Annotated in this window: 40 protein-coding genes and 1 pseudogene; 16 read left to right on the top strand and 25 right to left on the bottom strand. The window is 60.7% G+C overall.

The window, feature by feature from the left end:
* Nucleotides 1-468 precede the first annotated feature (468 nt).
* From F4U94_RS25465 to F4U94_RS19275, 8 genes are all read right to left on the bottom strand, one after another.
* A complete protein-coding gene (locus F4U94_RS25465; protein ID WP_170271967.1) occupies nucleotides 469-615 on the bottom strand; it encodes a TonB-dependent receptor in 147 nt (48 codons plus the stop codon).
* A 25-nt stretch (nucleotides 616-640) separates the two neighbouring features.
* Nucleotides 641-2,797, bottom strand: coding sequence for a DUF4347 domain-containing protein (locus F4U94_RS19320; RefSeq protein WP_170271968.1), 2,157 nt, complete (start codon nucleotides 2,795-2,797; stop codon nucleotides 641-643).
* Between the two features lie 674 nt (nucleotides 2,798-3,471).
* Nucleotides 3,472-4,833, bottom strand: coding sequence for an HlyD family type I secretion periplasmic adaptor subunit (locus F4U94_RS19315; protein ID WP_120249908.1), 1,362 nt, complete (start codon nucleotides 4,831-4,833; stop codon nucleotides 3,472-3,474).
* Nucleotides 4,830-6,560, bottom strand: a complete 1,731-nt coding sequence (locus F4U94_RS19310; RefSeq protein WP_120249907.1) for a type I secretion system permease/ATPase — start codon at nucleotides 6,558-6,560, stop codon at nucleotides 4,830-4,832. The genes F4U94_RS19315 and F4U94_RS19310 overlap by 4 nt, the downstream gene beginning before the upstream one ends.
* Before the next feature lie 92 nt (nucleotides 6,561-6,652).
* Complete coding sequence (locus F4U94_RS25090) at nucleotides 6,653-11,281, bottom strand: Ig-like domain-containing protein (RefSeq protein WP_232015922.1); 4,629 nt, start codon at nucleotides 11,279-11,281, stop codon at nucleotides 6,653-6,655.
* Between the two features lie 445 nt (nucleotides 11,282-11,726).
* Nucleotides 11,727-13,451: a malate dehydrogenase (quinone) gene (gene mqo / locus F4U94_RS19285; protein ID WP_120249906.1), complete on the bottom strand. Its 1,725-nt coding sequence runs from the start codon at nucleotides 13,449-13,451 to the stop codon at nucleotides 11,727-11,729.
* Nucleotides 13,452-13,548: 97 nt separating this feature from the next.
* The gene (locus F4U94_RS19280; RefSeq protein WP_120249905.1) at nucleotides 13,549-15,030 is read right to left on the bottom strand and encodes an alginate export family protein; all 1,482 of its coding nucleotides are present in this window, start codon (nucleotides 15,028-15,030) and stop codon (nucleotides 13,549-13,551) included.
* A gap of 12 nt (nucleotides 15,031-15,042) precedes the next feature.
* Complete coding sequence (locus F4U94_RS19275; RefSeq protein ID WP_150412151.1) at nucleotides 15,043-16,383, bottom strand: dicarboxylate/amino acid:cation symporter; 1,341 nt, start codon at nucleotides 16,381-16,383, stop codon at nucleotides 15,043-15,045.
* A gap of 256 nt (nucleotides 16,384-16,639) precedes the next feature.
* Between F4U94_RS19275 and F4U94_RS19270 the strand changes: the two genes are divergently transcribed.
* From F4U94_RS19270 to F4U94_RS19245, 5 genes are all read left to right on the top strand, one after another.
* Nucleotides 16,640-18,397: a sensor histidine kinase gene (locus F4U94_RS19270; protein WP_120249903.1), complete on the top strand. Its 1,758-nt coding sequence runs from the start codon at nucleotides 16,640-16,642 to the stop codon at nucleotides 18,395-18,397.
* The gene (locus F4U94_RS19265) at nucleotides 18,394-19,710 is read left to right on the top strand and encodes a sigma-54-dependent transcriptional regulator (RefSeq protein ID WP_120249902.1); all 1,317 of its coding nucleotides are present in this window, start codon (nucleotides 18,394-18,396) and stop codon (nucleotides 19,708-19,710) included. The genes F4U94_RS19270 and F4U94_RS19265 overlap by 4 nt, the downstream gene beginning before the upstream one ends.
* 537 nt (nucleotides 19,711-20,247) lie before the next feature.
* Nucleotides 20,248-20,436 carry a hypothetical protein gene (locus F4U94_RS19255; RefSeq protein WP_120249901.1) on the top strand — a complete coding sequence of 63 codons (189 nt, stop codon included), beginning with the start codon at nucleotides 20,248-20,250 and terminating at the stop codon, nucleotides 20,434-20,436.
* Nucleotides 20,433-21,254 (top strand): hypothetical protein, encoded by an 822-nt coding sequence (locus F4U94_RS19250; protein WP_120249900.1) that lies wholly within the window; start codon nucleotides 20,433-20,435, stop codon nucleotides 21,252-21,254. Before F4U94_RS19255 ends, F4U94_RS19250 begins: the two co-directional genes overlap by 4 nt.
* A gap of 106 nt (nucleotides 21,255-21,360) precedes the next feature.
* The gene (locus F4U94_RS19245) at nucleotides 21,361-25,128 is read left to right on the top strand and encodes a hypothetical protein (protein ID WP_120249899.1); all 3,768 of its coding nucleotides are present in this window, start codon (nucleotides 21,361-21,363) and stop codon (nucleotides 25,126-25,128) included.
* Between the two features lie 24 nt (nucleotides 25,129-25,152).
* Here the strand turns inward: F4U94_RS19245 and F4U94_RS19240 are convergent, their stop codons facing one another.
* From F4U94_RS19240 to F4U94_RS19215, 6 genes are all read right to left on the bottom strand, one after another.
* Nucleotides 25,153-25,446, bottom strand: coding sequence for an HU family DNA-binding protein (locus F4U94_RS19240; RefSeq protein WP_120249898.1), 294 nt, complete (start codon nucleotides 25,444-25,446; stop codon nucleotides 25,153-25,155).
* Between the two features lie 35 nt (nucleotides 25,447-25,481).
* Entirely contained in the window at nucleotides 25,482-26,846 is a 1,365-nt protein-coding gene (locus F4U94_RS19235) for a DUF6161 domain-containing protein (RefSeq protein WP_120249897.1), read from the bottom strand.
* A 91-nt stretch (nucleotides 26,847-26,937) separates the two neighbouring features.
* Nucleotides 26,938-27,462 carry a lytic transglycosylase domain-containing protein gene (locus F4U94_RS19230; RefSeq protein WP_232015917.1) on the bottom strand — a complete coding sequence of 175 codons (525 nt, stop codon included), beginning with the start codon at nucleotides 27,460-27,462 and terminating at the stop codon, nucleotides 26,938-26,940.
* Nucleotides 27,446-30,379, bottom strand: a complete 2,934-nt coding sequence (gene mobF, locus F4U94_RS19225) for a MobF family relaxase (RefSeq protein ID WP_120249896.1) — start codon at nucleotides 30,377-30,379, stop codon at nucleotides 27,446-27,448. Before mobF ends, F4U94_RS19230 begins: the two co-directional genes overlap by 17 nt.
* Nucleotides 30,376-32,379, bottom strand: coding sequence for a type IV secretion system DNA-binding domain-containing protein (locus tag F4U94_RS19220; protein ID WP_120249895.1), 2,004 nt, complete (start codon nucleotides 32,377-32,379; stop codon nucleotides 30,376-30,378). The genes mobF and F4U94_RS19220 overlap by 4 nt, the downstream gene beginning before the upstream one ends.
* On the bottom strand, nucleotides 32,376-32,678 hold the full coding sequence (locus F4U94_RS19215; RefSeq protein ID WP_069335627.1) for a hypothetical protein: 303 nt from the start codon (nucleotides 32,676-32,678) through the stop codon (nucleotides 32,376-32,378). Before F4U94_RS19215 ends, F4U94_RS19220 begins: the two co-directional genes overlap by 4 nt.
* A gap of 482 nt (nucleotides 32,679-33,160) precedes the next feature.
* Between F4U94_RS19215 and F4U94_RS19210 the strand changes: the two genes are divergently transcribed.
* Nucleotides 33,161-33,421, top strand: coding sequence for a hypothetical protein (locus F4U94_RS19210; RefSeq protein ID WP_120249894.1), 261 nt, complete (start codon nucleotides 33,161-33,163; stop codon nucleotides 33,419-33,421).
* A gap of 185 nt (nucleotides 33,422-33,606) precedes the next feature.
* Here the strand turns inward: F4U94_RS19210 and F4U94_RS19205 are convergent, their stop codons facing one another.
* The 4 genes from F4U94_RS19205 to F4U94_RS19190 form a co-directional block, all read right to left on the bottom strand.
* Nucleotides 33,607-34,590 carry a DUF2493 domain-containing protein gene (locus tag F4U94_RS19205; protein WP_120249893.1) on the bottom strand — a complete coding sequence of 328 codons (984 nt, stop codon included), beginning with the start codon at nucleotides 34,588-34,590 and terminating at the stop codon, nucleotides 33,607-33,609.
* Nucleotides 34,591-34,996: 406 nt separating this feature from the next.
* A complete protein-coding gene (locus tag F4U94_RS19200; protein WP_120252030.1) occupies nucleotides 34,997-35,212 on the bottom strand; it encodes a DUF6117 family protein in 216 nt (71 codons plus the stop codon).
* An 11-nt stretch (nucleotides 35,213-35,223) separates the two neighbouring features.
* On the bottom strand, nucleotides 35,224-36,234 hold the full coding sequence (locus tag F4U94_RS19195; RefSeq protein WP_197716435.1) for a DUF2493 domain-containing protein: 1,011 nt from the start codon (nucleotides 36,232-36,234) through the stop codon (nucleotides 35,224-35,226).
* Nucleotides 36,235-36,317: 83 nt separating this feature from the next.
* Nucleotides 36,318-36,776: a DUF736 domain-containing protein gene (locus tag F4U94_RS19190; protein WP_099232352.1), complete on the bottom strand. Its 459-nt coding sequence runs from the start codon at nucleotides 36,774-36,776 to the stop codon at nucleotides 36,318-36,320.
* 618 nt (nucleotides 36,777-37,394) lie between these two features.
* Between F4U94_RS19190 and F4U94_RS19180 the strand changes: the two genes are divergently transcribed.
* Both F4U94_RS19180 and F4U94_RS19175 read left to right on the top strand, forming a co-directional pair.
* Complete coding sequence (locus F4U94_RS19180; protein ID WP_120249892.1) at nucleotides 37,395-37,670, top strand: HU family DNA-binding protein; 276 nt, start codon at nucleotides 37,395-37,397, stop codon at nucleotides 37,668-37,670.
* Nucleotides 37,671-38,025: 355 nt separating this feature from the next.
* Nucleotides 38,026-40,575 (top strand): PAS domain-containing protein, encoded by a 2,550-nt coding sequence (locus F4U94_RS19175; protein ID WP_120249891.1) that lies wholly within the window; start codon nucleotides 38,026-38,028, stop codon nucleotides 40,573-40,575.
* Nucleotides 40,576-40,652: 77 nt separating this feature from the next.
* Here the strand turns inward: F4U94_RS19175 and F4U94_RS19170 are convergent, their stop codons facing one another.
* Nucleotides 40,653-41,567 (bottom strand): NAD(P)/FAD-dependent oxidoreductase, encoded by a 915-nt coding sequence (locus tag F4U94_RS19170; protein ID WP_120249890.1) that lies wholly within the window; start codon nucleotides 41,565-41,567, stop codon nucleotides 40,653-40,655.
* A gap of 114 nt (nucleotides 41,568-41,681) precedes the next feature.
* On the opposite strand from F4U94_RS19170, the gene F4U94_RS19165 reads away from it, so the two are divergent.
* From F4U94_RS19165 to F4U94_RS19135, 7 genes and pseudogenes are all read left to right on the top strand, one after another.
* Nucleotides 41,682-41,870: a DUF3606 domain-containing protein gene (locus F4U94_RS19165; protein ID WP_120249889.1), complete on the top strand. Its 189-nt coding sequence runs from the start codon at nucleotides 41,682-41,684 to the stop codon at nucleotides 41,868-41,870.
* Between the two features lie 48 nt (nucleotides 41,871-41,918).
* Nucleotides 41,919-42,522, top strand: a pseudogene (locus F4U94_RS19160) (cysteine hydrolase family protein).
* A gap of 70 nt (nucleotides 42,523-42,592) precedes the next feature.
* Entirely contained in the window at nucleotides 42,593-43,249 is a 657-nt protein-coding gene (locus F4U94_RS19155) for a DUF6766 family protein (RefSeq protein WP_120249888.1), read from the top strand.
* Nucleotides 43,250-43,406: 157 nt separating this feature from the next.
* Complete coding sequence (ligD, locus tag F4U94_RS19150; protein WP_346266172.1) at nucleotides 43,407-45,902, top strand: DNA ligase D; 2,496 nt, start codon at nucleotides 43,407-43,409, stop codon at nucleotides 45,900-45,902.
* Between the two features lie 333 nt (nucleotides 45,903-46,235).
* The gene (locus tag F4U94_RS19145; protein ID WP_197716434.1) at nucleotides 46,236-47,678 is read left to right on the top strand and encodes an ATPase domain-containing protein; all 1,443 of its coding nucleotides are present in this window, start codon (nucleotides 46,236-46,238) and stop codon (nucleotides 47,676-47,678) included.
* 37 nt (nucleotides 47,679-47,715) lie between these two features.
* Entirely contained in the window at nucleotides 47,716-48,084 is a 369-nt protein-coding gene (locus tag F4U94_RS19140; protein ID WP_120249886.1) for a response regulator, read from the top strand.
* Complete coding sequence (locus F4U94_RS19135; protein ID WP_120249885.1) at nucleotides 48,084-49,661, top strand: PAS domain-containing sensor histidine kinase; 1,578 nt, start codon at nucleotides 48,084-48,086, stop codon at nucleotides 49,659-49,661. Before F4U94_RS19140 ends, F4U94_RS19135 begins: the two co-directional genes overlap by 1 nt.
* Nucleotides 49,662-49,741: 80 nt before the next feature.
* On the opposite strand, the gene F4U94_RS19130 is transcribed toward F4U94_RS19135, so the two are convergent.
* The 3 genes from F4U94_RS19130 to F4U94_RS19120 form a co-directional block, all read right to left on the bottom strand.
* On the bottom strand, nucleotides 49,742-50,281 hold the full coding sequence (locus tag F4U94_RS19130; RefSeq protein WP_120249884.1) for a hemerythrin domain-containing protein: 540 nt from the start codon (nucleotides 50,279-50,281) through the stop codon (nucleotides 49,742-49,744).
* Nucleotides 50,282-50,322: 41 nt separating this feature from the next.
* Entirely contained in the window at nucleotides 50,323-50,853 is a 531-nt protein-coding gene (locus F4U94_RS19125) for a hemerythrin domain-containing protein (protein ID WP_120249883.1), read from the bottom strand.
* Nucleotides 50,854-51,414: 561 nt separating this feature from the next.
* Nucleotides 51,415-52,398: a patatin-like phospholipase family protein gene (locus tag F4U94_RS19120; RefSeq protein ID WP_120249882.1), complete on the bottom strand. Its 984-nt coding sequence runs from the start codon at nucleotides 52,396-52,398 to the stop codon at nucleotides 51,415-51,417.
* 117 nt (nucleotides 52,399-52,515) lie between these two features.
* Between F4U94_RS19120 and F4U94_RS19115 the strand changes: the two genes are divergently transcribed.
* Nucleotides 52,516-53,388, top strand: coding sequence for an alpha/beta fold hydrolase (locus F4U94_RS19115; RefSeq protein WP_120249881.1), 873 nt, complete (start codon nucleotides 52,516-52,518; stop codon nucleotides 53,386-53,388).
* Between the two features lie 368 nt (nucleotides 53,389-53,756).
* Here F4U94_RS19115 and F4U94_RS19110 read toward each other — a convergent pair whose 3' ends face one another.
* The 3 genes from F4U94_RS19110 to F4U94_RS19100 form a co-directional block, all read right to left on the bottom strand.
* A complete protein-coding gene (locus F4U94_RS19110) occupies nucleotides 53,757-54,386 on the bottom strand; it encodes a hypothetical protein (protein WP_197716433.1) in 630 nt (209 codons plus the stop codon).
* A 41-nt stretch (nucleotides 54,387-54,427) separates the two neighbouring features.
* The gene (locus F4U94_RS19105; protein WP_120249879.1) at nucleotides 54,428-55,618 is read right to left on the bottom strand and encodes a DUF932 domain-containing protein; all 1,191 of its coding nucleotides are present in this window, start codon (nucleotides 55,616-55,618) and stop codon (nucleotides 54,428-54,430) included.
* Between the two features lie 114 nt (nucleotides 55,619-55,732).
* Nucleotides 55,733-57,671, bottom strand: a 1,939-nt coding sequence (locus tag F4U94_RS19100; protein ID WP_150412147.1) for a strawberry notch C-terminal domain-containing protein, incomplete at its 5' end; no start/stop codon positions are given.

Here is a 57,671-nt window from a genome sequence, read left to right as displayed (position 1 = left end):
TTCACCGAATGCCTACTCCGGCCTTGCCGAAAGCCGAACTTTGACCAGCCCTGCCGGAACAGCGGGTAAGTTCTAAATCTCGTCTTTCCGCAGTCGACCCATGCCGGACGCTCAGCGCCCAATTTTCGATCCTCAGCAGCAGACGTTCCGCTTTTCTGACGGCTGCCGACCAGAGAACGACATTTGCGTCACGTGAAGTGAACCTCGCAAACTAATAAAGGGATTCATTGGAGTGCCATCGAGGCCGTCCTGCGAAAACCGTCCATGTAGCCGATGACCGACCGCCAAATACACTCCATCAAAGCGATCTGTCGTACTCGCCGTTTGAGGGGTGGAGAGCAACAAGACCAGTGATCACGTCCCCAGTGTGGATCGCTGGCGCAATAGCCCCTGTCCATACGAACAGTATGCGCGGGATACGTGGAACCGTGAACGGCGCTGGTCAGCGGCGTCGTTCCCGATCGCGGCTCAGAGGTCGATGGACGCCGAAAGTTTGAAGGTGCGTGGCGCGCCTTGCAGAAGGTCAGGCCGCGAGCTGTCGAAGGCCGTCGCCCAATAGCGCTTGTTGGCGATGTTATCGACGCTGAACCGCAGGGTGAGCGGCCTGTCCGCCACCAGCGCGACGTAGCGGGCACCCGTATCAAACCGCGTCCAGCTCGGCAGCTCGAGCGTGTTCGTATTGTTGGCGGGCTGGTCGCCGGTATGGACGACGCGACCGGTCAGCGTGAGTGCCCGGATGAACGGAATGTCCCACTCGACGTTGCCGTTGATCAAATAGTCGGGGACGCCGGCGACCTTGTTGCACATCAGTGAAACCAGAAGCGGTCGGATAAGACACAGCCGACCCGTCCTGCGTCGCACGACCAGGCAAGCTGCCCACCGGCGTTGGAGCATCATTGACTGGCGTGATCGTCACCGCGACCGTGGCATTGGCGGTACCGCCCTGCCCGTCGCTGATCGTGTAGCTGATCGTATCCGTACCATTATAGTTGGCATTGGGCCGATAGGTGAGCGTGCCATTGGCGTTTATCGTCACGGTGCCGTGCAGCGCGGTGGCAGCGGTCACGGTCAGTGGATCGCCATCGGGATCGCTGTCGTTCGCCAGCACGGGAATAGTGACCAGCGTATCTTCTGCCGTCGTCGCGCTATCGTTGACGGCGACCGGCGCGTCATTGACAGGGATGACCGTGATCCGGCTGACGGCAACTGCGCTCGTCAATGTGTCGTTCGAAAAGGACACATTGATCACGCGCTCGGTGGAACTGGGCGTATCGGAACTGTTGCTGAAGCGAATGGCCTGGAAAGCAGCCGCATAATCGCTTTCGCTGCCGGTGCCGGATAAAGTCACCGTCAGGCGACCGTTCGTAACGGGGCCTATGGTCGCGCTGATGTTGGAAGGCAATGTGCCGATGGTGAAGCTGTCGCCTGCCTGATAGTTGGTCAGGACGACCGTGCCGCCTACGATGGAACTGACGTCCATCGGGTTTTTGACGACGATGTCGGTATCGACGATCGACGTCGATAGCCCGCCTTCTGTAAAGGTGAAATGCGCATCATTGCCGGACGCCGTACTGTCATTCCCATCCAGATCCAGCCGCGGAATCGAGACATAGACCGGATTTGTATAAATGAAGTCGGCGTCGCCATCATGGTAGAATTGCGCCTGCGTCGTCACGCTGTTGGTCGTGAGACGATAACTCAGCGTGAAGGACGATACCGCACTCCAATCGAATGTCGCGGCCGATTGCGATGTGATAGGCTGATTGGCGACGGTATTCTCATTTTGCGTGCCCGACGCGGTAATCTGGTCCAGCGACGACGTGAAATTGATATTGCTGACGCCCTCGCGCGTGAAATAGGCCAGCCCCTGCGTAGAGGCGGTCACGCTTTCCCGCGTATTCGGCGCGCCGCCGATGCCGTCAATATCCGCGATGGTGAAGCGCACGTCCGCCGGTAACGGCGTCGTCGTGCCGGACACGACCAGTTCCCAGCGAATCTCGACAGTCGCATCATTGGCGGTCGTCAGGTCGCGCAACAGGAATGTCGGATCGTCGCCATTCACACCGGTGCCGGTCGGCCTGTTGAAACGGATGGCATCGCCCGTGCTGATCGACACGACGGTCGCTCGCAAATCGACCTGCTGGCCATTGAAGGTTGCGACATTGGTCCATGTCGCGACCGCGCCTTGGCCTACGTCGGGCGAACGTCCGTCCGAACCATAGCCTGTCGCACCGTTCACGACCACCGTGCCGCTGCCGTTGACGACACGCAGGCTGTCGGCCGTCACTGCGATGGGGATCGGGTTGTTCGGATCGAGCGTATGTGCCCAGTCCCCGCCATCCAGTGTGCGCGCCTCGATCGTTCCAACCTGCGATTCCAGCACCCAGTCGCCGCCACGCGCACGATCGCCCGTGATGTCGCTGGACCCTGCGACATCGGCATCAGTCACGCGTGCCAGCGCTTCCATCGTCGCCTGACCGACGGCGCCCTGAGCGAAATCGCAGCCATAGATCAATATGTCGCCATCGACGCTCAGCGATCTGCCAATATCGGCCAGAGAATTGTACAAGCCGCCATTAATCGCCGTCTCGTCTACCTTGCTCGTGCCGAGCCAGAATACGCCGTCGGCACCATGGCTGACGATATGGATGGCATCGATCCCGGACCGATTGGCGAGCGCCGAGCGCATCTGTTCTACGCCGTCGCCTGTGCCGTCGATCAGGATGACCTCGCCGCGATCAGCCCACTGGCTGGCCAATTGCCGATAATCGGCAATCGACGTGTCGATGAAAATCACATCTCGTGTCGTAGCCGAAATATCTGCGGGCTGATTCGGCTCTATCGGGGCTTGAGCCGGATTACCGGCCTCTAGAGAGACAGGCTCGGGTCCGGGCCGTTCGGTAATACGTGAAAAGTCCGCACGATCCGGGCTGTCCATGGCGCCATGATCGACATTATCTGCTTTTGTTACAGCATCTTGCAGCGTAATTGCGGCCGCCGCATCGAACATCATCCGCGGCTCAAGCGACAGGAGGTGCGGACGCCGTTTGGATGTCAGAGAACCCTTAATTTTCATCACCGTCGCATCCGCCTGTCACCTCTTCAGTTAAAAAGGTGTGCTAAGATGGTGAAAACAAAGTTAAACGAGCGACGAACCGAAGCCTGGAAACGTCTCTAAATTAGGCACCCAGGATCGGGCGCATAGCCGTCACGTTATGGACGTTGCTGCTCCAAAGCGAGCTGATAGCTTCCATCACGTCGAAACAGCCCGTTATCCCGGAGCAAACCGATATCATCGCATGGCACCGCCAATGTCCGCTTTCTTGAGGACGCTACCCCCGTCGCGAAAGTTCAATGGTTGGTCATACCGTCGCACTTTCACTCATGACAATATTGCAGTCTTGTCATGAGTAATGACAAAAAACCTCCCCATTTTGATTATGTCGCCATCCGACTCAGGAATGAGCCACTTCAATGCTCGCGAAAGGAGGCCCAGAAACTGCCGACCAGCGGCTCGATCGCATAGTCCAGCGCAGTGCGCTGACGCAGAGGGATCAGTATCTGCACCGGCATCCCTGCCCGTAGCTCGAAATCCTTGCCCCGCACATCGCGGATTAGCGCCAACTGGCTGCGCGGTACCACGATATCGCCGGTGAAATAGCTTTGCCCTGTTTTTTCATCGGCAAAGCTGTCGGCGGACAGGCGCCGCAACTCCCCTTCCAAATTGGGCAGCTGCCGTTCATGCAATCCTGAAAATTTCACCAGCGTCTTCTTGCCGACCGTCAGGTCATCGGCATCGTCAGGCGCAATGCGCGCCTGTATCAGCAGCGGCTCGTCTTCCGGTACGATGTCCATCAGCTTCTGCCCCGAAGCGATGACGCCGCCGGGCGTGAAGATGGTCATGCCGACCACCGCGCCGGTCGCTGGCGCGCGGATCGAGGTCCGTTCCAGCTGATCACGCGCCGCCTGCCATTTGGGCAATATCTCGCCCAGCGCGGTTTCAACGTCGCGCAGGTCCGACGCGGTACGCTCACGGAAGCTTCGCTGCGCCTCCAGCGCCTGCATCTCGCTTTCACGCGCAGCCCCTCGCGTCTGCGCGACGCTGGCAGCATATTGGCCGCGCTGCCCTTCCAGTTCGGCCCGCGCGCGCTCCAGTTCGCGCATCCGGGTCTTGGACACGAACCCCTTGTCCGCCACCGGCTTTAGCGCAGTGATCTGTTCATCCAGGATGCGCAATTGCTCGCGGGTCGCGACCGTCTGCTCGCCATAACCCCGCCCCTGCTCGCCCGACTGCGCCGCCCGCTGCGCCAAAACGTCGCGCTGCGCCCCCAGCACAGAGGTGCGCGCCGACAATTCGGTCTGCTGCAATCGCATCGCCAGCGCGGCTTCCGCCTTGTCCTCCGTCGACAGGGACACAAATTCGCGCGGCGGCACGATGCGGCCGACGCCCAACTGCTCGGCTTCCAGCCGGGCGCGCTGCGCCAGCAGGCGGATGGCCTGCGACGCCAGCGCCCGCTCCTGCGCTTGAACCTCCGCAGCGGCCAGCGTCATCAGCAACTGGCCGCGCTGAACCCGGTGCCCTTCGCGCACATAAATCTTGCCCACTACGCCGCCGTCGCGATGCTGCACCGACTGGCGCTGCCCCGATACCACCAGCGTCCCCGGCGCATAGGCAGCCGCATCCAGCCGGGCGAATGCCGCCCAGCCCAGAAAGCCCAGAAAGAAAATCGCAGCCACGATCAGCCCGACCCGAATGTCGCGCAACGGATCGGCCAGGGTCGAAACCGACGTCGACGCCGGTTTGGGCACGGGGACGATGGCGGGCCGGTTCATGCCGCACCGGCCACGGGCGGCGTGGGCATGTGACGGATATTGGGCGGGGCGACCTTCGCCAAAATCTCGTCTCGCGGTCCGAACAGTTCGGCCCGCCCGTCGCGCAGCACCAATATCTTGTCCACCACCGGCAATATGCCCAGCTTGTGTGAAACGATCAGGATCGTCTTGCCTTTCGCCTTGAGCGCGGTCAGCGCCTGGATCAGAGCGGCGTCACCCTCCCCGTCCAGATGCGCATTGGGTTCATCCAGGATCAGGATCGCCGGATCGCCATAGATGGCCCGCGCCAGGGCGATGCGCTGCGCCTGCCCTGCCGACACGCCGCGTCCGCCCAGACTGAGCCGATGGTCATAGCCGTTGGACAAACGCGCGATCAGAGGCCCCGCTCCGACCTGCTCCGCCGCCGCCACGACGGCAGCGTCGATGGCGGCGCGATCCTCGCCCAGTTCGCCCGCAAACCGGGCGATATTCTCGGCCACCGTGCCTGCGAACAGGGCCGAATCCTGCGGCAGATAGCCGATATGCCGGGCCAGTTGCTCAGGGTCCCAGTCCCGGACATCGGCATCGTCGATCCGCACCGTCCCGCGATCGGGCAGGACCGCCCCGGCGATGGCGCGGATCAGCGTGGACTTCCCCGCGCCGCTCGGCCCGATCACCGCGATCACTTCGCCCGGCTGGACGCGCAGGGACACGGCCTGCACGATCGCCCCGTCGCGCGTTTCATTGAGGACGGTGATGCCCTCCAGCTGCATCGCCCCTCGCGGCGCGGGGAGGCGGGTCTGGCTGAACGCATCCGGCATGGTCGCCAGCAGGGCGTCGATGCTGGCATAGCTCTGCCGCGCCTGGATGATCGCCTTCCAGCTTCCGATCAGCTGCTCGACCGGCTGGAGCGCGCGGGCGATGAGGAAGGACGATGCGAAGATCGCACCGGCCGAAATCAGATTGTCGACCGCCAGCAGCGCGCCCAGCCCCAGCGCCAGCGATTGCAGTGCCATGCGCACGAATTTGGTGACGGTCAGAATGTTTCCCGACGCGAGGCTGGCTTCGGTCTGCGCCGACAGCATCGCTTCGCGTTGGCGCAACTGCCGCGCGACCATCGCCCGGCGCATGCCGAGCGCGCGCAGGCTGTCCGCCGATCCCAGCAAGGCATCCTGATGGGAATAGCTTTCCCCCGCGATCCGCTGCGCCAGATCGAGCCGACCGCGCGTCAGCCGCTCATTGGCCCCGGCGAGGATCGGCATCAGCAGGCACCCCGCAACTGCCAACGCGCCGATCCAGGGATGCACCATGAAACAGACGAGCAGATAGATGGGCACCCATGGCGCGTCGAACAGCGCCAATATGCCCGGCCCGGTCAGCGTGCCGCGCATTTGGTCGAACTCGCGCAGCGCCTGCCGGGCGACGGCCATGTCGGGCCGCCCCAGCGTGGCATCCAGGATCAGCGGGGCCAACACCGCGTCCATCTGCACCCCGGCACGCGTGAGCAATCGCTGCCGCACGCGGTCAAGACAGGCCAGCGTTACCAGCGCGAAGAGCAGCACAAGGGTCAGGAACAGTAGCGTCTGCAACCCCTGCGTCGGCACGACCCGGTCATAGACCTGCAACATGTAGATGGTGGGCGCGATATAGAGCAGGTTTACCAATGCGCTGAAACCGGCCGTGGCGATAAAATGCCGCCTGCAACATGCCAATGCCGCGCGCAGCGGCCCCTGAACCCTATCTGTCATTCCCATACCACTATCATTCAAGGCTTCGCCGCGCGACGGATGACCGTCGCGCGGCGAAGCATCATTTTTATCCGCGTTGAGCGGACCTTATTTCAAAGACCGTGGCCCGAGTCGAACAACCCACCGAAGCGATCGAAGATGAAATCACCGATCCCATCCAGGATGCCACCAGCGCCGGGCTGATGGTCGGACCACTGGTCGGGCGCGCCGAACTTGATCGCCTTGGCGTCGCTCACGCCCAGCAGCGTGACCGTGGTACCCAGGCTGAAGGTCAGAACCAGATCCTTCACCCCGTCGCGATCGACATCCTGCACCTTTGACCGAAGCAGCGAAATGCCGTCGTCCAGAACGATGCTGTCCTGCGTGACGTCGAAGTCGGTGATCTTGTCATTGCCGTCCAGACGGCCGAAATGGAACACATCCATCCCCTTGCCGCCGGTCAGCACGTCATCGCCCAGACCACCGAACAGGATGTCGTTGCCGTCGCCCCCGTTCAACATGTCATTGCCAAGGCTGCCGAACAGAACGTCATTGCCAGCGCCGCCATACAATTTGTCGTTGCCGATGCCGCCGTCCAGAATGTCGTGCCCGTCCAAGCCATTGAGCGTATCGTTGCCCAGACCGCCCGACAGCTTGTCCTCGCCCGCCGTGCCGTTCAGCGTGTCGGAGAAGATCGTGCCTGTGCGAACGATGCCGTCGGCAATGCCCGTCACCGAAACCTCGACCGTTGCCGTGCTGGTCAGCCCCTGCCCGTCCGTCACGGTATAGGTGAAGCTGTCCGTCTGCTTGGCGCCGGTAGCCAGCGCATCGAACGAGTCATGATCGGCGACATAGCGCAGTTGCTGCGTGGCGGCGTCGAAGATCACGCTGCCCAGCGTCTTGCTGGTGTCAACGGCACTGATTTTCAACGTTTGGCCGACATCGGGGTCGCTGTCATTGGCTAGCAATGTGGACCAGAGATTCTGGCTGGTCGCATCCTCGTTCACCGCGATCCTGTCGTTCGCGGCGGTCGGCGCTTCGTTGACGTCGGTAACGGCGATGGTGAAGCCCTTCTGCGTGGACAGGCCACCCGTGTCCGTCACCTTCGCGACGATGGCGTAGGACGTCAACGCTTCATAGTTGAGTGCGACGGTCGTCGTGATGACGCCGGTCTGCGCATCGACCACGAACAGGCCGTTGGCATCGTCGACCAGCTTGTAGGTCAGCACGTCGTTGGCCGTGTCCGTCGCCGCCAACGTGCCGACCAGGCTGCCCGCCGGCAGGTTTTCGGCAACCGCCGCATTGGTCAGGACCAGATCCTTGGGCGCGGCGCCCAGCATAAGCAGGGCCAGTTGCGGATCATGGTCGGTCGGCCGATCGCCGCTGAATTGCGCATTGATATGCACCGCATCATATCGGGCGTCCTGCGCCAGACCGCCCGTAACCAATATATGGTCGATCTGCTGGGCATTGCCCTCGAACATGTAGCTGTAGCGCTCTTCAGGCGGCAGCAGTGTGTTGAGGTTGGTCAGCATGCCGCCCTTGGCGGCATCGGTCAGCTGGGTCTGGGCCTCCTCGAAATAAAAGCCGTTGAAATCGCCAAGCACCGCGAAGTTCAGCGAGGGATCATCGGCCAGATGCTCCTGGATATAGGCCTTGACGCCCGCTGCCTGCGCGGTGCGCGCGGCATCGCCAGCCGCCTGCGCAGGCTGCGTATTGCCCCAGTTCGGGTCGCTGCCCCCGCGCGAGGTGAAGTGAACGTCGATCGCTGTGATCGTCTGGCCTGCAAAGTTGAATTGCGCCGCCAGCGGCTTGCGGCTGCCCGCATAGGCGCCGCCGGTTATCAGTTCCGCGCTGCCATCGACATAGGATACGCGATCGACATTGTAGAGGAAGCCGTTGCGGATATTGCCATTGGGTTCGCCGCCGGTCGAATTGGCGGTGTCGGGCGCAACCTCGACATAGGCATAATGTTTGCCAGTCTGGGCATAAATGGAATCGATCAGGCCCTGCGCCGTGACGGTGCCGGACAGGTTGCCGCCCGTTCCCGCACCATCGGCATCCTGGATTTCCTGCAATGCGACGATGTCGGGCGCCTTGAGATTATAGACGATATTGCTGGCCAATATGTCGAACTTGTTGTCGCCCGCATCCAGATTTTCGACATTATAGGTAGCGATGGACAGATAATTGGCGTCGCCCTGCAACGTCGTCACTTCGCGTTCCAGCGTCACATCCTTGGTGACGCTAACCGCTTCCGTCGCCAGCAACTCGTAATTGCCGAAGCTATAGTTCAGTACGCCGGTCACGCTGGCCAGTTGATCACCGATGCTATGGGCAGGATTATAGCCGGGCAGGATTATGCTGTCGGCGTCGATCTGGATCTTTTCGGGGTTATAGTCGACCGTGCCGTCCGCATTGGGGGAAATGGTGATGCCCCCGCGATCGTTCATGCCGGTCGCGCCAACACCATGCGAAGCCACGACATCGGTTTCGCCATATTGATTGGTGTTTGACACCACCTGCGGCGCATCGATCGTGACGCGCATCCCTTCCAGCGATTCCCAGAAATCGATGCCGTCATTGGCAGGGTCGTAATTGCTGAGCGCATCATGATCGATGGCCTGGCTGGGCGGCGTCAGGCCGCCCGTCCCGATCAGCACGGCCGACGGCAGCGCATTGCTCTGGCTGGTGACGTTCACCACCGGGGACACGATCTGCGTCACCGACAGGCTGGACGGGTCGCCCGCATATTCCGACACCGTGCCACGGACCGACGCGGCATCGCCCACCACGACGCCGGGCGCGGAGGACGTGAAGATGAAGATGCCGTCCGACGTGCGGGCATTGCCATCGCCGACCGCCGACTGAAGATAGAAGCCGTTGCTGGCGACCGCGGTCACGATGCCGTCGGTGATCACGGTCTGCCCGACATAGGCCGACACATGGCCTTCGCCCTGTATCTGCCCGATGACCAGCGCGATCGGATCGTCGTTGACGATTGTGCCGGTGGCGACCGCCCGGTCGATGATGACGTTGCCGGTGGTCGCACCCAGCGCGACCGACAGCGTCTCGTTATTTTCGCTCAGCGTATCGCCCCTGACCGGCACGATGATCTGCTTGCTGAACTCGCCCGCCGCGAAGCTGATCCGGCCCGCCAGCGGCGCATTGGCCGAAAGATCGGCCGCGTCCGCCGTGCCGTTCAACAGCACGGCATAATCCACGCTCACAGCGTTGATCTGGCCACCGGCGCGCTGCACGGTAAACACCATGTTGGATACGCCATCGTCCCCTTCGACCACGCGCGCATCGCTGATGCGGACATGGCTTGGGCCGTCGGCGGGCAGGAAGGACTGGCCCGCGTTCAGCGCGCCGAAGCTCTGCGCCGATCCCGCGGTCCAGCTGAAGTCGGCGGCGCTGGACCCCGCGCCGGTCAGTTGCAGCGACAGGCCGACGCCCGGCGCCGGTTCCTGGGCCACGCCAATGTCGGTGCTGGTCATGCCGGCGGCGGGCGTACCCGGCGCGGCAGTGAACGTGCCTTCATAGGACAGCAGCTGGATCACCGTGCCATCGGGCGCGACCAGCGCGAAACCGTCCGCGCCGCCATTCTGGATACCGGCGCGAGCAAAGGACAGCGCGCCAAAGCCATTGCCTTCATTGTCGATCACGCCGGACAGGGCCAGCGTGTCATAGACCGGCGCCGCGTCGGGCGTGTTCGTGCCGTTGTAGAAGACGATCCGATAGCCGGTCAGGTCGGTTCCCGCGACGCCCGCAATCTCGATCGCCTCGCCGACATCGTTGCCGACATTGTCATAATGGATTTCGTTGACGAAGACGTTCGCCGCTGGTGCGGGCGGGGCCACATCGTCATTGGTGATCGTGCCGGTCGCGGTCGCCCGGCCGATCGCCGCGCCGCCGGTGGCGTTGCTCAACGTCAGCGCGAAATTCTCATTCGCCTCGAAAACCGTATCGCCCTGGATCGGCAGGCGGATTTCTGCCGTGGTCGCACCGTCAGCGAAATTCACCGTTCCACCGGTCGCGAAACCGGCACCGAAATCGGCGGCATCGGCCGACCCGAAGGCCAGCGTCCACGCGGCGGATACCGCTCCGCTGCTGCCATCGACGCGGCTGACGGTGAAGACGATCTCGCCGGTGCCCGCATTGCCTTCCACGATGCTGGCATCGGCGATATTCAGCGTGCCGGGCGTCGGGTTGGGCGTGCCGCCGCCAAAGCTCTGGCCAGCATTGACGCCGCCTGCCGTCGCGCCGTTGATCAGCGCCCACTGGAAATCGGCGGCGCCGGTGCCCGTGCCGACCAAGCCGATCGACGTTCCGTTCTGAGTCCCGTCTTCATACACGCCGACATTGGTGCTGGTCATGCCCGCCGCAGGACCGTTCGCCGCTGTGAAGCTGCCTTCCCAGCTCAGGAACTGGACGACATTGCCCTGCGCATCGACCAGAGCGACGCCGTCGGGTTCGCCGCTGGGGCCAGACCCGCCATTCTGGATGCCGTTGGCGGGATAGGCGATGCGGATCGTGCCATATCCATTCTGCTGGTCGCTGATGACGCCGCTCAGCGTCTGCGTGCTGTAACTGCTGCGCTGGGCAGGATTGCCGTTATAGAGCACGATGCTCCATCCGGTGACGTCGGTGCCTGCCAGACCCGCGATTTCGACAAACTCGCCACTGTCGGTGCCGGCATTGTCATAGTGAATTTCGTTAATGAAGACGTTCGACGCCATGAACGGTTACCCCAAAAAGGACATGCCTGCTCAAGCGGTCCCCACCAACTTGAGTCATGCTGTCAGACCGGGTTGAGGCAGTAGGTTGGCGTCATGACAAATATATGTCTTGCTAACACAAGATTCTGTCGAACAACGGAAATGTCAGCCCGACAGCCAGTTCCCAGCTGCCGCTTGCCGAAGTGGACCCTAATCGGCCGCTCAAAGGCCAATTTTACTCTCCCAATTTTCACTCGCGATCGATCGCCAGCCATAAGGTGGACCGGCAGGTTCGAGCAACGAAACTGGCAGAGTTGTCTTCCTCAATGGGTGACAGGATGGCGACCCGGCCCGATCACCCGGTTCGTTCTGGCCGCGATGCCACATCGGGGAACAGGCAGGAAAGACTGTAAATATGACCCGTTCTCAGGCTCATCAACAATCTTTCCTGCCCCTTTGGTATAGATTAGAGAGCCTGCTGCTCCTGATTGAGATTGCGCTTGATCGTCGGATTGGGTCCGGCTTCGCGCGCTACGCCGGTCAGGGTCGTCGGCACCTCGACATAGGGTAGGCCCAGAGTTTGGCTGGTCATGCGACGGATGCGATTGGTGAGTTCCGGGCTGGCGTTGAGTTTCTGGCCATAGGACGGCACCATCGCAGCCACTTTCGGCTTCCAACTGCTGGCCATCTGTTGCGGGAAGGCACGACGCATCACGTCCAGCATGATCGCCGGCGAGGTCGAGGCACCCGGCGAGGCGCCCAGCAGCGCGGCAATGCTGGCATCCTTGTCCGTCACGATTTCCGTGCCGAACTGTAGCACCGTACCCTTCTTGGGATCATATTTTATCACCTGCACACGTTGGCCGGCGGTGATCAGCTTCCAGTCGCCGCGCTTGGCGTTGGGATAATATTTGACCAGTTCGGCCTGGCGCTGAGCGTCGGTCAGCGTCGCCTGCTCCGCCAGATAACGGACCAGATCCAGATTTTCCGCACCGACCTTCATCATGCCGCTGACATTATTCTTGTAGATCGACGCGAACAGGTCGAGCGACGATCCATGCTTGAGGAACTTCGTGCTTTGTAACGCGAAAGGACCGAACAGGGTGACCGACTTGCCGTCAAGCTTGCGCGCATCAAGATGCGGCACCGACATGGGCGGCGAACCCGCCTCCGCCTTGCCATAGACTTTCACATTGTGGCGGCGGGTGGCGGCGGGGCCTTCAAATGCCAGGAACTGGCCGCCGACGGGAAAGCCAGCATAATTTTTCGATTCCGGGATACCCGACATTTGCAGCAGCTTGAGTGAGGCACCGCCCGCACCGATGAAGACGAACTTCGCTTTGACCACGGCATCGCTGTTCTTTTTCAGATCATGGACGGTGACGTTCCACGTCTTGTCCGCATTCTGGTGCAGGCCGCGCACTTCATGGCCCAGTTGAAGATTGAAATTGGGATTGCGGGTCAGCGCGTTGGTCAACTGGGTGGTGATGACGCCGAAATTGACATCCGTACCCAGCGGCATGAAGGTCGCGGCCACTTTTTGCTTAGGATCGCGGCCTTCCATCACCAACGGCGCCCAGCGGCGGATTTGCGCTGAATCCTGCGAATATTGCATGCCGTAGAAGAGCGGATTTTTGACCAGCGCGTCGCGGCGCTTGTGCAGATAAGAAATGTTATCGTCGCCCCAGACGAAGCTCATATGCGGGGTCGGATTGATGAAATCGCTGGGCCGGGGCAGGCGACCCTGCTTCACTTCATGCGACCAGAACTGGCGGGAAATTTCGAACTGTTCGGCGATGTCCACGGCCTTTTCGGTCGCGATCGTTCCGTCTGCATTCTCCGGCGTATAATTTAGTTCGGCAAAGCCCGAATGGCCGGTGCCCGCATTGTTCCATCCGTTGGAGCTTTCCTGCGCCACCTTGTCCATCCGTTCATAGATATCGATCCGCCAGTCCGGCTCCATTTCCTGAAGATAGGTGGCAAGCGTCACGCCCATGATGCCGCCGCCGATCACCAGCACATCTACGGGCTTGTCATTGGCTGCCGCCTTGCCAACGGGAGAGGCCATCGGACGGAACAGAAACGCCGTGGCCGCAATCGCCAGCAGCAGGAGCGCGATGGCAAAAGCGAAAAGGATCTTCTTGAACAAAGGCCGGCGACTAGTTGCTGCCGGACTGGAGGAGGATGTCATGATCTTGAGTTCCGAAACTGCGTGAAGAGGGGCCGGACGGCCGGATGCATGGTCGCCAATCTTGTCGGTCAGGTCATACGCGCCACCCCATCCATCATCAGAACCGGAAGCTCAACCAGCCAGCCAGGTAATCGCTGTTACCGAAGCCTGCGCGGCTGAGCACCGGTCCCGCATCCAGATGCTCGTAACGCCCGACAAAGGACAGGCGGGGCGTGATCGACCAACTGATCTGGGCGCGGATCGATTCGCCTATCTTGTGGCCGGACACCGATTGCGTGCCGGTGAAGATCGATTTGTTGGCGCGATAGACTGCGTCCTGCTCGTCGACGCGCCAGGCGAACTGATATTCCATCAACAGCTTCACCCCCTTGAGCGGCGACAGGCTCAGGCTGGGTGCCAGTGTCTGGAGGTTGGTCGGCGTCATGCACAGTTGGTAGCTATAATAGATATTATTGCCGAAGGGTGCGTAGGCAGCTTTCAGCGTGCCGCCCTCGAACGTGCCCCCGCCGCTGGCATAATCGGCGTGGAAGCCGATGCGCGGTGCCATCGGCAGGTCGCCTGGCAGCTTGTAGCTCTGGTTGAAAAAGACCTGCCAGGCATTGATGTCACGGCCATCGAAATCGCCGAACTGGTGGTTGACGGTCCAGTCGAGATTGACCGGGCCGACCTCGCCCCACAGCCGTGCGCCGGCGTAGAAGCGTTCGACCCGACCGGTCACACCGCCCCATAGCGCATCGCTGGTGCGCAATCGCCAGAAGAAGGGATCGAGATAGAGTTCCGATCCGCCCAACGCCTTGTTGGGAATACGGATGCCGGCAGTGAGGCCGGAAAAGCGCCGGCCCTGCTCGACCTTGTCGTCGCCGGTGCCCCCATTGCCCAACGCGGTCGGCTTGAAATCGAAGGCGTCGATGCGCAGCGTTTCGGTCCGCGCCCAGGCACGCACGCCGTTCAGCGCATAGCGGATCGTATTATTGTCGCGCTGCGACGTCAGCAGATTGGCGCCATCGGTAAATTCCTGCCGCCCATAGCGCAGCCCTAGGTCCATGCCAGCAACGCGCCCCTTCACTTCGGCAAAGGACTGGAGCAGCACCAGATCATTGCGCAACGATCCCGACGGCGTGCCGATATTGTCGCCGGAAATGCCGCCATGGGCGATTTCGCCATAGAAGCGTAGATGCGGCCCGACATGCAGGTCCGCACCGCCGACCAGCCGGTTGATGTCCTGCCGCTGATTGCCAGCATTCCGCAGGTTGAGGTTGGTGGTATAGTTGACGCGCACCCGCGCCTCACCGTTGAGAGTTAGATAGATGTCGCCATCACTGTCGAGCGGCAGATATTTGAGGCGATCGAACATGTCGTCGCGCTGCTGGGGATCGGCCTTGTCGCGCCAATCCTCCGCCCAGCGCGACAGCGCATAGCCGCCCGACACCGATCCTTCGCCAACGGCATCGGCGGGATAGAGGCTGGCAGGTTCAGTCGGCATGTGGTCTGCCCATGCCGGGCTGGCGAACAGGGTAGCAAGGGTGAGAACAGACATGGCGACGGGGCGGCGCTTGGCCGCGCAGGAGAAACGAACCATGGTGGCTGCGCCTCATTCCGCCGGGACGGCGCTGGCAAGCGGTGGCGAAGCTGGGGATGGCACCCCGCCTTCACCCCGCATCGCGGCCTGCAACTGCGCCTGATCCAGCTTCCCTTCCCAGCGCGAGACGACGATCGTCGCCACTGCATTGCCGATAAAGTTGGTGAGGCTGCGGCATTCGCTCATGAAGCGATCGACGCCCAGAATGAGCGCCATGCCGGCGACGGGCACGGAGGGGACGATGGAGAGGGTCGCCGCCAACGTGATAAAACCCGCCCCGGTCACGCCTGCTGCACCCTTGGACGAAAGCATCGCCACGCCCAGGAGCAGGATCTGATCACCTAGAGAAAGATCGACGCCGGTTGCCTGCGCGATGAACAGCGCGGCAAGCGTCATGTAGATATTGGTGCCGTCGAGATTGAAGCTGTAGCCGGTCGGCACGACCAGGCCGACGATCGACTTGGGGCAGCCTGCGCGCTCCATCTTCTCGATCAGGGCCGGCAGCGCGCTTTCCGACGAAGAGGTGCCGAGCACCAGCAGCAATTCGGTCTTGAGGTAGCGGATCAGGCCGAAGATCGAGAAGCCCGCGGCACGGGCGACCAGGCCCAGGACTACGACTACGAACAGCGCCGAGGTCAGGTAGAAGGTGCCGACCAGGAAGGCGAGGTTCGCCAGCGTACCGACGCCATATTTGCCGATGGTGAAGGCCATGGCGCCGAACGCGCCAATGGGTGCCGCTTTCATGACGATGGCGACCAGCTTGAACACGGCGGTCGATACATCTTCCAGCAGGTCGAGCACGCGCTCGCCGCGATCGCCGATCAGCGCCAACGCAACCCCGAACAGGATCGCGACGAACAGCACCTGAAGGATATTGCCGCTGACGAAGGCGGAGAGGAAACTGTCCGGAATGATGCCGGTCAGGAAGCCTGTCAGCGTACTGTCATGCGCCTTTTCCGCATATTCGCTGACCTTGCTGGCGTCGAGCGTGGCGGGATCGATGTTGAGGCCCGCGCCCGGCCGCACCACATTGGCCACGATCATGCCGACGACCAGCGCCAGGGTCGAGAAGAAGAGGAAATAGGCAAAAGCCTTGCCAGCGACCCGGCCGACGCTTGCAATGTCGCGCATGCCGGCGATGCCGGTAACGATCGTCAGGAAAATGACCGGGGCGATGACCATCTTCACCGCCTTGATGAAGGCATCGCCGACCGGCTTCATCGCCTCGCCCAGATGCGGCGCGAAATGGCCGAGCGCCACGCCTGCGATGATCGCCAGCAGCACCTGCGCATAGAGATGGAGATACCAGGGACGCCGGACGACCGGCACGTCGGGAAAATGGGAAATCTGCATGACAGGTGTCTTTCTGGCCCTCGCCAAAAGCCTTCCCGCCTTCTTGATTGGACGGGTCGGGAATTGAGGCGGCCAGTATCCAGCCATGGGCAGCGCGCGACAAATTTCGGCTGAATTGAAATTATATAGTTATTTTACAATATTTTACGTCAGTTCTCGCAGATATTTCCAGCTCAATAAGTGCATATTGCTGCCCTCTAGAAACATACATTGTGCAGAAATTTGCACACATCCTGTCGGCGCGATATGTAGGGGTATGGACCACACCCGCTTCCCGACTCGCATCCTGTGGATCGCCGTTTTTCTAGGCGTGGCCGGTGGCCTGCTCTGGCTGTCGGGCGAGATTGCCGAACGCAATGCCATCGCACGGCTAGGCGCGGAGACACGCGGCGCCGCGATTCTGCGCCAAGCCTATTTCAAGAGCGAGATCGAGCGGTTCCGGCTGCTGCCCGTCGCCCTGTCCGACGATAGCGATCTGGTTGCGGGACTGACCGGATCGCAGACCGCACTACGCGCCCTGGACCGCAAGCTGGAGGCGCTGGCTCGCACTACCGGCGCAGCGCAAATCTATGTGCTCGACGCATCGGGCCGCACCGTCGCATCGAGCAATGCGCGGAGCGAGCGCAGTTTCGTCGGTCAGGACTATTCCTTTCGCAACTATTTCAAGCTGGCCGCCGCCCACGGATCGGGCGCGCAATTCGCGCTCGGCACGATCAGCGAGCGGCCCGGCATGTATCTCTCGCGACGTTCGCGTGGCGGCGGCTATGTCGTGGTGAAGCTCGAATTTGACAGGATCGAGCAGCAATGGGCCCGGCTGGGTGAAATCACCTTCATCACCAGTCGCGAAGGCATCATCCTGATCACCAGCCGGCCCGACTGGCGCTTTACAACCATCCATCCGATTTCCGGGGAGGCCAAACAGCGCTTTCGCGCTGAATTGCAATCCGGCCGTGGGTCGCTGTTGCCGGTGCCGCTCAAGGGCATGGGCGATGCCGATGGCCGGCAGATCGTCAGCCCTGCCGACGAACCGCGCCGCCGCCTGCTTTGGCAATCGGTATCGACGGGAGAGCCTGGCTGGCAGCTCAACATGCTGACGCCGCTGCACGGTGTGGAGAGTTTCGTGCGTACAGTGCGGCTGGCGACCCTGTTGTTCCTCATGCTGTTGGCAGGCGGCATCTGGATATCGCGCGAGCGTGCCCATCGCCGCACCGAACGGGCCGCCATGGCCGCGGCCCGCACCACCGAGTTGGAGAGCATGGTTACTGCCCGCACCCAAGAACTGCGTCGCGAGATGGATGAGCGCGCCGCCAGCGAGACGCGCGCCGACACGCTGCGCGAAGGACTGCGCCAGGCCAATCGCCTGGCATCGCTGGGCCAGATTACCGCCGGCATCGCCCATGAAACCGCCCAGCCGGTCGCGGCGATCCGCAGCTATGCCGCCAACGGCCGATTGCTGATCGAGCGCGGCGACACGAGCGCGGCGGCCGAGAATATGGTAGCGATCGAGCGGTTGACCGATCGGATCGGCAAGGTCACGGCCGAACTGCGCGGCTTTTCACGCAAGGCGACCGGTGCGATCGACGCCATACCGCTCGCCGGGCCGGTCGAGGGCAGTCTGTTGATCCTCAAATCGCGACTGGCACGGGTCGCGTTGCAACTGCCCGACCTGCCAGATGGGTTGCGCGTCATGGCCGACACGATCCGACTGGAACAGGTGCTGGTCAACCTGATGCAAAATGCGCTCGAAGCGTTGGAGGACGTGGCTGCGCCGGCTATCCGGCTATCCGTAGCACTCGATACAGACACTGTGCTGCTGTCGGTGATCGATAATGGCCCAGGGATCGATCCATCGGTGCGGGACCAGCTCTTCACCCCCTTCGTCACCAGCCGCCCGTCCGGCCTGGGGCTTGGCCTCGTCATCGCCAGTGACATCATGGCCGACATGGGCGGAACGCTGCGTTTGTTGCCCAGCGATGCTGGCGCCCATTTCCAGCTGCGTTTGAAGCGCGCATGACCGACATGCTCCCGCGCCAGGTTGCCCTGGTCGATGATGATGACGACCTGCGCGTCGCCATGGCGCAGACGCTGGGACTGGCTGGCTTTGAGGTCCGGCAATTTGCGCGCGCTGCCGATGCGCTGGCAGCGATCGACGCCGATTTTGCGGGTATTGTGGTCAGCGACGTACGGATGCCGCATATGTCGGGCATCGATCTGTTTCGCGCGCTGCATGACCGCGACGCCGAACTGCCCGTCATTCTCGTCACTGGGCATGGCGATGTGCCAATGGCCGTGGATGCGCTCAAGACCGGCGCATGGGACTTTCTCACCAAGCCCTTCGATCCGGACGCATTATTGGCATCCGTCGCGCGTGCGATCGAGAAAAGGCTGCTTGTGATCGAAAATCGGCGCCTGCGCGCTATGGTCGATGGCGCGCTTCCTTCTCCGCTGATCGGCCATTCCCCGGCGATCGAACGGCTGCGCAACATGGTGGCGACGCTTGCCGACACCAATATTGACATATTGGTCGAGGGTGAGACGGGCACCGGCAAGGAACTGGTAGCGCGCATGATCCACCAGTGCAGCCGCCGCGCCAGCGCGCAGTTCGTCAGCGTTGCCTGCGCCGCGGTGCCCGATGCGATTGCCGAGACCAGCCTGCATGGCGAAAGCCTGGCCGGGCGCGCGCCACTCGAAGGGAGGCTGGCACGCGCACATCAAGGAACGCTCTTTCTCGACGATGTCGATCAGTCCGGCCCGGCATTGCAGGCGCATTTGATCCAGTTTCTGGAAGACAGGCTGGTTCGCCCGGTCGGGGCGCGCGAACCGCAGCCGGTGGATCTGCGTGTGATCGGCTGCATGATGCAACAGGGCCAAACGGCGGCGATCCAACCGGCGCTGCTCTATCGGCTGGCGGCAGTGCGACTGCACCTCCCGCCGCTGCGTGAGCGGAGGGAGGATATTCCCCTGATCTTCGCCCATCTGCTGGATGGCGCCGCCCGCCGCTTCCGCCGTGCGGTGCCGCCGGTCAGTCGTACGGTGCTGGCGCATCTGCTGGATCATGACTGGCCCGGCAATGTCCATGAACTGGGGCGACTGGCCGAACGGCTGGCACTGGGACTGGAGCAGGAACCCGTCACGGATGGCGCTATGATGTCGCTTGATGCACGGATGGACGCATTCGAGCGCATGGCGATCATCGAGGCGATCCAGGCGACCGGCGGCGACATGGGCAAGGCGATCGCGCGGCTGGGCCTCCCGCGCAAGACATTCTATTATCGTGTCCGGCGATTGGGAATCGACCTGCGGAAGATCCGGGGGGCCAAAGCTTAGCGGCCGTATCTGTTATCGACGCTTATGGAATGGTGGGCCCGGCAGCAACCGAAATTGCCTATTAAGTTGTTGAAAATAAACACATTTTTTGAACACACTGCGATCGTGCCCGCAATTATGCCCGCAGCTAAAATCCGGTCCGCAAAAGGCAACTTTCTCCTTATTTAACAACATTTTACCTCTACAACCACCCTTTCCTCCCCTTCTTGTCTGGCGGTATTCAGCTAGGTTGCGAAATTGGTTGGCCCGAGCCTTGACAATACCAAGTGATTATCTCTGGCTCTTTGCGGAACATCGCGCAGGTATCGGATCAGCGCAAGTGGACGTTTTCATGTCAGGATCAGCCCGATCAGCGTTCCGCTTGACCGCACTTGGCGGCTTGCAGTATCTTGATTTTTATCGGAAAATATGCTACGCGCGTTCGCTGTCCGCTGAGGACAGCGAGGCGATTTTTTTCGATCATTATTTCAATGGTATAGATTGCTGTCACCTGCACGTTCATTGACCGGAAACCGTTACGCACGTATCTGAGGAAGCATGATCCAGATTGGCCATTATGATGTTCTGGAGCGGCAGCGCGAAAAGCAGCGCTCGCGCGACCAGGATGATCGCGACCTGCGCAGTGGCGCAGTGTCGATGGACCAACTCGCGCATCAGAACGGCTTCTTCGACGGCCTGCCGATCCGCCGCGCCCGGATAGGTCGGCGAGGTTCTGTCGCTATTTGACGGACGGCCATCTCCCGCCTCGGGCGGTACTCGACATAGCAAAAATCCTCGGCGACGATGACCGTGCATTTGTCGTAGGCGGTCAGGCGCTGAACCTTTGGGCAGAATATTATTCGGAAGGCGCAGCCGAACTTCTGGAATTCAGACCCTACACGTCGAAGGACATCGACTATTTCGGGCAGCGGGTCGTTGCGGAAAAGCTGGCGGCAGGCCTGGGCGGGAGCATAGACGTGCCCTCCCCCGATGACACCACGTTCCAGACGGCCATCGTGCATGCGACGGTACAGGGCATCGATATCGATATCGACTTCCTCTCCCACGTCAAAGGCGTCCAGCGCGGCCTTGAGGCGGGCGTCGTGGATCTCCTCCTGCCCTACGATCATGAAGGTAAGGAAGCGGAGCTGGCCATCCGGCTCATGCACCCCCTCCATTGCCTGCAAAGCCGTGTGGCTAACGTGATCGATCTTGGACGCAATGACGGCACTTCACGCCGCCAGCTTGCAGCGGCACCGATCGTACTGCGGGAGTATATCGCGCAAAGCCTCACTGACGGGGAGGAACGCGAGGCGATCGACATCCTGCGAGCATTGTTCGAATATCTTCGATCGGATATCAACGGACGCAAGGCGCATCGGATCCTCCGTTACGATCCAATCGACATATTGCGTCATTTCCTTGCCGACGAGCGGCTTGATGCACGCTGGCGGGAAAAGAGCCTTGCAGGCATGATCGCGCAGCTCGAAGGCAAGCGCACATTCCTCGGACGCATGCTGACTGCACTGAGGCGACCGGACAGCGAATTATCCACGCCTGATTAATCGGCGAGTCGCCACATCCCTTGGCTTCGGCGTCCGATCCCACTGAGACTGGCTTTAGATCCAATAGCCTCTTGCCGACGGAACAGATTGGCAACATAAACTTCCGATGCCCGGAGAGAATATAGACATCGCATCCTTGGAGGCCATGCTCGCGGCGACCGCCCCGCCCCGAACGCCGGCCCAGATCTTCGAAGCCTGCCCCGGCATCGTGCAGCGCATCGAAAGCCTTGAGCCTCTCCAGGCAATCGCGACCTTCTCAGCCCTATCCACTGAACCAGGCTTTGGATCGAACCTTGTCCGACTGGACATGGCCACACGCCTCGCGCTTGCCAGAGCACAAGGAGACAACAGTCCCAGCCGCTCCAGCCTTTTTCGTCTATTGAACAGTGACTTGGCCGATTGCGGGGTCAGCCTGCTAGAAGACCCGCCGGAACATTTCTTCATGTCGACGATCGCCACGCGCCGGGGCCCCTATCGGCTGTTTCAGGGCATATGGGAAAAGGCTGCGGCGTTCAGCGAAGACATGCTGGAAGCCTTTGGACAGTTGCCGCCGTCGCGCTGGGGGGCGGCTGCGTTCGACAGCGCCTACGCCTTGCTCACGCTTTCGGACCTCCTGGCCCATCGGGCAGGGCTGAAACACAATATCGTCGCTGAGGATAAGTCCGCGCAGAAACTCGAATTGCCCAAGGAGCGTCAACTTTCGCCCCTCGCGACCAGGGTACTCATCAGCTGGGCTGACCTCGAACGACTGGAGCTGACGGAAAACGATCTGGCGCCCTTTTTTCTTGACCCCGAGCTTAGCGATGATTTTCTCCATGCAGAGCCGGGCGACAGCGAACTGGAGCGCCAGCCACTCATCGCCTTTGCAGAAGGCATATTGGTTGTTGCCCCCCATAATCTCTCCACGGCGCTTCGCGCCCACCTTATCGAAACGGCTGTCGCAAATGGCGCGAGCGAGCAACTTCGCAGGCTCCTGCTCGATGCACAAAGCGAGCGAATCGCTCTCTCGGGCTTCGCGCAGCTGTGGAAACAGCCCGTCGAAATCGTCGACGGACATCCCATCCGGCAGCTTCTATTCGAAAGCGCGGCAGGCTGCCCGCTGCACATCCTGCAGATCGTCGACGGATTCGATGGTGTACCTCCTGCGCGGTTTGGTCCGACGAGCGCATCCCCATCCATGGAAGCCATGATCGGCGACTCGGTCGCCTTCGCCCATGAGATGATGGCGAAGCGCGCCGAGTTTCGCAAAGGTCTCTCGATCGTCCTGCTGGGCGGCTGGGGGAGGTCAGGGAGCGTCGCACTCGCTTCAGTCGAGATACCAGACTGGGAGGTTATCGCCCTTGAACCTGCAGATGCGTCGGCGATCGCCTTTGCAGGGATAGGCATGCCAGTGGACATGTACCGCCTGCATGAACAGCTACGGATGGTCGAAGCCCAGGGCTTTTTTCCGCGGGCTCCCAATGGCTGGATGAACCTGTGCGCCCTATGGCAGGAAACAGATCAGAATCTGATCCCTGAGCATCTCTCGGAGATAGAGCCTCCGTTGGATTTCAACTATCCAGGCAATCTCCTGCTCTCGATCCGGACAGAAGCGGCACAGAAGGAAGGGCGCTGGGCTTTTCCGCTCCCCAACGGCCGGTACGAAATTGTCAGCCGGTTAGACCGCGAGGATTATTTCGAGACGGCCAAGCCATCCTACATCGCGACGAGCGGCCTGCGCAGACGCGAGCTTCTCGGGGTCGTCGTCGGCAGGCGACCGGTTTGGCTGGAAGCCATCCCGGCCAAAAGGGGTGGCCGTTCGTTTGACACATATGAGACCTGGAAAGCCGCGATTCACTGGCTGGAGGTTGCCCTACCCAAATTTGACGCCCAGTATCCCGGTCTCGATCGCAAGCCCGTTTCAATCCTGCTGGAGATCGATTGGCCGCCCGACCGCCTGGGTAACTCCGTCGACGATGCCACGGTTCTCACCTCCATCACGACGACAATGGATCGAGATAAGCGCAGCGCCATTTTGCATATGGCTCCTGAGTGGCAGCATGGGCTTCACCGTGCCAATAATTTTGCCGAGATGGTGCTCGCAGCTTCGATGCTTGAAATCGTGTCGACGCTGGCGGGCGGGGTCGCCGGGCGCGAAGAACTCCTGGCGTTCATGACCGCCGTGGTCGGATCGGACGATATAAGGTGGCGCCATTCATTCGTCGCGGATCGGCCACTCTCGATGCTCAAAGCGCACGGACTGATCGATGATTTCAACGAAATACCCGATTCGGCCTCCGCGCTGGCCCGGTGCGGTTCCACTTTTCTCTCGCGTGATCGCTCGCTCGGTTTCCATATCGTCGGGGCCGACCAGTGCTTTTCGTTTCTGATGGAGCACCATGGCGCCCTGATGGATCGCCTCATCAGCAACATCCGCGGCTTCGATCGAGTCGCGCTTGTTGACGCGTCCATAAGGCGGCTGACAGCTGCTCTTGCGGAAGAACAAATGTGGCAGATTTCGGCGCGGGCCATGCGCGCCGCTTACGGCGCAAAGAAGGATTTCGATCAAAGCCTTAAGCGGCGCAGCGAGATCAACGCCGTCATACGCGGCGCCTCAATCCTCATTGAGATGGGTTCCTGCGAGGCAGCCTTGAGCGATGGCGTGCATCCTGGTGCAGCGGACATCGACGATTTGCTCGCACAGGCACTCCTCATTTTCCAAACTGCGGAGATAGTTCCGCCCTTTCGCGCCGGCTTTCTCGACGCGGAAATCAAGATCAGCCCGACCGGCAACTTGCTCTACGATCATGATTTCACGCGAACAGCCTTGGTTTCCAGTGTGCATGCGCACCATTTTGAACACCGTCAAAGTGCGGATAAGGCTTACCGATCGCTGTTCGAGACGGGAGCGACCGATACCGCTCTTACGCCGGCGTTGGAGGCAGCCGTGCAGGCCGAATATGCTCTCTCGTTCGATCAGTTTGCCTCATTCAGTGGGGCGTGTGCCAAGCTGGCGATTGATAGCGGCAACGCTGTGTTGAAGAAGAGATGGTCAGAACTGCTGTCTGCCTTGGCTGATCTGGAAGGCTATGTGGCCACCGATCTTGCGCCCGCGCTGAAGCAGCTGACGCTGGGATCGAGAAGCAGCTGGTCCTCATATCCGAAGGGAGCCGGTCCGTCCGACTTCGATGTGAGCCGGTTCGACCGGCATTTCTCCCTCATTCGCAGACCGATCGTAGCCCTGGACGCGACGGATGATCCGTATCTACTCGTCTCACCCGTCCTGATTGAGCGAGCAGCGCTTCACAATCTTGCCGGCGCACTACAAGGAGGGCTCCAGGGCAGGTTCTGGAGCAGTCCGCAAATGCGCTCCTTCGTCGGCGCGATGGCGGAACGAACCGGGCTAGATTTCAACGTCCGGGCGGCGGAGGCAGCGAGGCAATCGGGTGCCCGGGCATTCGACTCCGTGCCGCTGAGCGACGCTCTCCAGCATAAGGGAACAGACACCGTCAAACGCCTTGGAGATATTGATATCCTCGCTTTCAGCCAGGATGGCCTTCATGCCTGGGTGATCGAGGCGAAGGACATCCGATTCTGCAGAACGCTTGGAGAAACTACCAGCCGGCTGTCTGAGTATCGCGGCCAGACTGACAGCCGGGGACGCCGTGACAACCTGCGCAAACATCTTGATCGTGTCGACTATGTGCGGGCACATGCCGCCGATCTTGCTAAGCGCTATGCCTTGCCGGCTACCCCCACAATCCATGGTCTTGTTCTCTTCGACAGCCCACAACCGATGAAGTTCATGCCGCGACATGCGTCGCCTGACGCTCAGTTCATGATGCTGGATGAACTCGCGTCATTCGAATGGTCGCCAGGCAAGGAAGGGCGATAGCGTTTCCATTACCGATCTCGGGCGTCAGCTTACCTTGTCGCTGCCGTTGATGCGCTCCATGATGGCCTTGCCCGCTTTGAAATGAAGCCGGTCTTTGGCAGGCACTTCAACGGCTCCGCCTGTCCTTGGATTGCGTCCGGTGCGGGCCTCATAGCTCCTCACCGAGAACGCACCAAAGCCCCGTAACTCAACACGCCCCCCAGCGTTAATTTGAGCTATGATGCTGTCGAAGAAGAGATTTACGATCTTGTCGACATCCGCGTCCGCCAAACCGGGAAAGTCTTCCTTCATTTTTGCGATCAGCTCGGATTTGATCATTGCCCCCCCAAGGTCCGGCAGGGTCGCTCGGTCACCTACCTTGCCATCTGCTTTGCCAGAAGGGCAGCCGCAGACAAATCAAAACCACCATCTCCATCCTTGATGATGCCGTCCTGCATCGGACGGAAGAGAGAAGTGAGAACGATTGTCTCATTGGCGGGGTCGACCGTGGTGTCTTCCTTCAGCGCCATGAAAGTTTCGGCAAAGGCACGCTTTTCGTCAGCATCGAGAGATAGGTGACGCTCGCTAAGGAAGATGCGATACTGCATCTTGGTCGCCCAAAGGATCAGCGAGGTCATCAGCAGCACGCCCGCCACGGTCAGCGGTCCCTTTGCCGAGAACACTCTTGAGCAGCTTGGGGTCTTCCCAGGCAGACAACTGACCTTGGCGAAGCTGTCAGCAATGTAGTCCCCCGCCAGCCAGGGCACACCTAGCCCCAGAATCACAGCGACGACTGCGGCAATCCAGAAGTTTCGAAGCGCCTTGCTCGCGCGCGCTCTGTGAGATTTCGCCCGTTCCTCCCAAAGAGCAACTGGTGCCCTGAGGCGCAATTGGGTGTAGAAGAGATCCTTCAGCGCTTCGAAGGCGTCGTCCCGCTTCTTCTGCTTTTCCTCCGCCAGCCGATCAAGTCTGGCGATACGTATGTCTGCCTCGGCGAAACGGCGCTCTACCTCCAGCTCGATTTCAGATCGCCAAGCTCGATAATTCCTTGTGCGCCCGCGCTCGGCACCCACGAAAATTGCTCTTAGTTTCATGGCGTGCTGGCCGATTCGATCCCGGGTCGCCCGGAGGCTGGCGCCATGCTGCGCATTAACCTGAACCGCCTCGCCTACTGTACCGTCGAGCGCCTTCAAGACCGCTGTGGCACGAACCCTGGCGGACCTGAGGCCATCGGACACAACTTTATGGCCCGGCACGACCGAAGCTGCGTGGGCGGCTGCGATCAGCAATTCACCCCGCTCCATCGGCGCTCTTAATACTTCAGGGCCGTTACGGTTCAACGGTACGCCAGCCTCAATCGCAGCGTAACGAAAATAGGCAGCGACGGCGTCCTGTGAACGACCTGTATGATACAAGCCGAGGACCAAACGTCCTTCCACGCTCTCCGACGGAGGCGGAAGGATGTTCGAACGACGGAACGACGCCCTGCTGAACGAATTGAATTTGCCGGCGTCATCGACAAGTTTGCCAAGCTGATCGAGGGACTTCGCCAAACTGGCGCCATTGTGGCTCACCTGCCCGATCTGAAACGTGAGTTGGCCCGCTAGGGAGGGGAGTTCTGCCAGAAACGACAGCCATTCCGCTGTCTCATGATCAATGTATGATCCAATCGTCTTGCGACTAGCTCGTTCGATGTTTGGAACGCTATTATACTGAATTATGTACGCTTCTTGCCCCACGCCGATGCCCCCTTTATTCGGACGAAGTGCTTAGCTTTTCCAGCTACGCCAATAAACCCTCCAGCGCCCTAATCGGTTGAGCTGCTCAGGTTCACCGGTGCCGTCCCGATCCTGAAGGGAAAACTGCCCCGCCGAACCGACGCCTGAGATGGTGGGCAACGCTGATGGCATACCCCCGCTGACGGTCAGAATTGGGGCTGTGATAGACGCCCACCGCCGTCCAATAGCTGCCCGTCGATGCCAGGGCTGTAACGAAAATCCAGCGGGCCGTGTTTGTATTGAAACATGGATCATAACGCAGCCAACGGCGAACGTCCTCGGGCCGACGTTCCAACATTTCAGCGATTTTGGGCACCCACCAGCTGTTGATCTGGAGAGGTCCCAGATCGTGGCTACCATCCCGGTTCGGCACCGCAGCACCAATCCATCCTCCTTCCTGGTCGCGCAGTCCCCACAGGGTCACTTCGAGCCATTTCCGTCCACCCGCTGCTTGCCTGATGCAACTGGCGACCCTCCGTTCATCGGCCGCATCATGACCTGACGTTGCTGCAAGACCCTCCGATTGCCAGATGATCAGCGCCATCAGGGCGGCTATCCGCTTACCGATCGTGACCATGCGATCGCTCCTCAATGTTCCGGTCTGTGGCACGGTCCTCCGCCTTGGGCGCACGGGCTTGCCTATTCGCCGCAAGTGCCTGCAAATGACGATCGAGGGTCTCGAACAGCGATCGGGCATTGCCTGCAAGACGTCCGGCAATTCCGCGGTCCGGCTCTCGCTGATCGAGTTTGCGCGCGAGCGCCCTACCCTCTTCCTTCCGCCGCTCCTCAACCTGTTCGAGCCTTAGACCCTTCAGCCGTGCCTCGTTCCGTGCGGCAAAGCGCCTGCTGTGATCGCGCTCCAGACGGCCCAATCCTTCGAGCGCCGATGTCTTCTCGCCGGACCGCTCTTCGAGTTTTGCGACGAGCTTCCTGGGGTCTTCCGTCCAGAGTTTGACACCGTACCGGGCGCGCGTGATGGCGGTATAAAAGTTCTGCCCATTGACGAGCGGGGAGGCCACAGGGGCCAGCACATAGACGCGGTCATAGGTCTTCGACTGGGCGGAATACACCGTCTCCGCATAGCCATGGTCCCAAGTGGAGTGGCGTCCAAGATCGATCTGCTGGACCCGATCCCCGCGGTCCCAGCGAACCGTCGCCATGATGCCATCGAGCCGCTCCACCGTCCCGCGTTCCGCGTTTTTGAGATCAAGTTCCTTGGTTGCCAGCCGCCACTGAATGCGATCGCCAGCGGCGAGGTTGCGATGCTCGGAAAGGAACACGTTGACCTGCGCCGCGTTGCTCGTTCGGGGATCCCAATTGTGGATGCGCCCCTGCTCATCTGCCAATCGCACAAGCTGTCGGCCCTTCGCATCGCGGACCACGGAGACGACCCTATATTCGCCGTCACGCGCGAGGCCAGCACCGACCTGATCGCGGTTGAATTTCAGAACCTGGCCGCCGGAATAGAAGCGGGCCATCTGCTTCTCTTGGTCGCTGAGGCCGGCCGGCGTCAGCACCCCAAGTCGGGTGTCCTCGGCTGCGACGACGCCTTCCCGTTGCAATGTCTCGCGGATCTGACTGTTGACGATGAGGCGTGTCGCATTCTCCAGAACGAGGATATTCGTGGTTGCCCGGCTTTGAGGCTTGAGGCGCGTCCATTCTCTCACCAGCCCCTTGGCCAGTTCCTCCGCATCGCCGCCGCTGACCACCTTATCGAGATGGTCCAGCGAACCGGCATAATCACCCGCCCGCGCCTGGGTGACGGCAAGCTTCATCGCCCTGGTTTCCTGCCGCCGCGATTCAACCAGTTCGGCAGTCGCGAGCCCAAGCTTCTGCATCAGCCAGAATGCCTTTCCCTGCTCGATCGCGCCGGTCTGCCGATTGTCACCGAGCAGGATAAGCCGCGCGCCGGTCATGCGGCTGATCTCCAGCACTCGCAGCGCCTGGCGGTTTCCAAGCTGCCCCGCTTCATCGAGGATCAGGACATCCTTGCTGCTCAGGCCATGCCCGCCGCTTGCCAACAGGCTGGCGACGGTTCGGGACGCAATCTCCGCGCGATCACCCAGTTCAGCAGCAGCAGATGACGTCGGCGCAAGCGCCGTCAGCACCATCCCCGGATGCGCGGCGTCCTTGAGGGAGCGAACCAGCATGGATTTCCCGGCCCCGGCCACACCACGCACTGCCGTTATCCGATCTCCCGACAATGCCATGTGCACGAGGGCCTGCTCCTGCGCAGGAGATAGGCCAGCACGTTCCAGAACGGGCAGCAGCCGGTCTGCGCTGGCTACCTCTCTGCCGTCTCCCAACGAGAGCGCGAGATGCTGGGTCAGCGCCTGTTCCAGCCTTACCGTCCTGCGGCTGGTTCGCCCTCGCGTGAGGATTGCGTCGCCGGTCTCCCCCCGAGTAGCGAGCAGTTTGCGGCGGCTTTCATGGTCAATCAGGAGCGGTCTCAGGTCTTCGAACCGAACCTCTCCCACATGGGAGGCAAGGCCTACGGCAATGACGCGACCAAGTGGATTGACCGCCTCGCGCCCTTCCGATTGCCTGATCCCGAACAGGGCCGCCCGCGCTGCGTCGGCGGGTTCCACCGGGACGGGGCGCTCACCAGCCTCCATGGCCTGGGCGAGGACAGCTACAAGTTTGGGCTCATAGGGGATGAGCCGTGCATCCCAGCGATCGTGCAGCTCGTCCAGCCCGACTTTCACCTTTGGGCCGCGCGTTTCGTAAAAGCTCTGCCTACGCGCGGCCTGCCCGGAAAGGCCATGCTCAGCGGCATGAGCGTTGATCTGCTCGGCACGCTGCGACATCTCTTTGATCAATGCCTTTGGGACGCCCCTGATTTCGAACAATCCTCGGCGCGGATCGAAGTCGATCTCAAATCCATATTCCCGCAAATGGTGGGCAAGGGCGTTACGGTAGATTTGGCCGCTGGCCATCTGCTCGGCATACATGGCCCGCGTTTCGAGACTGGCCATCGGGTTGCCCGGATCGCGGTTCGTCATGTTGAGGATCACGATATGGGTATGCAGATGGGGGTCGAGTTCGCGGCTGGCATGCTCAGTAAAGCGTGCCCACAGGAGCCGCCCCGTCGTCTCATGAACGATTTTCCCTTCTTCCCGGCGGCGCAGCTGGGCATGTTCTTCAAGATAGGAAAGCGCTGCGTCGACAGCCTTCTCATGCGCCGCGACCATCCTCTCATCGCGAAGGGCAAGCGCCATGATCGATACGGATTTGGGGGCGCTGATCGCAAAATCCCATCCGGGATGGTGGTCGATCCCGTCTGCCCGCCGACGCCCTAACTGCTGGTCGTCGACAGCGCCGCTGAGCAGCGCATTGAGCTGCGCGGAATCCACCTCTCCGTGCAAACCAAGCTCGCCAGCGAGCGCTCCGCCCCAGGAAGATGTCTCCGCATCTCCCTTCGTGTAATAGTCCCCGACGGTGTAATAGCGGGCGATGTTGCCCGGGGAGCCCTTGAGGCGGCGCGGATGCATCATGCCGGCCTCGCATCGTCACGCTCACCGTTGGAACGGCTATGCTTGTGGAGGTTGAAACCACTCCTTGGCCCAAGGAGCTTGGGCGGTTCGGCGTTCGAGGTGTCCCCATCCTGCTTCGGAATTTCGTTGCCCTTATGCGCAGGCGGTTCACCCGCAGTTGCTTCTTCGGGTGAGCTGCCGTCCAAGGGCAGCTGCGGTGTGGGCGGCGCTTCCTTTTCGGCGCGACGGCGCTTTTTCTGCGACACCTTTTCGGGGTGGGGTGGAGCGTTGCCCTCGTCGAACCTCCTCGCAGGTTCCGTTCGCTCGACGAACGCCGGCTCAATCGTTGGCAGCCCATTGTACCGATCCCGGAAATGAACGACGGGCAGATTTCTTCCGAACCGGAGAAACCCAGACAGGTTGGGAAGGTTCGTGACCTCAGTGTGCATGACCAGCGGGCGGGTGACCTGCATGCGGGAGAGATTGACGCCGTCCCGCATGTCGTTGACCCCATAGGACATCCCCTCATTGGCCTCGACCTGCTCGACCTGGCCCAAATTCTCCGAAACGTGCTTGGCGGTGGGGGTATCGTTCGCCCGCAGCGCCACCCAGGTCGAACAATAGCCGGTGATCGCGGCCGCGTCCTGGATGCCATAGGTTGCCTCCAGCTGCGGGTAGGACTGGAACCCCAATATGCCGCATCCGCCATATTTGCGGGCGCGCGCCAGGAAATCGCTGAGCGACGGCAGCCTTTGGAGCGTCGGCAACTCGTCGATGACGCAGTAGAGGCGGCGCTTCTGATCAGGCGGAAGGCTCATGATCGCGCTGATCGCGATGTCGAGCCAGACCGTCACGAGCGGTCGCAGGGAAGGGAGTTGATCGGCTTTCACCGTGATGAAAAGCCAGCTGTCATCCTCTTCATTGGCCACCCAGTCGCGCACCGAGAAGCCATCCAATGTGTCGTCGAGATAAGAGAAGCTGCGCATGACAGAAGCCAGCTCCGCGCGAATACCGGCGGAGGTCCGGTCCCCCTCCATCGAGATGAAGGCGGCGGCATCCGTTCCTTCGGCGAAGGCAGCCAGTGTCTTCAAAGGACTGCGCAAAAGCGTGTCGAGCAAGACCGAAATGAGCATCTGCTTGTTCTTCGCAAGCTTGCGGAAGACGGCGACCAACGTACCTCGCGCCGCCTTCGCCCAGAACGGATCGCCCCCCTTATCCGGTATCGTCGATTCCGCAATTTGATCATAATGATAGTCGCGCGGCACATCGACCCAAGGGGACCAGCTGTCGGCTCGGGCGTCGAGCGGGTTGAGCAATATGTCATGCCCGGGCCGGTAGAATTTCTCGACGAAGGTACCGGCCGTATCGAACACGATCGCCCGGCAACCTTTCCCACGCATCCCCGCCAGCATCTTGACGATGATGTTGGTCTTGCCTGTTCCTGGCGCCCCGCAGATCAAGATGTGCTCAGGCTCAAACTCTTCAGGGACCGGCACGCCGCCGATGGCGAAGCTTCCCCGCTTCGATCGCCACAGCAGGCGGCGGAGCTGCCGGGCCGTCCCGAACCGGGCGCCGCGGATGAACTGATTGGAACCAAGTCCCTTCCCCGTTCGCGTGAAATAAAACCAGGCCCACAGAAGCATAAGCGCTGCGAAGGCACCTGATAGCGCGGCGCCATAGATCAGATGCTGCTCCATCGCCTGCATGGTCTTCTTCGCGATAGGAGAGGCCAGCAGCGCGTCCGAGTTCGTCCAGTATTGGCGCCCAGCCGGGGTCCTGAACAGGATCGGCGCACCACCCGGCACGTCGCTTTTCAGCGTAGCTTCGGCGATCTTCATCGCGACGAAGCGCTGATAGTCGCTGGATTTTTCGAGCACATACCATATGATGCCACCGACCCAGATCGCGAGACCGGCAATCGAAGTCTGGAAGAAGACCTGGGTGGTCATCCTCACATTGTGGACGATGGCCTGGCCACCCCGGGTCCAGGAGCCCAAAGTGTCGTTGCGAAAGATGCTCATAGCGCACCATCCTCGGGCGCGAGCAGGCCCCTTTCGAGGAGCAGGGCGCGGGCATCGTCCATGCCCTTCTGGAGGATGTCGGGGCGCCGCGTTCCGACCGATGCGGCCAAAATGGCGAACACCTGAATGAGGGTCGCCTGCACCTCATCGAAGCGACCATGATAACCGCCGGCATCAATGCCTTCGAAGCGATCAAGGATGTCGCGGACATATTCGGGGAGGCTGAGCCGCGCCGATCGGGCGCCGGCGACGAGACGCCCGTGGAGAGCGTCCTTCAATCTGATATTGATCCTGGGCAAGCGCCGAACTCCTGTTCGTTGCCTGTCCAGATGGGGTGAAGCCCGGGCGTTATACGCCGATTTTCAGGCGATCTCAACGCCTTACGATGAGCAAACGCGGCACCGACATGGTGCCAAAGCTTATCAGTCACTTAGCCCTGAATTGCCTTCATATGGTGACCATTTGGTGCCAGCTCCCTATGAAGAAAGCGACATCGGCACCGGCTGGCACCTGGCCGAAACCCGCAGAAAACCTAGCGATTCGCGCCCGCAGCACCCGTGCGTACGGTGCATTACAAAACGCCCCGGGCGTGAGTACCCCTATCGCAGCGCCCCGCCGCTGCGCCAGCCTCGTGCCGGAAGGCGCGGGGCTTCCCCGAAGGGGTCTCTCTCCCCGGCGGCACGCCGGCCGATTCCCCGATTGTCGCAACGAGTTGCGTTCATGGCCATGATCCTCGATAATGGAATTGGCGGGCAGACCATCCGACTTGAAAGGATGATCAATGCCAAAGTTGAATGACCGCGACCGGCTTGCCGACCTCGAAGCGCGCCAGACGAAAATTGCGGAAGAGATCCTTGATGCCCGCCGCGCTCTGCGCGGCAAATATGCCTCCATCCTGAGCGATATGGCGGTCGAGAAGCTAAGCGAAAAAGACTTTCGCGAGCTCGTCCAGCACGCGATCCGGCTGGGTGGACCAGCCTCTATTACTGCGCTGAAGGGCATTGCACCGACGGCAAAATCTCAACCGGAAAAGCGCCCGTAGGGCGTCCCTGCGACGAGCACGGCGAAGCCGCGCGCAGAAGGCCCGCGTTCCTTGAGAGCGCGGCATCGTTGCCCGACGGGACGGGCGCGCAGCGCCTGTCCTTGAGGGCAACGACATAGAGCGACAGACAAAAAAAGCGGGAGCTATCGGGCATGACCCCGACTGCTCCCGCATCCTTCGTGACTTCAGGAAGCCCAGTGCGCAGGGCCTCCATAAAGCGAGAGCAGCACCGGCGCGACACCGATGGAACGCATCACCCTTACCAGTTGAGCCTGAACGCCGCTTCCTTCCGCGACGATCGCCTCGACGGGTCGCAGCCGCGCAATCTGGTCGTTGCGCACGAACCCGGCGCGGTTGCCCCACCGTGCCTTGTCGATGCCCAGCTTCACCACCGGCGTCTTGGTCTTTGCCGCCCATGCCTCGGCAATCGCGTCGCCGCCGCTATTCTGCGCGGTGGTGAGCAGCACCATCTGGGGCCGGGTCGCCTTGGCCCTCGACAGCGCCTTCCAGATCGGCTCGGAGTCCGCCCACTGGCTACCGCCCGAGAACACGACCAGCGGACCTTCAGGATGATGCTGTCCGATACGGCGCTGGCGGCGCGCGGCCAGATAGTCTGACCCGTTGATGACGCTCGCAGTCCGCTTGGAAGACACCAGCGTCGCCCTTGGCGCAGACCAGGGTTTGCCGGTTTCGTTATGATACACCGCCGCGGCATGGTCCCGCATACAGGCCAGTGCGTCCGCAGCCTCGTCGAGAAACGCCAGTTCCTCGTGCGCGCGCTCCAGCTCTATGGAATGGATTTCGCTGCCATCAGCCTGCCGGAGAAGGTCGCGCATTTGCCTTGCTGCGCCGTCGGCTTGACCCGCCGCCTGATCGCTCACTCGGTGGAAACTGTGGACGATGCCCCATGCGATGCGTCCTGCCACTTTGTCCAGCCTGCTGTCCCGCAGAACATCGAAGAGCGTCGTGACTATCAGCTCGACCGCGAGTTGGACTTGCGTTGCGTCAGGCATTTGCTCGGTGCGTCCATCGTCGTCCCTGCTGACCCGGACGCCATCTAGGTCCGTCTCGAATGCTTCAACAAAGCTGTCGGACGTGACCGCGCTTTCGTCGGCAATGAAGGCTGCAATCTCGGTGAAGCTGCGGACGGAACGGAATGCCTTGGTCATGAGAACCTCCTTTGATTGAAAGAGGTCTTCCCCCTGCACGGGCTCCGAGTGACGGGGTCAAGGATCGGGGCGCAGCCCCGACCGCGAAGCGGCGATGGGGGTCACGATTTTTTTCGGCATGCGCCCCGGTAGGCATGAACGGACTGCCGCCCGCCTGCCGAAAAAAATGGTGGGGCCCCGTCGTCCTTGAGGCCGGCGCTGTCCCCGTGCCACGATTAAAAGACTTGAGAGAAGAAGTGTGGCAGCGCCCCAGGGGGCTCGACGCCCCCTGGGGCGCTATGATCCTCGCGCGACATGTGCCCAAGCGCCCATCTGACAGTGCCCAGGCACCTGCATCGACAAAAAAACGGACCGCTCGTCCAAATGGCTGCGGTCCCGAGGTCGATCTGGACGTCGTCGTCCCCCGTCAGATCGGCGGCCGGTAGGCGTCGTAAGGGTTGCCTTCCGCGAGATGGCCGAACGGGGTCATGAGATAGGCCCCCTCCTCCCGCCCGACTGCGCAGATCACGTAACGCGGTTCCCCTGATGCTGCGTCCTGGCATTCCATAAGGGCGAGATTTCCATCTTCCGCAGCCCGAAGAAGCGTCTGGAAGTTAGCGCTAAGATAGTCAGGTATCGCCATGCTATCCTCCCTCATTGGCCCCCGCGGGAAGCGCGCGTTGGGAACCTCACGGCGTCAGCGGCCTGGTCTGCCTTGCGCAACGCGTGGATCGGAACATTGGCCTGGCGGAGCAGCTGGTAGAGATTGGCCTGGACGCCTGAACCCTCGCAGAGCACTGCCTCGACCGGCTTCAAATCAAGGATCTTGCGATTGCGGGTAAAGGCGGTCTTCCGCCCGGTTCCATATAGGCCATAGCGCACGACGGGCACTTCAACGCCGGTGCGAGCAGCCCAGGCCGCAGCAATCTGGTCCACGCCGCGACGCTGCCCGGTCGTAACCAAAGTCATATGGGAAACCCGCGCGTGGATGGCGTCGAGACGCGACCATATCGCCTGCCAGTCGTGCCAGTCGGCAGGACCGGTGACAACCACGATCGGCCCCTGTGGCAGGTGCCGTTCTCGCTGTTCCAGCTGTCGGGCACGTAGGAAGTCGACCGCAGCGATCTGGCTGGCGCTTGATGCAGAAGAGGCTCGCGTGCCTTTAGCCGGCGACCAAGGCCAGCCTGACTGCGCCCGGTACATTTCCGCGGCATAGTCGCGCATGCATTCAATGGCCTGCCGCTGCTCGGCGACCGACTGACACTGAAGCTGCTTTTCTTCGAGCGAGCGGGCATAGATCTCGCTACCTTCAGGGTCTCGCGCCAGTTCCCCCAATTCCCTTGCATAGCTGTCCTCGCGCTTTTCGAGTTTCCCGGCGAGAAAGTGGAAGCTGTTGACGAAACCCCATGCGATATCGGGTGCCAATGGCTCCAGACGAGTACCGGTGAAGAGGTCGAAGATCGCAGCGATGATCCCGCCGCATTCGGCCTGGGCCGCGATTGGCTCCGGCATCTCATGCTCCGCGGGCGCGTCTCCGGGCTCGGCGATTGTAAGCGGCATTGGGTCGCCAAAGGCCGCCTGATACTCCGGCGTCGCGACCATTTGTGCGTAGAGGGTGGGCAAGTCAGCAAATCGATCGATGCTGTGGCGCAGGGCAGTAGCCATGATGCGCATCCTTTCCAAAATCGGCAGACAAAAAGAAAGGCCGGAGGAGGCTGTGCTCCCCCGACCCATGACGCACAAAGACCTCAGTGAGGCACTTCGTCGTCGAAATCACTTCCGCCCATGTAGCTGCCATCCATGCCGGCGGTGCTCGCACCGAACCCGCCCATGGCTTCGCCGCCCATCGCCGGACGTTCCGAACGCTGGCCGCCGCCAAAGCCACTCAGCGCATCCCGACGGCGCCATGCGACCCGATAGCCTTCAGCGTCGCTGCCGAAGAGAGCGATCGGCAGCGGTTCGGCCAGGCTAGGATCGTCGAGCGATCCCTGGAGGAAGCATTCGCCGGTTTTGTTGGCGGTCGCCTCCCACAGCGCACCGATCTGTACCCAGCGCTGCCCGACATTAAGCGCGACGATCTCGAAGACCGGCGCGCGCTCATTGGTGCTTTCGACAGGCCGGAGCCCCAGGCGCGGCAAGTCGATCGAACGGGTCGCGATATGTCCGATAAGACGACCGTTCACGGGCTTGATTTCACCGATATTCATAACCTCAACTCCTTGGAAAAGCCGCTCTCGACCATCCGAAAGCGACACTCTCCAAGATCCTTCTCCCCTCTCACACGCGGCGCGTTCGTCCAGCCCGACCGCCGTTCCCGGAGGAGCCCTCCTCGCCCCGACCGCCAGCCCGGCCGTCGCCTCAAAGAGCCAGACAGATTCCGCACGCCCCTCGCCATTCTGATTGACTGGCCAGAAAATTGCCGCCGATCTGGCGGCGATTGCAGGTGCGCAGGCACAGTGCGCCCGATATCCTCCAATCTGGAGGCATCACTGTGGATCATCCCCCAAAACGCGAATTGCCCGACGAGCTTGCAGAGGTTCGAGATACGCTGGTCAGGTGCCTCGAAGTCTCGACCGATACGATATGAGCGCCTGATCGGCGCGCCCTCAACTATGGAACAATGGTATATGATGACCGGCCGTGGCCCAGACGGCGAGAAACTTGAAGGTGCGGATCAGCATTGACCTGCGCACAGGTTTCTTCTCCAGGAGGAACATACGCCGCGCGGTGGTCAATGGGCAAATGCACCATGCTCCCAACTAACGGCTTCAAACCCGGGATCGGAGCCACTAAAGCAAACGCCTCTCAATCTATAAGGATGCGACATGAACAATAGCGATCTGGCCGAAGCCCTTGCCGGCGAACATGGCCTGACCAAGGCGGATGCCCGCAAGTACGTCGATGCCGTCTTCGCGCAGATCACCGGAGCCGCTGCCAAGGGCGAGGAAGTCTCGCTGAACGGCTTCGGCAAGTTCAAGGTCAAGGACAGCCCGGCGCGCGAAGGTCGCAATCCTTCGACTGGCGCGACCATTCAGATTGCCGCGTCGAAGAAGCTCACCTTCACGCCCGCCAAGGCGGTGAAGGATCAGCTCAACGGCTGATGTTCCTGGAGGTTCCGCAGGAAAGCTTTCCTCGCGTTGGGATTAAAAGACGGCTTCCTCGCAGAACCACAGTTTCGGGACAAAGCGACCATTCCTTACGGCCCAACTGCATGACAGATTTCGGTGCATAACCCGCCGTCGGTTAGCGGCCCATAATCGTTCGTCTCGACGTTCTCCTGATCGACCCGAAAGCAATCGCTTGAACGGCCATCGGTCAAGGCGCCCGCAATAGAGCTGCGCGACTGCTTCCACGATGCGGCTGAAGGTAGCCCTGAAGGTTTTCAGTGCGATCCTCGTGCGGGGATGATAGTCACCCGGCATGACCCTACATTCGACGGAAATCCCAGGCAAATCAATGGATGAAGGTTGGTCTGAAACTGAACGCGTAGCTTCACTCGAAAGCTACGGAATCCTGGATACCCCGCAAGAAGCCGACTTTGATGATATCGTCAGGCTCGCGGCTGAAACCTTTACAGCGCCGATTGCCGTCGTCAATTTGGTCGCGAGTGATCGCCAGTGGTTCAAGGCCGAAGTCGGCGTAGGCGTGCGCGAACTGCCTCTCGATGTATCGATCTGCGCCCACGCCATTTTGCAGAATGATTTTCTCGTCGTGCCTGACACGCTTGAGGATCCTCGCTTCGCGTGCAACCCCTTGGTGACGGCGGAGGGCGGCCTGCGCTTTTATGCGGGCGCAATCCTGCGGGACAAAATGGGGTTGCCGATCGGCACGATCTGCGTGCTGGACCGTGCGCCGCGCCCTGATGGTATCACATCCTACCAACGCCACGTGCTTGAGGTTTTGGCGCGGCAGGTCATGGCCCAACTGGAACTTCGTAAAGCCCTTCAGGCCCAAGCTTCACGGGCTGAGGAATTACGCCTCGAGGTCGAACAGCGTGCTCGCGTTGAGAAGGCATTGAGAGCCATACGGGAGCGTTATCGCCTCGTGAGCCGGGCGACGAACGATGCCATCTGGGACTGGGATTTCGCCACCAATCACGTCACATGGAACCAGGCTCTGGAAGCGACACACGGCCATAGGCTCGCCGATATCGAGCCAACGGGAGAGTGGTGGATCGAGCATATTCATCCCGACGACCGCGATCGTGTCCATCACAGCATTCATGTTGCCATCGATGGTGAGGCCGAAAGTTGGTCGGACGAGTATCGTTTCCGCCGCTTCGACGGCAGCTATGCCGCTATTCTCGACCGTGGACACATCATCCGCGATCCGGAAGGCAAAGCGGTCCGGATGATCGGTGCCATGCTCGATCTGACGGAGCAGCAGCGCACCCGCGCCGAACTGATGTTGAATGAGGAGCGGCTGCGGCTCGCCACGCAGGCTGCTGAGGTGGGTTTCTGGGACGTGGATGTCGTGCATGACATTCTCATCTGGCCGCCCATCGTCAAAGCCATGTTCGGGATTTCAGCCGATGCGCCGGTGTCCATGGCGGATTATTACGCAGGTTTGCACCCTGATGATCTAGATACGACGGTGAAGGCCTATGCCCGATCCGCTGATCCAAGCCAACGCGCGGTTTACGATGTTGAGTACCGCACCATCGGCAAGGAAGATGGGTACGAACGTTGGGTAGCAGCCAAGGGCAGAGGCATTTTCAGCGAGGATGGTCAGTGTCTGCGCGTCATCGGCACCGCTATAGACGTCACCGAGCGCAAACGGGCGGAAGTGCGGGTTCTGGAGCTGAACGAGCATCTGGAACGGCGCGTAGCGCAAGCGATTGCCGAGCGCGAGCAGGTCGAGGAAGCTCTGCGGCAATCCCAGAAGATGGAGGCGGTCGGCCAATTGACTGGCGGAATCGCGCACGACTTCAACAATATGCTTGCCGTCATCGTTGGGTCACTCGATCTCCTTTGCCGCCGCCTTGGCGACGACGACGCGCGCGCGAAGCGATATGTCGACGCAGCACTGGAAGGTGCAGGACGCGCCGCCACTCTAACCCAGCGGCTCTTGGCTTTCTCACGCCAGCAGCCGCTCAATCCCGAGGTGTTGGATGCCAACAAGCTTCTCCCTGGTATGTCTGAACTACTCACCCATTCTTTGGGAGCAGATGTGCGCTTGGAAACCGTCCTTGCTGCTGGACTGTGGCGCACGCATGCCGACCGCAATCAGCTTGAAAATGTCGTTCTCAATCTCGCCGTGAACGCGCGCGATGCGATGCCCGAAGGGGGGCGACTGACGATCGAGACGCAGAATGCGCACTTCGACGAACGCTATTCGGCAGCGCATCTTGGTGTTCCGCCCGGGCATTATATCCTGATCGCCATTTCCGATACCGGCTGCGGTATGCCGCCGGAGATTATTGCCAAAGCCTTTGATCCCTTCTTCACGACCAAAGAGGTCGGTAAGGGCACAGGGCTCGGGCTCAGTCAGGTCTATGGGTTCGTCAAGCAGTCGGGTGGCCACGTCAAAATCTATTCGGAACTGGGTCAGGGGACGACCGTCAAAATCTACCTCCCGCGCTTCATAGGCGACGAGCTCGAGGCCGAACCGCTTTCACCCACTGACCTTCCATTGGGCGAGGAACAGGAGGTCATCCTCGTAGTCGAGGACGAAGCGGCGGTGCGCCAATTCAGCGTCGATGCGTTGACCGAACTTGGTTATCACGTGCTCGAAGCTGATGGCGCTGTGGCGGCGCTACAGCTCATCGACGCGCATCCGGAAATCACGCTGCTCTTCACAGACATTGTCATGCCGGACATCAACGGCCGTAAATTGGCAGACGAAGCCCAACGCCGGCGACCCGAACTCAAGGTTCTTTACACTTCGGGCTACACCCGCAACGCGGTTGTGCATAATGGCGTGATCGATCCGGGTGTGGAATTGATCGGCAAGCCTTTCACCATCGAACAGCTCGCCACCAAGGTCAGGAACGTTCTGGAATCCTGATTGCAGAGACATCAGCGCCGGTGCGACCGCCCAGGCCGGCAATTCGTAAGCGGCGGCGGCCCGCTGTCGGGGGCGGGCTAGCGAAATAAGATGCCCCGCTCGGCGATATCATTGCGGATAGTGACGGCGGCGACCCCGGCCTCGCCCATTGCATGGCTGATCTGATCGAGACCTTTGGCAACATCTCCCGCCGCGTAAAGGCCAGGAATGGAGGTACGCTGATGATCGTCCACGATGAGACACCCATCGCCGGTGCCTTCCGCGCCGATCGCCGTCGCCAGCTCGGACCGGATAACCGAGCCCAGCGCTGGGTAGACGCTATCGAATTCAAGCTCGCCGCGCGGCGTCGGTACAACAATCTTATCATCTTCGGTCCGCAGCGGTGCGCAGGGGCCATCGATCAGTACTACACCTGCCATAGCGAGCCGATGCTTCTCGTCATCTGAGAGGTCGTGCTCCCCATCGGTAGCGATCAGCGTCACATCGCGCGTATACATCCGCAGGAAAATTGCTTCCTTGAAGCCGTGGGTACGGGTGCCCAAAACACCAACCCGCTTATCGGTGACCTCGTACCCGTCACATATCGGGCAATAGCGAAGCAGTCCGCGGCGTACCGCTACATCGTGGATGTCCGGTGCGATCTGGGGGCGATTGTTGACTACGCCAGTGCAGAGCAGGACAGTGCGCGCAGACCATTCACGGCCCTGTGCACGAGCGACAAAACCCCCTTCGGTCCTCTCCAGTCTCTCGATCAAACCTTCGGCTACAACCGCCCCAAATTCTGCAGCCTGATCCCGCATCAACCCAAGAAGTTCGGTGCCAGCTATCCCGCCTGGGTATCCCGCATGATTGTGCGTCCGCGGGATCATGGCCGCTCTGCTATGCCCCGCATCGACGATCGCGATCGAAAAATGAAAACGCGCGAGATAAATGGCGGCCGTTAGCCCTGCGGGTCCTGCGCCGATAACAAGACAGTCAAGCGGCTCTTTCATTGGGTGCGCAGACGGCGATGCGGCATGCCGGTCCCCTGTTCAAGACAACCTTGCTGGAACTCGTGGCCCTGGCACGGGTTGCAAAAACAGGTAGCTGTGAAAAGGAAGCGCAACATGGCAGATGATAAATCTCAGCGCGGAGGCTCCGACCGCCGCACTGTCGCCGGCGGCGAGGACTATGAGGTCGACTATTTCGCCCGAAAGCATGGTCTAACTGCCGAGCAGGCCCAGGATCTCATCGACCGATTTGGCAATGACCGCGCGACGCTGGACGCTGAGGCGGCAAAGCTCACTAAGGAATGAGCCTAATGGGGTCGGCCAAGGCCGACCCCGATTTCATGGCAGGTTTCTATGGGTTCCCAAGACAAGCAGGCCGCAGCCACTTCGCCCAAAGCTGGTGACCGTCCGGCCTTGTTGATCCTGGATATGGTCAATTGCTTTGATTTTGAGGGGGCCGAGGCCCTGGAGCCCGGGGCTCTCGAAGCGGCACGGCGAATAGCTCGGCTACGTCAGGAGTTTCGCGCGCACAGTTGGCCAGTCGTATACGTCAACGATAATTTTGGCGAATGGCTTTCAGAACCTTATGAGCTGGTAGCACGCGCGCTCGAAAAGGATAATCCGGTCACGGAAATGTTGAAGCCGGGACACGGCGACTTCTTCATCATCAAGCCGCAATTTTCCGGTTTCTACGCGACCAACCTGCCTGCTGCTACCACAGCTAGGCGTCAGCAAGCTGGTGCTGAGTGGAATCGCGACCGACATCTGCGTCCTGTTCACCGCAGGTGATGCCCATATGCGTGAATACGACCTGTGGGTGCCTCAAGATGCCGTGGCTGCCGAGAGCGATGAACGGGGCCGATGGGCCCTGGAGATCATAGCCCAGAGCATGGGAGCCGAAACGGCTGCTACGTCGCAGAAATCCCTCGGCGAATGGCTTGCTGACCTGACGCAGTAGCGGAGGTTCTTTCGAACCCAATTGTTTCTCGCGCGTTTCCATTCAAAGCAAATCGGCGAGAGGCATCGGCATGCGGCTGCTTAAAGATAACGGACTTACGATCGCCCTTCTGGCGCTTTTTGCCGTTTGCATTGCCGGGCAATATATCGCGGGCTGGTATGTCGAGCTGGAGGATGCCCGGCGCCATGCCCAGCCTGGCCTGACGCTCTTCGCCTATGCGGCAAGTCCGCAATTCCTTTCTTCGGTGTTCGAGAATTGGGAGAGCGAGTTCCTGCAGATGGCAGCCTATGTCGTGCTTACGGCTTTCCTGATACAGCGCCGATCGGCGGAATCGAAGGACCCGGATGCTCCCCCTCGCGATAATGATCTGGACCGGAAAGCCCAGGAACACGGCGCACCGTCGATCCTGCGCAAAGGTCCGCTTTGGCGCGCGATATACGCTCGCTCCCTGGGCTTGGCTTTGATCCTGCTGTTTGTTGCGTCATTCACGCTTCACTGGATCAACAGCGCGCATGCCTCAGCGCAAGAGGCCCTGGAGCATGGGGAAACACCTAAGACCGTGCTTGCATATCTTGGCGATGCGCAGCTTTGGTTTGAATCGTTCCAGAACTGGCAGAGCGAATTTCTCTCGACTGCGGTGCTGGTGGTCCTTTCCATATTCCTGCGCCAGCGAGAATCTCCGGAATCAAAGCCGGTGGCAGCGCCGAACGCGCAGACTGGAGAATAAACGGCCCGAACGAGGCACGGGGTGACAACAGTTACGAACAACGGAGCCCCGACATGGATACCGGCTGACGGCGCTTCTTTCCCTTAATGAAAGGGAACGCGGTGCCCTCTCGAGATTTAGAAGCTTCTTGATCGGAGCGGATATGGCACGGGCGACGATGGCGAAGGCAACCTCTGCAGAAGAGCGGCTCGCGAGATATCGTGAAAAGCGGGATTTTACGCGTACTGCGGAGCCTTCTGGTGCCTCCGAGCCGACCTCAGGTAATGGCTTCGTTGTGCAGAAGCATGCCGCGACCCGCCTGCATTATGACTTCCGCCTCGAGCTGGACGGCACGCTGGTCAGCTGGGCAGTGACCCGAGGGCCAAGCGCCAACCCCGACGACAAGCGATTGGCTGTCCGCACCGAAGACCACCCGCTCGACTATGCCCGGTTCGAGGGGACCATTCCCAAGGGGGAGTATGGCGGCGGCACCGTGATGCTTTGGGACAACGGCACCTGGGATCCAGTCCCGGGCAAGGATCCCACCAAAACCCTGGCCGAAGGTCATCTGCATTTTACGCTGCATGGCCGCCGCATGAAGGGCGAGTGGATCATGTTTCGCCTCAAGCCGCGAGGAAAGGAGAAGGGCGAAAACTGGATCCTGCGTAAGGTCGAGGACGAGTTTGCCGGTGGCTCGGACGACCTCATTGGCATCCATCTCACGAGCGTCGACAGCGGACGCACCATGGAAGAAATCGCCGCAGGCGAGCCGATCCGGAGACAGGGCGGCAAGGCTAAAGCTCCGGCTACGACGCCGAAATCATCGACCGCTGCAGCCCGAAAGGGCAAGAACAAGGGCAAACTCCCGCCATTCCAGCCTGTCCAGCTTGCGGCTCTCGTCGATCACGTGCCACCTGGCGATCGCTGGCTGCATGAGTTGAAATATGACGGCTATCGAACGCTCATCGCCGTCGGTGGCGGGGAAGGACGGGCCTATACCCGGTCGGGTCTGGACTGGTCGGATCGGTTCGCAGATATTATCACAGAGGCTGCACAGCTTGACGTTGGAAGCGCGCTGATCGACGGTGAGGCGGTGGTGACGCTGCCTGATGGCCGGACCAGTTTTCAGGCGTTGCAAGCCGCTCTGAAGGATAACCCTGGGACCATCGACTATTTCGCGTTCGACCTGCTGGAATTGAACGGCGAGGATCTCACCAGCTTGCCGCTGATCGAGCGTAAGGAGAAGCTGGCGAGCATTCTTGAGGGCCACAAGGGTCGGCTGCGCTATTCAGATCATATCGTCGGCAACGGTGAAAAGCTGCTGACCAGCTTTTGCGAGGCGGGGCTGGAAGGGGTCATATCGAAACGCGTCGACGCTCGATATAGCGGCTCGCGGAGCGGTAGCTGGGTCAAGACCAAGTGCATCCGTCGGCAGGAGTTCGTGATTGTAGGCTGGACGCCTTCCGACAAGCAGCGAGGGTTCCGCTCGCTTCTTTTGGGCGTAAACGAGGATGGAAAGCTGCGCTACGCCGGCAAGGTCGGCACGGGATTTACCGGCGATGAGATAGAGCGTCTTCTAGAAATCATGGCACCTCTCGCGCGCAAGGAGCCGACGGTTCAGGCTCCGCGGTCTGCTGTGCGCGGTGCCCACTGGATCGAAGCGAAACTGGTTGCCGAGATTGCCTACCTAGAGTTTACCGATGAGGGGCTGCTGCGCCATCCCAGCTACCTTGGGCTTCGAGAGGACAAGAAACCCGAAGCGGTCGTGATCGAGAAGGAGGCCCCGGTGGCGGTTGCAACGGCGGCGCCCGCGAGCACGGTGAAGGTGAGCAACCGAGACCGGGTGATCTTTCCGGAGGGCAAGCTCACCAAGGGTCAGCTGGCAGACTATTACGAAGTGGTCGCACCGATCATGCTGCCCTGGGCGGGGAGCAGGCCCATCAGTCTCGTGCGTTGCCCGCAAGGCCGCGCGAAGAAGTGTTTCTTTCAGAAGCATGATGCGGGCAGCTTCGGCGATGACGTCAAGCACATCGGCATTCGCGAAAAGGACGGGCATGAAGAGGCCTATCTCTTTATCGACGCGCCGGCAGGTCTGCTGACCTGTGTGCAGATGGGTACGATCGAGTTCCATGGCTGGGGCGCGCGGATCGAGGACGTCGAAAAAGCCGACAGGCTGGTTTTCGATCTCGACCCCGATGAGGGCCTTGGCTTCAAGGAAGTGGTCTCGGCTGCCTTCAACATGCGGGACTTGCTGGGTGAGATGGGACTTACGACGTTCCCGATGGTGACGGGCGGAAAAGGGGTTCACGTGATCGCCCCGCTCACCCCGTCAGCCGAATGGCGGGTGGTGAAGGATTTTGCCCATCGGTTCGCGCAAGCCGTGGAGCAAGCGCAGCCGGATCGCTACACCGCCGCTTTGTCAAAATCCCGGCGGACCGGCCGCATTTTCATAGACTACCTGCGCAACCAGCGCGGCGCGACGGCTGTCATGCCCTATAGCGCCCGCAGTCGTGAGTTTGCGCCGATCGCCGTTCCTCTGACATGGGACGAACTGCATGATCTCGACAAGCCTTCGCACTGGCACATCGGAGACGGAGCCGAAATGCTGAAGCGCGCGTCGTCAAAGAACCTCGCGCACTGGGGACGGGCCGACCAACTGTTGCCCGATTTGTAAGAGTGCCCTCCTCACCTCGGGCTCGGTTCAGACAAGAAAAAAAGGCCAGCGGGGCCGGCCTTGAAGTTTGGAGAGGATGCCTGAAAGGCAGAGGTATACTGCATGTGCGAACATATTGTGCAAGTGCGAATTACGTTGGTGCGCAAACGGTCATGTTCCACACGATAAAGGCATGCAGCCACGGCCTAGCTTGAGCTGAAACAAATTCGGTTCAGGAAATGGGCGCTCACAACATAAAGTCAAAAAAGTCCTGCGCCATCCTGACGGTGGCTTTGCGTGGTGCTATCAGCACGACCGGGCCTCTTGGCCATGACGCGCTGATGAGGTTAATTCGTGACGCAGACCCTTCCCCGCTTTTCAACCGGGATCCCTGGCCTAGATACCGTTTTTGGCGGCGGTTTCGTCGAGGGGGCCTCCTATATCGTGCAAGGTCAGCCGGGCGCCGGCAAGACAATCCTTGGCAATCAGATCGCCTTCGCGACGGCTGCCGCCGGCAAGAAGGTACTGTATGTCACGCTCCTTGCCGAAACGCATGATCGGCTATTCCAATCGCTGTCGACATTGAGCTTCTTCGAAAAGGATCGGCTCGGTAGCAACATCGTCTATGTCAGCGTTTTCCAGACCCTCGCCAAAGAAGGGCTTGGCGCCGTTGTCGATTTGTTGCGCAAGGAGACCAAGCGCCAAAACGCCTCGCTGATCGTCTTTGATGGCCTGCTTAATGCCCGTGACCGCGCGGAGACGGACCTCGACGTGAAGACGTTCGTGGCAGAAGTGCAGAGCCAAGCGGCGTTTGTTGGTTGCACCGTCCTGTTCCTGACCAGCGCCGGGATCCATGACGATAGCCCTGAACACACAATGGTGGATGGCGTGCTCGAACTGCATGACGAGCTTGTCGGCGTCCGGACCGTACGGCGCCTGCGTGCCCGCAAATCGCGGGGCAGTTCTGCTCTAGGGGGGTATCATCAGTACGAAATAGGCAATAACGGTATTTCCGTGTTCCCGCGGATCGAGGCCGCGTTTCACACCCCGTCCGCGACCGACAATCCTGACCCGAAGCCCTTACGCTCGGGGATTGAGGGCTTCGACGAAATTACCGGTGGCGGACTTCCGCAAGGGTCGATCACGTTGCTCATCGGACCTTCAGGGTGCGGTAAGACGTCTTTTGGGCTGAATTTCCTTTCGGCCTCCTCGCGAGAGGAACCCGGCCTGCATTTCGGCTTCTACGAATCTCCCGAACGTCTGTTGCTCAAGGCGAACGCGCTAGGCCTCGACCTCAAGGGAAGTGTCGAAAGAAAAGAGGTCGATATCTTGTGGCAGCCGCTGACCGAAAATCTGATCGACAAGATGGCCCATCGCCTCCTCGACGCCGTTTCGGCGCGGGGCGTGAAGCGGCTGTTCATTGATTCTCTCGGCGGATTCGAGCGCGCAGCCGTTCATCCACCCCGCCTTGTGGAATTCTTTGCGGCTCTAACGAACGAATTGCGGGCCATGGGCGTTACCGCTGTTGGCACGTGGGAATTGCGTGACCTCTTCGCGTCCGGGGTTGCAGCGCCAGGACCGGAGATTTCCAGTCTGCTCGATAACCTCATAATGATGCGCCAAGTCGAAATCCGGTCCGAGTATAGGCGCGTTCTGTCCGTGCTGAAGATCCGTGACCAGTCATTTCAGGCCGCTCCACAGGAGGTCTACATCGACGGACACGGGCTCGCTATCCGAGGCCAGTTTGAACAGGCCACCGGGATTTCGACCGGGTTAGCCAAGCCTCTTGAAGCGTGAAGGCTGTCACGGTCCAACCCCCACGGTGGAGTTCTCCATGAAAATAGTCGTGGCAGAGGACGAGTTCCTGATCGCCGACTTGCTTGTGGTCTGTTTGGAAGAGGCCGGCTACGAGGTGCACGATGCCCCGCACGGTGCCGGTGCGTTGACGCTGGTTCGTAGCCTGGAGCCCGATCTGGTCATCACCGATTTCATGATGCCGTTGATGACCGGTCTTGAACTGGCCGAAGCGATGAAGGCGGACACTGCCCTGCAAGGCATCCCCATCATCTTGGTCAGCGGCGCGCAGGGTGGCATAGCGCGGTCGCGTACCGATCTCTTTGACCTGGTTTTTGACAAGCCCTATGCAATGGACCGTTTGCTCACTGCTGTCGCTGACCTGGGCAGGGAAAAAGGACAGCGGTGATGGCTTTGGAAGTCGTTACGGATATGGATGGGGAAAAGGGTACTTATCAACGAGGCGCGCTGAGCGCTGCCGAGCGTCTGGCAGCCATCATTGAATCTTCCGATGACGCCATCATCGGCAAGACGCTCGATGGCATCATCACGGACTGGAATGCCGGCGCCGAGCGGATTTTCGGCTATTCTTCCAGCGAGATTGTAGGTGCGTCGATCCTGACCCTGATCCCGGAGGATCGCAGGTCTGAAGAAGACGAGATCATCGCGCGCCTCAAAAAGGGGGAACGGGTCGAGCATTTCGAAACATTGCGGCAGCGCAAGGACGGGTCACTAATCCATATTTCCCTTACCGCGTCTCCGATCAAAGCGGCTGACGGTCAGGTAATCGGCGCTTCCAAAATTGCGCGCGACATAACTGCGCGTAAACAGACCGAGACGTTGCTCAGGCAACAATCCGAACGTCTCCAGACTCTCTACCGCGTCGCCAGCGAAATCTCGCGCGATCTTGATCTTGAGCGGATCGTGCAGTCGGTCACCGACATTGGCACCGAACTGAGCGGCGCTAAATTCGGCGCGTTCTTCTATAATGTCACGGATGCCGCCGGGGAATCCTACCAGCTTTATACGCTTTCCGGCGCTGCACGAGAGGCTTTCAATTTTGGAATGCCTCGAAATACGGCGGTTTTCGAACCGACTTTTGCAGGCGAAGGCGTAATCCGGTCTGACGATATCCGCAAAGATCCGCGCTACGGGCACAGCGCCCCGCACTACGGCATGCCGGCGGGGCACCTGCCCGTGGTCAGCTATCTCGCGGTGCCTGTGACGTCAGTGTCGGGCGAAGTGCTCGGCGGCCTGTTTTTTGCCCATGACGAGCCGGGCAAATTCACGGCTGAGGCGGAAAATCTCGTTTCAGCTATCGCTGCTCAAACTGCGGTCGCGATGGACAATGCGCGCCTGCATAAGGCGGCGCAGCAGGAAATCGAGCAAAGAAAGCGTGCGGAAGAATCCAAGGAACTGCTTCTTCATGAACTGAAGCACCGGGTCAAAAATACACTTGCAACGATCCAGGCGATGGCCATGCAAACATTTCGCCAAGCCCCTCGCGCGGAAATCGATACTTTCGACGCCCGTCTTTTTGCGCTGTCTGAAGCTCATGATCTGCTTACGCAGCGGGATTGGGATGTAGTCGATGTCATGCATATCGTTCAGCGTGCCATTGCGCCTTTTGAGGCCCAAGCTGCCAGACGCTTCGAGATCAAGGGTCCGGAGGTACAAATCTCTGGCGAGCGTGCGCTACAGCTTGCCATGGTCCTTCATGAATTAGCGACGAATGCAGTCAAATATGGTGCTCTTTCCAATCTCACCGGCACGGTGACGATTGCTTGGGAGCGTCAAAATGGCGACAATGTCGATTTTCTGAAACTTCGATGGGTCGAGACAGGCGGGCCCGAGGTTTCTTCACCAGACCGAAAAGGTTTTGGCTCCCGAATGATTTCTCGCGCGCTTCGTGGCGAGGGTTGCGGGGCCGAGTTCGATTTTCGCCCCGAAGGCTTATGCGTCCAACTTGGGTTTACTCTTCCCTGACGTGCCTGTCATTCGCAGTATGGGTGCGTTGCACCGCAACGCACCCATCGTAGATAGCCGCAGGCTTCACCTGGATCGCTTCAGGGTCGGGTGTCCATATATCGTGCATATTCCTCGCTGTAGCGCGCCGTGACGAGCGCCAACTCTTCGGAAGAAGCCGACTCTGCCAGTTTGGTGAACCAGGTGCCTTCCTCGGAATAGACGTGGTGGGCAACTGCGCCTTCAATGTGCTCAAGCTTGTCCATATAATCCTGGCTCATGGGATCGACACGCTCCAGCAGGCCCATTTCCATTTTGGCGGCCGACTGTTCCTGATACGCCAATTCAGCATGGCCAACCTGATGATCAGCAGCGAGAGCCGGGTATACAGCCGCTTCTTCCGCAATGGAGTGGGCGGTCAGCAATAGTCCAAGTTTTTTCTGCTCGGCACGTCGGGACGCCGGATCATTTGCCGCTTTGACCGCCGCAAACTGTGTCTCGATCTCCCGATGGTGGGTCAAAATTTGCGATAGCCAGTCGCCTGGCTGGGCGGCTTTCTCAGCTTTCGCTCGGGCCTTGGCACGCGCTTCTTCACTTTCGGGCGGTGTGATGGCCGCTATGGCCTTGTCGATGATGGACATAGTTTTCTCCGTTCAAGGGCGTGCATCCTGATCGCGACGTATCAGGCGACGGGAGCTCCAAGCTCGACCTCGACGGGACCGAGAGTCCGAGTGGTCGGTGTGGGCAGACCATCGGCTTCGAACTGGGCTTGTAGTTCGGCCTTGCGCTCAGCCATCTGAGCGCCGAGTGCATCCAGATCCACGTCAGCCGCGCGCGCCTGCGCAAACATGCCCTCTTTGGGCATCTCCTCTTCATGGACGTGATGTTTGATTTCTTCGGACAAAACCGTCACCTTGGCATCCCAGAAGTCCTCGCCAGGCTGTCCGGCCATGATCTGACTGATCAGCAGCTTGGCGCCATCATGCTCGACATGCGCTTCGTCATACATGTCGTCTTCGATCTTGCCTTTGAGAGCCGGATAGAAGATTTCTTCCTCGATGATTGTGTGAATGATCAGCTCGGTGCAAATCTGCTTCGCAAGCGTCGCCTGCTTGGTCGGAGCTTTGGCGCTCTCGAATTTCTCGAACAGCTCCTCAACAGTACGGTGATCCGCCTTGAGCAAGGCGATCGCATCTTGCGCTTTCTTGGTCATGGTTTTTCCTTCGCTGTAATCGGTCGGCAGAGTTTGCCTGCCTTCCGCAATAACCTGCGATTTTGGCTTTCGCTCCTGTTGCGGATCACTCTCAGAATCATGACGCTACAAAAAGGCCTAATCGTTGCTGGCATCGATGTTGGCATCCATGCGGCGACCACGCGGGCGACGCGCTCGATCGCCGAGGTATTTGCCGTATCGTGGGTCATTACCTTTCTACCCTGCGATTGGCTCCGTCGTCGCGCGACAACACGGTGGCGAATGCCGTGCCAGGGCAGCCGTCGCCACGGTTAGCGTTTCTCAACAGGCGGCTTCATACGATGAAATCGTGTAGTCTCATAGACTCATTACTTCGGTTTAGTCGATCGTAAGAGTTTCCGGTCTGACGGGATCTTTGCTGAGAGGCGCTGTTCGTGCCGGCTCTCACCTCAACCTGATGTTGATCATTCACAGCCCGGCCCGGCTAGCCGGCGATTGGAGCCATCGACCTGTTCACAGGAGCGAGCCGGTTCTGGTCGATGGACGCGAGCACGTTCAGGCCGGGCCGTCCGAGCGGAAAGCCTAGCGTTGAGACCTGGCGCGATGCCCGGTCAACGTGTCGAAACCGGCTTGCCAGAGTCGCGCTGCCGACTCAGGCGAGAAGTCAAATGTCTTGAGGCTGACCTCGTCGCTCTGATCGGCATATGCAAGGTACAAGAGGGTGACCGAGGCGCTGTCCCCTTGCTTTGAGCGCTGCGCGAAAAGCGCTTGCCATGCCGCGATCGCCCTGCGGCACTGTGTCGCAAACATGAGGTCCTGCGCGCGGGTGAATATCTCGCCGAGGGTTTTCGGGCGCTGGGCAAGCAACGGCAGGAGGTCGATGGCAATGCACAGCAGCGGCTTGTCCTGCGGCTGCGCCATCACCGAGTCCAGCGGCAGGTTGATGGAAATTCCGGCGTCACCAAGCAGCCGTCCGCCGATCTCGACCGGCGGATAAACCGGGAGCAACGCGGCACTGGCTCGGATATGCTCGGGCGTTATCGCAGTGGCCGCGCTGTCGAACACCACATCCTCACCGGTCTCAATGTCGACCGCCGTCGCGAAAAAACGCGTGTCGCCCAGGTTGATACGATCGAAATCGACGAGCTGGCGGAGCGTCGCCTCGAGCGGAAGCGCGTCGTAGAGGCTCGATGGCTCGGGATCGCTGGAGGGGTTGAGCCACAGTCCATACAGCGCACGCGGGCTGAACAATCTTGGCTGCCGGAAGGTAAGCGATGCAACGGCCGATTGCATGTGCCGAGGTTCTTCCAGCGGCTGTAGGTCGAAGGAAGAGCTGACGCTGGCGGGACGCCACAACATCTCGAGCGCGGCTTTGGTCCTGTCCGGCTGATTGCCGGCGATGATCGCGCCATTGACCGCGCCAACCGACGCACCAGCGACCCAGTCCGGCGGCAGGCCATGATCTTTGAGCGCGCACCATGCGCCGGCTTGGAAGGCGCCGAGTGCATTACCGCCGCTCAGCACGAGCGCGAGGCAATGCTCGGAGAATGGGAAAGTCATGTTCATCTGAACGCCAACGCCCGACCGTCCCGATAGTCAAGGCGAGCACGTCAGGTCTTCCATAAAACTGACTGATCCATGTGAATGGCAGGAACGGCGGCATCCGCCCGCGGTTGACTCGGGATGGCGCCCTCCTCACTGCTCAAACCCGGCTGGCGGGAATCTCGCCGAACTGGTGATGGCGTTGACCTGCACGTTGTCGAAGCCGGACAGGACGGCGCGCCGCTCGTGGTTCTGCTCCACGGTTTTCCGGAATTCTGGTGGGCTTGGCGCAACCAGATCTCGCCGCTCGCCGACGCTGGCTACCATGTGATCGTCCCGGACCTGCGGGGCTATAATTCGAGCGACGCGCCAGATGGCGTCGAGCATTACCGGCTTGATCTCCTCGTCGCCGATGTCCTCACCTTGGCTAACGGCTACGGCGCGGAACGCTTCGAAATCGTCGGGCATGATTTGGGAGCGCTCATCACTTGGTGGGTGGCGGTATATCATTCTGAGCGTCTCGCTCATGCCGTGATGATGGATGGGCCACACGCCGATGTCTGGCGCAGGCAGATGCTGAAACATCCCACGCAAGCGCTGCGCAGCTCGTATGTCGCTGCATTTCAGATCCCCAGGGTTCCGGAGGCGATGCTGGGGGCGCTCGACTTCGCGGCTCTGCGCGCGATCATGCAGGGAAGTGCGCATAGCGACACGTTCGAGCCCGGGGCTCTCGATCACTATGCCGAGGCTTGGCGACGCGGCTCGTTGGCAGCCATGCTGAACTACTATCGGGCTTTGCGTCACCGAAAGAAAAGCGAAACCCCGCGCATCCGTGTTCCAAGCCTGATCGTTTGGGGAAGCGAGGACTGCTTCCTTGAACGGCATGTCATGGAGGCCGGACTCGATCTCTGCGCCGACGGCCACTTCATCGCAATCGACGGCGCGACGCACTGGCTTCATCTCGAGCAGCCTGACCGAGTCAATTTCGAAATTGTGAGTTTTTTCGGCCGCTAGCAGTCACCTCGTCTTTATGCCCGAGCGTTCTACATGGTCTCCACCAATGTCGCCATCCCTGGCACCTCGGGCATCGAGCTCTTGCAGAAGTTCTCACCTGCACCGATGATATGCCGCAGCCTTGCAAAGGCAGCTTCTTCGCCGCCGCGGACACCCAGACTATAACCGTGGGCGTATAGTCCGAACGCAATTGCGGCCATGTCCGGAGATGCGTCTCCGGGAATGAGGTCGAGGAAATTCTCCTCTTCGGCGTCAGCTCCAGCATGCAGGAGTGAGCATCGAGACGAGTCAACGCGACGAGCGCAGGCCAGTTGAGTTCAGCAAGATGCGCGTTGAAGCGATGTACATATGCCGCATCTGGTATCAAACTAGGCATGATCATCTCCTCCACTGGGAAGGCGGCCCACGCGATTCGCCGATGATCGCCGTGCCACAGCTTCGATCCATTCGGCGCGAGCGTCCTCGACAGTGTGGGTGAGCGCGTGATCGACGCAGAACAGGTGGAACATACTATCGAAGGCTAATTCCGGATAGGACAGCGCGTCGGCCAAGGCGGCGGTGAAGCGATCGAAGGGTGTGAGATCACCCGCCGGTACCCATCGAGCCAGATCATCGCTCTCCGCGTTGCAAAGGTCGCAGAACGTGCAGTCGTAGACGCCGGAGATCGCCCAGGCCTGCCGCTGGACGTCCCATCTTGCGCTGGCGTCGCACGCGAGCATGTCGCAACCGCAGTCCCTGCAGACAGGTTTGAGGCCGCCGGTGGGCGATGTCGGATCGGGTTCGTCGGGAAAGCTCGGAACGAAACTGAAGCTGTAGGCGAGATCCGGGATCCGCAGGTCGAAATAGGTCGAGGCCTCAGCTGCGAGATAAGCAGCGGTCCAGACGTCCGCTCCGTCCTCGATATGAAAAGAAATGGTGCCGGAGTCGAAGAGGTCGCCCCCACTGAAAAAGTCGACATCAATCCGATAGGCGCGCGTCGTGGTGGTCATGTGAGCCATGACAAATCTCCTTGAATTTTGGTCGGATGGTGCAGGCTCGCTCAGCGCGCGCGTTCGAGCAGCTTGCGGGCCTTGCCTTCGAGTTCCAGGCGTCCGTCCTGATGCGGGCGGCTGCGTGCGAGGGCGGTGATACCCTGAACGAAATCATAAACCGAAGCCGGAGGATGCCCCTCTTCAGCCAGGACCGTCGCAATCACCTTGGCAGTCTCGGCCTTGGAAAAGCCTTCCTTGCGCAGGAAGCTTTCCCGGTCCCCGTCCTTGCGCGCGACGATGGCTGAGCGCGCCGCCGATATCCCGTCGATAAACGAGCGAGGCGAACTCTCGGCGAAGTGCGCGAGCGCTGGCGCCGCCTCATGGGCGAAGCGGTTCGCCGCGAACTTGGAGTGCCGAATATTCACTTCCTGGAAGTTTTCGACGCCCCACAAATTGCGGTTCTGACAGACCGCACGGAGGTAGAAAGTGGCTATCCCCAGTGACTTGGAGCCGACCTCTGAGTTCCAGCAATAAAATCCGCGAAAATAGAGATCCGGCTCGCCATTGGGCAATCGGCCGGCCTCGATCGGGTTGAGATCGTCGACCAGGAATAGGAACACATCCCTGTCCGAAGCATAAAGGGTGGTCGTGTCGCTCGTCACATCGACACAGGGGTTGTAGGTCATCGAACCCCAATCGAGCACGCCCGGCACCTTCCACCTTGTGTCGCCCGTGCCATTGCCCGCGATTTTCATCACTGCGGCGACCAGCTCATGATCCCAGATGCGACCATAGTCCGGTCCAGTGACCGCCCGCAGCTCAGCGCGACCCTCGTGCGTCTGAAGCAGTTTCACATGCTCGGCCGGATGGCGGATGAGGCCATGCTGGAGGTTGATGCCGGCGAGCGCGCCCGGAAGTTGCCGCAGATAGGAGGCCGGGGCGCCCACCAGACTGCACAGCTGCCCGAACGACCAGTTGGTAGGCGCAACTGGCGCGCTGTCACCGGGAACAACGAGCGAAAGTCGCTCGGGCTCGTCGCTACGGGCTTCGACACGTACCGTCCGGCTCTCGATGATCCGCGTCGTCGCCCGCTCGGCGCGCGAGCGCACACTGGCATAGAGATCGTCCAGCGAGAGGTAACGCTCATCCTGGGGGCGATTAAACCATTCGGACGAGACGCGAGAAATATTGGTCCCGCGGGATATATCGACGCGATAGGGCTGCGCCTGCTGGCGCGGGGCAGGAGATAGTGCGTTCATGGAAGCCTCCGGAGGTAGGAGAGTTGGCGATCCCGCGCAGCTTCCAGCCGCGCTTCGCCGCCGCCCTTCCCCACCCCCCCTTTCCTTCTGCTCGCCTGACTGGTCATCGCGCCCTCAGGCGGCCTTCGCGCCGGCAAGCCGTCTCCATTGCTCCCCCGTGCGCATGATCTGGTCGAGGATGGCCTCGGCACGGTCAGTGGGCACAAACAGCCTCGTCTTGTAATTGATGATCTCAGTGAAACAGCCGATCGACTTCAGCCAATCCCGTCGTGCGGCAGGGAAATCGCGAATTTCGAGCCGTCGCGCATCGTTCACATGGACCTGCATCAGTCGTGCAGTATCCATGCCGACGATCGGAACCCCTTGCCGCCCTCTGGCGCCAGAGATCATCTCCGCTGGGCTCAGCACAGTGGACGTGTCTACACCGAACGCACGGGCGAGTTTCTCTAGTCCGTAGGGCGAAATGATGCGTCCGAGCAGCGAGTTGCCTTCCGCGTCAGTAACCCGCCAGACCCGCATATCGTCATCAGGAAGGCGGTCCCAGACCGGAAGCAGGAGGCCGGTTGCCATACTGATCGTTTCAACGTCGAGCTTCGATCGGGTTTCTTCAACCTCTATGTCCCAGAGGCGTTCGAACTCCTCCTTTTCTACAGGAGACCAGAGGCTCTCCTGAAGGACGGTATCGCGGATGCGGTCGCGGCCTGTTGGCCGAACGAGCTGCCACATGGTGATCGGGTTGCCGTCATTGTCCATGCTGCTCCAGCTTGGCACCTGGAGTGCAACGCGCCCCGACCGGCCGTTGCGCAGCCGAATGACTTCGACACCGCCATAGTCAAGTTCCAGCTGGGCGAGGCTGAGGGCACGCTTGCGAAAATGCAGTTCAATGCGGCTGAGCCGAGTCTCGGCGCCCGTCACAGGATCACGCCGCAGGACCTGCTCGTCGAGGAGAGCCATGCGCTCTGCCTGCATGGTTTCGACGCCGACATCGAGCGTCCCGGCCTCCCGGGCCGCATCGATGCGCGCCTGGATCAGGGCCATATATTCTTCGAAGATCGCATTCTGGGTCTTTATCCGCAGAGCCAGCAGGCGATTGAGCCATCGCTGGATAGGCGGGAGATCATCGAGCAGACCGCCGCTTTCCTTGTCCAGGAGACGCAGGCCCGTCATGTCGATGAAGGCGGCAAGGGTAGTGCTTGTGAGCTTGCCACGGTAGAGAAGATGGTACCACTGGATGAGCGCATCGCGGGCATAATCGCTTTCGAGATTGTCCGAGGGGTCGAACATATTCTGTCCGCCTGTCTGTCGCTGTCCACGGGTCAGCGCCCCCAGGCTGTCGAGCCGCCGCGCAATGGTGCTGATGAAGCGACGCTCGCCCCGGCAATCCGTGGTCACTGGCCTGAAGACGGGCGCACTGGCCTGATTGGTGCGGTTGGAGCGACCAAGACCCTGAATGGCGTTTGCCGCGCGCCATCCAGGCTCCAGCAGGAAATGTATCCGCCGACGCCCGGCTGATTTGCAGTTGCGGTCGGCATGGTAGCTCCGGCCCGTGCCGCCGGCGTCGGAGAATACCAGTATCTGCTTGGCCCCGGACATGAAGGCTTCAGCCTCAACGATGTTGCTTCGACCGCCCCGGCTTTCGACACGCTGGCGGCCATTTGCGTCGACAATGAGCCGCCGGGTTCGTCCGGTCACTTCCGCCACGGCGTCGGTGCCGAAATGCCGGATGATTTCATCGAGCGCCGAGCCAATTGGCGGCAGGGCACAAAGCGCCTCGATCATCTCGTCACGCATGGCGAGCGCCGCCTGGCAGAAGACCGGGTTGCCAGCCTCGTCGACCATCAGTTCGGAGCGTTCCGCATCGTCGCTCCCCTTGATGATCTGCATCATGCGGACCGGAAAGGCCGTCCTGAGGTAATCGATCATCGCTTCTTTGCAGTCGCAGTTTATGTCGAGCGTGGCGGCAGGAGGCGCAGGTTTCCTTCGGTTTTCCATGATTTCACTCCAGATAATTACGGTTCCCTCGACCTCAACAAGTCGAAGGAACCAACATGCG

Source organism: Sphingobium limneticum (genome assembly GCF_008710155.1).
Taxonomy (GTDB): Bacteria; Pseudomonadota; Alphaproteobacteria; order Sphingomonadales; family Sphingomonadaceae; genus Sphingobium; species Sphingobium limneticum.
This window is presented reverse-complemented; position numbering and strand designations above follow the sequence as displayed.

What these genes read in the sequence shown, in the direction of transcription:
- F4U94_RS19315 (WP_120249908.1), bottom strand. Translation starts at nt 4,833, where the DNA reads ATGAACCGGCCCGCCATCGTCCCCGTGCCCAAACCGGCGTCGACGTCG.
- F4U94_RS19310 (WP_120249907.1), bottom strand. Translation starts at nt 6,560, where the DNA reads ATGACAGATAGGGTTCAGGGGCCGCTGCGCGCGGCATTGGCATGTTGC.
- F4U94_RS25090 (WP_232015922.1), bottom strand. Translation starts at nt 11,281, where the DNA reads ATGGCGTCGAACGTCTTCATTAACGAAATTCACTATGACAATGCCGGC.
- mqo (WP_120249906.1), bottom strand. Translation starts at nt 13,451, where the DNA reads ATGACATCCTCCTCCAGTCCGGCAGCAACTAGTCGCCGGCCTTTGTTC.
- F4U94_RS19280 (WP_120249905.1), bottom strand. Translation starts at nt 15,030, where the DNA reads ATGGTTCGTTTCTCCTGCGCGGCCAAGCGCCGCCCCGTCGCCATGTCT.
- F4U94_RS19275 (WP_150412151.1), bottom strand. Translation starts at nt 16,383, where the DNA reads ATGCAGATTTCCCATTTTCCCGACGTGCCGGTCGTCCGGCGTCCCTGG.
- F4U94_RS19270 (WP_120249903.1), top strand. Translation starts at nt 16,640, where the DNA reads ATGGACCACACCCGCTTCCCGACTCGCATCCTGTGGATCGCCGTTTTT.
- F4U94_RS19265 (WP_120249902.1), top strand. Translation starts at nt 18,394, where the DNA reads ATGACCGACATGCTCCCGCGCCAGGTTGCCCTGGTCGATGATGATGAC.
- F4U94_RS19255 (WP_120249901.1), top strand. Translation starts at nt 20,248, where the DNA reads ATGATCCAGATTGGCCATTATGATGTTCTGGAGCGGCAGCGCGAAAAG.
- F4U94_RS19245 (WP_120249899.1), top strand. Translation starts at nt 21,361, where the DNA reads ATGCCCGGAGAGAATATAGACATCGCATCCTTGGAGGCCATGCTCGCG.
- F4U94_RS19240 (WP_120249898.1), bottom strand. Translation starts at nt 25,446, where the DNA reads ATGATCAAATCCGAGCTGATCGCAAAAATGAAGGAAGACTTTCCCGGT.
- F4U94_RS19230 (WP_232015917.1), bottom strand. Translation starts at nt 27,462, where the DNA reads ATGGTCACGATCGGTAAGCGGATAGCCGCCCTGATGGCGCTGATCATC.
- mobF (WP_120249896.1), bottom strand. Translation starts at nt 30,379, where the DNA reads ATGATGCATCCGCGCCGCCTCAAGGGCTCCCCGGGCAACATCGCCCGC.
- F4U94_RS19220 (WP_120249895.1), bottom strand. Translation starts at nt 32,379, where the DNA reads ATGAGCATCTTTCGCAACGACACTTTGGGCTCCTGGACCCGGGGTGGC.
- F4U94_RS19210 (WP_120249894.1), top strand. Translation starts at nt 33,161, where the DNA reads ATGCCAAAGTTGAATGACCGCGACCGGCTTGCCGACCTCGAAGCGCGC.
- F4U94_RS19205 (WP_120249893.1), bottom strand. Translation starts at nt 34,590, where the DNA reads ATGACCAAGGCATTCCGTTCCGTCCGCAGCTTCACCGAGATTGCAGCC.
- F4U94_RS19200 (WP_120252030.1), bottom strand. Translation starts at nt 35,212, where the DNA reads ATGGCGATACCTGACTATCTTAGCGCTAACTTCCAGACGCTTCTTCGG.
- F4U94_RS19195 (WP_197716435.1), bottom strand. Translation starts at nt 36,234, where the DNA reads ATGGCTACTGCCCTGCGCCACAGCATCGATCGATTTGCTGACTTGCCC.
- F4U94_RS19190 (WP_099232352.1), bottom strand. Translation starts at nt 36,776, where the DNA reads ATGAATATCGGTGAAATCAAGCCCGTGAACGGTCGTCTTATCGGACAT.
- F4U94_RS19180 (WP_120249892.1), top strand. Translation starts at nt 37,395, where the DNA reads ATGAACAATAGCGATCTGGCCGAAGCCCTTGCCGGCGAACATGGCCTG.
- F4U94_RS19175 (WP_120249891.1), top strand. Translation starts at nt 38,026, where the DNA reads ATGGATGAAGGTTGGTCTGAAACTGAACGCGTAGCTTCACTCGAAAGC.
- F4U94_RS19170 (WP_120249890.1), bottom strand. Translation starts at nt 41,567, where the DNA reads ATGAAAGAGCCGCTTGACTGTCTTGTTATCGGCGCAGGACCCGCAGGG.
- F4U94_RS19165 (WP_120249889.1), top strand. Translation starts at nt 41,682, where the DNA reads ATGGCAGATGATAAATCTCAGCGCGGAGGCTCCGACCGCCGCACTGTC.
- F4U94_RS19155 (WP_120249888.1), top strand. Translation starts at nt 42,593, where the DNA reads ATGCGGCTGCTTAAAGATAACGGACTTACGATCGCCCTTCTGGCGCTT.
- ligD (WP_346266172.1), top strand. Translation starts at nt 43,407, where the DNA reads ATGGCGAAGGCAACCTCTGCAGAAGAGCGGCTCGCGAGATATCGTGAA.
- F4U94_RS19140 (WP_120249886.1), top strand. Translation starts at nt 47,716, where the DNA reads ATGAAAATAGTCGTGGCAGAGGACGAGTTCCTGATCGCCGACTTGCTT.
- F4U94_RS19135 (WP_120249885.1), top strand. Translation starts at nt 48,084, where the DNA reads ATGGCTTTGGAAGTCGTTACGGATATGGATGGGGAAAAGGGTACTTAT.
- F4U94_RS19130 (WP_120249884.1), bottom strand. Translation starts at nt 50,281, where the DNA reads ATGTCCATCATCGACAAGGCCATAGCGGCCATCACACCGCCCGAAAGT.
- F4U94_RS19125 (WP_120249883.1), bottom strand. Translation starts at nt 50,853, where the DNA reads ATGACCAAGAAAGCGCAAGATGCGATCGCCTTGCTCAAGGCGGATCAC.
- F4U94_RS19120 (WP_120249882.1), bottom strand. Translation starts at nt 52,398, where the DNA reads ATGAACATGACTTTCCCATTCTCCGAGCATTGCCTCGCGCTCGTGCTG.
- F4U94_RS19115 (WP_120249881.1), top strand. Translation starts at nt 52,516, where the DNA reads ATGGCGCCCTCCTCACTGCTCAAACCCGGCTGGCGGGAATCTCGCCGA.
- F4U94_RS19110 (WP_197716433.1), bottom strand. Translation starts at nt 54,386, where the DNA reads ATGGCTCACATGACCACCACGACGCGCGCCTATCGGATTGATGTCGAC.
- F4U94_RS19105 (WP_120249879.1), bottom strand. Translation starts at nt 55,618, where the DNA reads ATGAACGCACTATCTCCTGCCCCGCGCCAGCAGGCGCAGCCCTATCGC.